This is a genomic window from Pseudomonas sp. RL_5y_Pfl2_69, from assembly GCF_963970465.1.
GTDB lineage: Bacteria > Pseudomonadota > Gammaproteobacteria > Pseudomonadales > Pseudomonadaceae > Aquipseudomonas.
In genome coordinates this window covers 57672-115342 of sequence record NZ_CAXAOU010000016.1, presented here as the reverse complement: position 1 = coordinate 115342, position 57671 = coordinate 57672, and the positions used below count along the sequence as shown (strand labels likewise).

General features: G+C 58.2%; 51 protein-coding genes (2 of these 51 cut by a window edge). 25 read left to right on the top strand and 26 right to left on the bottom strand.

Translation table 11 applies throughout. The features are described 5' to 3' along the window. The 3 genes in view from AACY07_RS22640 to AACY07_RS22630 are tightly spaced (at most 32 nt apart) and all read left to right on the top strand, a layout consistent with a single transcriptional unit that may run on beyond the window. On the top strand, positions 1-777 hold the 3' portion of the coding sequence (locus AACY07_RS22640) for an SfnB family sulfur acquisition oxidoreductase (protein ID WP_339477834.1). It extends 447 nt beyond the left edge of the window; 777 of the gene's 1224 nt are visible here — the last part of the coding sequence; its start codon lies beyond the left edge, outside the window; the stop codon is at positions 775-777. A 2-nt stretch (positions 778-779) separates the two neighbouring features. Beyond that, the gene (locus AACY07_RS22635) at positions 780-1445 is read left to right on the top strand and encodes a methionine ABC transporter permease (protein WP_339477881.1); all 666 of its coding nucleotides are present in this window, start codon (positions 780-782) and stop codon (positions 1443-1445) included. Between the two features lie 32 nt (positions 1446-1477). Beyond that, positions 1478-2248: a MetQ/NlpA family ABC transporter substrate-binding protein gene (locus AACY07_RS22630; RefSeq protein ID WP_339477832.1), complete on the top strand. Its 771-nt coding sequence runs from the start codon at positions 1478-1480 to the stop codon at positions 2246-2248. A 6-nt stretch (positions 2249-2254) separates the two neighbouring features. Here AACY07_RS22630 and pcp read toward each other — a convergent pair whose 3' ends face one another. From pcp to AACY07_RS22615, 3 genes are read right to left on the bottom strand one after another with little or no spacing between them, the layout of a single operon-like run. Further along, on the bottom strand, positions 2255-2893 hold the full coding sequence (pcp, locus tag AACY07_RS22625) for a pyroglutamyl-peptidase I (protein WP_339477830.1): 639 nt from the start codon (positions 2891-2893) through the stop codon (positions 2255-2257). A 7-nt stretch (positions 2894-2900) separates the two neighbouring features. Beyond that, a complete protein-coding gene (locus AACY07_RS22620; RefSeq protein ID WP_219261285.1) occupies positions 2901-3851 on the bottom strand; it encodes a DUF979 domain-containing protein in 951 nt (316 codons plus the stop codon). Beyond that, positions 3848-4579 (bottom strand): 5-oxoproline transporter, DUF969 family subunit, encoded by a 732-nt coding sequence (locus AACY07_RS22615; protein ID WP_133078206.1) that lies wholly within the window; start codon positions 4577-4579, stop codon positions 3848-3850. The genes AACY07_RS22620 and AACY07_RS22615 overlap by 4 nt, the downstream gene beginning before the upstream one ends. A 306-nt stretch (positions 4580-4885) precedes the next feature. Between AACY07_RS22615 and AACY07_RS22610 the strand changes: the two genes are divergently transcribed. Both AACY07_RS22610 and AACY07_RS22605 read left to right on the top strand, forming a co-directional pair. Beyond that, positions 4886-5806, top strand: a complete 921-nt coding sequence (locus AACY07_RS22610) for a LysR family transcriptional regulator (protein WP_133078207.1) — start codon at positions 4886-4888, stop codon at positions 5804-5806. 108 nt (positions 5807-5914) lie between these two features. Continuing rightward, positions 5915-6055 (top strand): hypothetical protein, encoded by a 141-nt coding sequence (locus tag AACY07_RS22605; RefSeq protein ID WP_019828905.1) that lies wholly within the window; start codon positions 5915-5917, stop codon positions 6053-6055. Here AACY07_RS22605 and AACY07_RS22600 read toward each other — a convergent pair. Further along, the gene (locus tag AACY07_RS22600; RefSeq protein WP_339477825.1) at positions 6052-6420 is read right to left on the bottom strand and encodes a MerR family transcriptional regulator; all 369 of its coding nucleotides are present in this window, start codon (positions 6418-6420) and stop codon (positions 6052-6054) included. The genes AACY07_RS22605 and AACY07_RS22600 overlap by 4 nt on opposite strands. 76 nt (positions 6421-6496) lie before the next feature. On the opposite strand from AACY07_RS22600, the gene AACY07_RS22595 reads away from it, so the two are divergent. Then, positions 6497-6919: a hypothetical protein gene (locus AACY07_RS22595; RefSeq protein ID WP_339477823.1), complete on the top strand. Its 423-nt coding sequence runs from the start codon at positions 6497-6499 to the stop codon at positions 6917-6919. Positions 6920-7007: 88 nt separating this feature from the next. Here the strand turns inward: AACY07_RS22595 and AACY07_RS22590 are convergent, their stop codons facing one another. After that, positions 7008-8207: a methionine gamma-lyase gene (locus tag AACY07_RS22590; protein WP_339477820.1), complete on the bottom strand. Its 1200-nt coding sequence runs from the start codon at positions 8205-8207 to the stop codon at positions 7008-7010. A gap of 124 nt (positions 8208-8331) precedes the next feature. On the opposite strand from AACY07_RS22590, the gene AACY07_RS22585 reads away from it, so the two are divergent. From AACY07_RS22585 to AACY07_RS22575, 3 genes are all read left to right on the top strand, one after another. Next, positions 8332-8802 (top strand): Lrp/AsnC family transcriptional regulator, encoded by a 471-nt coding sequence (locus AACY07_RS22585; protein WP_133078209.1) that lies wholly within the window; start codon positions 8332-8334, stop codon positions 8800-8802. Positions 8803-8975: 173 nt separating this feature from the next. After that, positions 8976-9659: a glycoside hydrolase family 19 protein gene (locus AACY07_RS22580; protein ID WP_339477817.1), complete on the top strand. Its 684-nt coding sequence runs from the start codon at positions 8976-8978 to the stop codon at positions 9657-9659. Between the two features lie 89 nt (positions 9660-9748). Then, on the top strand, positions 9749-10282 hold the full coding sequence (locus AACY07_RS22575) for a DUF3087 family protein (protein ID WP_326426049.1): 534 nt from the start codon (positions 9749-9751) through the stop codon (positions 10280-10282). 74 nt (positions 10283-10356) lie between these two features. Here AACY07_RS22575 and ppnN read toward each other — a convergent pair whose 3' ends face one another. Next, complete coding sequence (gene ppnN / locus AACY07_RS22570; protein WP_339477812.1) at positions 10357-11730, bottom strand: nucleotide 5'-monophosphate nucleosidase PpnN; 1374 nt, start codon at positions 11728-11730, stop codon at positions 10357-10359. Positions 11731-11980: 250 nt separating this feature from the next. On the opposite strand from ppnN, the gene AACY07_RS22565 reads away from it, so the two are divergent. Continuing rightward, positions 11981-12301, top strand: coding sequence for a YbjQ family protein (locus AACY07_RS22565; protein WP_133078213.1), 321 nt, complete (start codon positions 11981-11983; stop codon positions 12299-12301). A gap of 48 nt (positions 12302-12349) precedes the next feature. Here AACY07_RS22565 and AACY07_RS22560 read toward each other — a convergent pair whose 3' ends face one another. Together AACY07_RS22560 and csrA are read right to left on the bottom strand one after the other, a co-directional pair. Beyond that, complete coding sequence (locus AACY07_RS22560) at positions 12350-12895, bottom strand: DUF1269 domain-containing protein (RefSeq protein ID WP_133078214.1); 546 nt, start codon at positions 12893-12895, stop codon at positions 12350-12352. A gap of 299 nt (positions 12896-13194) precedes the next feature. Continuing rightward, on the bottom strand, positions 13195-13389 hold the full coding sequence (csrA, locus tag AACY07_RS22555) for a carbon storage regulator CsrA (protein WP_019828915.1): 195 nt from the start codon (positions 13387-13389) through the stop codon (positions 13195-13197). A gap of 252 nt (positions 13390-13641) precedes the next feature. Here csrA and AACY07_RS22550 point away from each other — a divergent pair, with 252 nt between their 5' ends. Further along, positions 13642-13998: a hypothetical protein gene (locus AACY07_RS22550; RefSeq protein ID WP_133078215.1), complete on the top strand. Its 357-nt coding sequence runs from the start codon at positions 13642-13644 to the stop codon at positions 13996-13998. 122 nt (positions 13999-14120) lie between these two features. Continuing rightward, positions 14121-14741, top strand: coding sequence for a TetR/AcrR family transcriptional regulator (locus AACY07_RS22545; protein WP_133078216.1), 621 nt, complete (start codon positions 14121-14123; stop codon positions 14739-14741). Positions 14742-14840: 99 nt separating this feature from the next. Here AACY07_RS22545 and preA read toward each other — a convergent pair whose 3' ends face one another. The 3 genes from preA to hydA are packed head-to-tail and all read right to left on the bottom strand — an operon-like array spanning position 14841 to position 18981. After that, entirely contained in the window at positions 14841-16115 is a 1275-nt protein-coding gene (preA, locus tag AACY07_RS22540; RefSeq protein WP_219261291.1) for an NAD-dependent dihydropyrimidine dehydrogenase subunit PreA, read from the bottom strand. Beyond that, positions 16116-17483: an NAD(P)-dependent oxidoreductase gene (locus AACY07_RS22535; protein WP_339477806.1), complete on the bottom strand. Its 1368-nt coding sequence runs from the start codon at positions 17481-17483 to the stop codon at positions 16116-16118. It lies immediately after the preceding gene. Positions 17484-17541: 58 nt separating this feature from the next. Continuing rightward, positions 17542-18981 (bottom strand): dihydropyrimidinase, encoded by a 1440-nt coding sequence (gene hydA, locus AACY07_RS22530; RefSeq protein WP_326398207.1) that lies wholly within the window; start codon positions 18979-18981, stop codon positions 17542-17544. A 619-nt stretch (positions 18982-19600) separates the two neighbouring features. Between hydA and AACY07_RS22525 the strand changes: the two genes are divergently transcribed. From AACY07_RS22525 to AACY07_RS22500, 6 genes are all read left to right on the top strand, one after another. After that, positions 19601-21088, top strand: a complete 1488-nt coding sequence (locus AACY07_RS22525) for an NCS1 family nucleobase:cation symporter-1 (protein WP_133078220.1) — start codon at positions 19601-19603, stop codon at positions 21086-21088. 36 nt (positions 21089-21124) lie between these two features. Continuing rightward, positions 21125-22384 (top strand): Zn-dependent hydrolase, encoded by a 1260-nt coding sequence (locus tag AACY07_RS22520; protein ID WP_339477801.1) that lies wholly within the window; start codon positions 21125-21127, stop codon positions 22382-22384. 1278 nt (positions 22385-23662) lie between these two features. Beyond that, positions 23663-24613, top strand: a complete 951-nt coding sequence (locus AACY07_RS22515) for a cysteine synthase family protein (RefSeq protein ID WP_339477798.1) — start codon at positions 23663-23665, stop codon at positions 24611-24613. Then, positions 24610-25176: a phosphoribosyltransferase family protein gene (locus AACY07_RS22510; protein ID WP_339477795.1), complete on the top strand. Its 567-nt coding sequence runs from the start codon at positions 24610-24612 to the stop codon at positions 25174-25176. Before AACY07_RS22515 ends, AACY07_RS22510 begins: the two co-directional genes overlap by 4 nt. A gap of 34 nt (positions 25177-25210) precedes the next feature. Further along, positions 25211-26137 (top strand): DMT family transporter, encoded by a 927-nt coding sequence (locus AACY07_RS22505; RefSeq protein ID WP_339477792.1) that lies wholly within the window; start codon positions 25211-25213, stop codon positions 26135-26137. Then, complete coding sequence (locus AACY07_RS22500) at positions 26134-27384, top strand: ATP-grasp domain-containing protein (protein WP_339477789.1); 1251 nt, start codon at positions 26134-26136, stop codon at positions 27382-27384. The genes AACY07_RS22505 and AACY07_RS22500 overlap by 4 nt, the downstream gene beginning before the upstream one ends. A 4-nt stretch (positions 27385-27388) precedes the next feature. On the opposite strand, the gene AACY07_RS22495 is transcribed toward AACY07_RS22500, so the two are convergent. The 3 genes from AACY07_RS22495 to AACY07_RS22485 are packed head-to-tail and all read right to left on the bottom strand — an operon-like array spanning position 27389 to position 33165. Then, positions 27389-28804, bottom strand: a complete 1416-nt coding sequence (locus AACY07_RS22495; protein ID WP_339477787.1) for an efflux transporter outer membrane subunit — start codon at positions 28802-28804, stop codon at positions 27389-27391. Then, a complete protein-coding gene (locus AACY07_RS22490; protein ID WP_339477785.1) occupies positions 28788-29954 on the bottom strand; it encodes an efflux RND transporter periplasmic adaptor subunit in 1167 nt (388 codons plus the stop codon). Before AACY07_RS22490 ends, AACY07_RS22495 begins: the two co-directional genes overlap by 17 nt. Continuing rightward, positions 29944-33165: an efflux RND transporter permease subunit gene (locus tag AACY07_RS22485; RefSeq protein ID WP_339477783.1), complete on the bottom strand. Its 3222-nt coding sequence runs from the start codon at positions 33163-33165 to the stop codon at positions 29944-29946. The genes AACY07_RS22490 and AACY07_RS22485 overlap by 11 nt, the downstream gene beginning before the upstream one ends. Before the next feature lie 188 nt (positions 33166-33353). Here AACY07_RS22485 and AACY07_RS22480 point away from each other — a divergent pair, with 188 nt between their 5' ends. Then, positions 33354-33764 (top strand): PA0061/PA0062 family lipoprotein, encoded by a 411-nt coding sequence (locus AACY07_RS22480; protein WP_339477780.1) that lies wholly within the window; start codon positions 33354-33356, stop codon positions 33762-33764. Positions 33765-33877: 113 nt separating this feature from the next. Here AACY07_RS22480 and mapR read toward each other — a convergent pair whose 3' ends face one another. Next, positions 33878-35287: a GntR family transcriptional regulator MpaR gene (mapR, locus tag AACY07_RS22475; protein WP_339477777.1), complete on the bottom strand. Its 1410-nt coding sequence runs from the start codon at positions 35285-35287 to the stop codon at positions 33878-33880. A gap of 148 nt (positions 35288-35435) precedes the next feature. Beyond that, a complete protein-coding gene (gene ccoG / locus AACY07_RS22470) occupies positions 35436-36857 on the bottom strand; it encodes a cytochrome c oxidase accessory protein CcoG (RefSeq protein WP_219261298.1) in 1422 nt (473 codons plus the stop codon). A gap of 525 nt (positions 36858-37382) precedes the next feature. Between ccoG and glgB the strand changes: the two genes are divergently transcribed. After that, complete coding sequence (gene glgB / locus AACY07_RS22465) at positions 37383-39608, top strand: 1,4-alpha-glucan branching protein GlgB (protein WP_339477774.1); 2226 nt, start codon at positions 37383-37385, stop codon at positions 39606-39608. 121 nt (positions 39609-39729) lie between these two features. On the opposite strand, the gene AACY07_RS22460 is transcribed toward glgB, so the two are convergent. The 7 genes from AACY07_RS22460 to AACY07_RS22430 form a co-directional block, all read right to left on the bottom strand. After that, the gene (locus AACY07_RS22460; protein WP_339477771.1) at positions 39730-40533 is read right to left on the bottom strand and encodes an endonuclease/exonuclease/phosphatase family protein; all 804 of its coding nucleotides are present in this window, start codon (positions 40531-40533) and stop codon (positions 39730-39732) included. A gap of 94 nt (positions 40534-40627) precedes the next feature. Next, positions 40628-42781 (bottom strand): glycogen debranching protein GlgX, encoded by a 2154-nt coding sequence (gene glgX, locus AACY07_RS22455; protein ID WP_339477768.1) that lies wholly within the window; start codon positions 42779-42781, stop codon positions 40628-40630. A 147-nt stretch (positions 42782-42928) separates the two neighbouring features. Further along, positions 42929-43156, bottom strand: a complete 228-nt coding sequence (locus AACY07_RS22450) for a DUF2934 domain-containing protein (RefSeq protein WP_133078235.1) — start codon at positions 43154-43156, stop codon at positions 42929-42931. Between the two features lie 27 nt (positions 43157-43183). Then, the gene (gene malQ / locus AACY07_RS22445) at positions 43184-45265 is read right to left on the bottom strand and encodes a 4-alpha-glucanotransferase (RefSeq protein WP_339477766.1); all 2082 of its coding nucleotides are present in this window, start codon (positions 45263-45265) and stop codon (positions 43184-43186) included. A 59-nt stretch (positions 45266-45324) separates the two neighbouring features. After that, positions 45325-46896, bottom strand: a complete 1572-nt coding sequence (gene glgA / locus AACY07_RS22440) for a glycogen synthase GlgA (protein WP_339477764.1) — start codon at positions 46894-46896, stop codon at positions 45325-45327. 529 nt (positions 46897-47425) lie between these two features. Then, the gene (locus AACY07_RS22435) at positions 47426-47872 is read right to left on the bottom strand and encodes a DUF411 domain-containing protein (RefSeq protein WP_037032823.1); all 447 of its coding nucleotides are present in this window, start codon (positions 47870-47872) and stop codon (positions 47426-47428) included. Between the two features lie 104 nt (positions 47873-47976). After that, positions 47977-48507 carry a DUF4946 domain-containing protein gene (locus AACY07_RS22430; RefSeq protein WP_339477761.1) on the bottom strand — a complete coding sequence of 177 codons (531 nt, stop codon included), beginning with the start codon at positions 48505-48507 and terminating at the stop codon, positions 47977-47979. Between the two features lie 228 nt (positions 48508-48735). On the opposite strand from AACY07_RS22430, the gene AACY07_RS22425 reads away from it, so the two are divergent. The 5 genes from AACY07_RS22425 (at position 48736) to rfaD (ending at position 55360) form a co-directional block, all read left to right on the top strand. Then, the gene (locus AACY07_RS22425) at positions 48736-50013 is read left to right on the top strand and encodes a serine/threonine transporter (protein ID WP_339477759.1); all 1278 of its coding nucleotides are present in this window, start codon (positions 48736-48738) and stop codon (positions 50011-50013) included. A gap of 149 nt (positions 50014-50162) precedes the next feature. Beyond that, positions 50163-50687, top strand: coding sequence for a sigma-70 family RNA polymerase sigma factor (locus tag AACY07_RS22420; protein WP_339477757.1), 525 nt, complete (start codon positions 50163-50165; stop codon positions 50685-50687). Continuing rightward, positions 50684-51667, top strand: a complete 984-nt coding sequence (locus AACY07_RS22415) for a FecR domain-containing protein (RefSeq protein WP_339477755.1) — start codon at positions 50684-50686, stop codon at positions 51665-51667. Before AACY07_RS22420 ends, AACY07_RS22415 begins: the two co-directional genes overlap by 4 nt. Before the next feature lie 116 nt (positions 51668-51783). Then, positions 51784-54222: a TonB-dependent siderophore receptor gene (locus AACY07_RS22410; RefSeq protein WP_339477753.1), complete on the top strand. Its 2439-nt coding sequence runs from the start codon at positions 51784-51786 to the stop codon at positions 54220-54222. 148 nt (positions 54223-54370) lie between these two features. Further along, the gene (gene rfaD, locus AACY07_RS22405; protein ID WP_339477751.1) at positions 54371-55360 is read left to right on the top strand and encodes an ADP-glyceromanno-heptose 6-epimerase; all 990 of its coding nucleotides are present in this window, start codon (positions 54371-54373) and stop codon (positions 55358-55360) included. Between the two features lie 106 nt (positions 55361-55466). Here rfaD and tal read toward each other — a convergent pair whose 3' ends face one another. The 3 genes from tal to ccoN all read right to left on the bottom strand — a co-directional run. Further along, complete coding sequence (gene tal / locus AACY07_RS22400) at positions 55467-56390, bottom strand: transaldolase (RefSeq protein ID WP_339477748.1); 924 nt, start codon at positions 56388-56390, stop codon at positions 55467-55469. Positions 56391-56545: 155 nt separating this feature from the next. Beyond that, a complete protein-coding gene (locus AACY07_RS22395; protein ID WP_133078244.1) occupies positions 56546-56776 on the bottom strand; it encodes a hypothetical protein in 231 nt (76 codons plus the stop codon). A gap of 58 nt (positions 56777-56834) precedes the next feature. Next, positions 56835-57671: the 3' portion of a cytochrome-c oxidase, cbb3-type subunit I gene (ccoN, locus tag AACY07_RS22390; protein WP_133078245.1), read on the bottom strand. The gene runs 591 nt beyond the window's last position; 837 of the gene's 1428 nt are visible here — the last part of the coding sequence; its start codon lies beyond the right edge, outside the window; it ends in the stop codon at positions 56835-56837.

Genomic DNA, 57671 nt, shown 5'->3' with positions numbered 1-57671 from the left:
CGCTTTGTCCGTGACGGCGATGAGGTGCTTGTCAACGGTCGCAAGGGTTACTGCACCGGCTCTTTGTATGCTCACTGGCTGGGTGTGCTAGCGCTGGATGACGAAGACAGGGCGCATCTGGCCTTTGTGCCGCGCAACAGCCCGGGGCTCAGTGTGGTGGACGACTGGTCGAGCATCGGCCAGCGCAACACCGCCAGTGGCACGGTGCTGGTGCAGGATCTGCGGGTGCCCGGGTTCAATGTCTTCAAAACCTACCGCTCCTATGAAAACCCGACCCTGGCCGGTCCCTTTGCCCAGATCACCACGGCCGCCATTGACGCCGGGATTGCCCGTGCAGCGTTGCGCGACACTCTGGTTTTTGTCCGCGAACACGCCAGGCCCTGGATCGACTCGGGGCTGGAAAAGGCCAGTGATGATCCACTGACCATCATCCAGATCGGCCGGCTGAGCATCCAGCTGGATGCCTCTGAAGCCTTGCTCGAACGCGCAGGCAAAGTGATGGACAGCGTACGCGCGGCACCCGATGAAGACGGTGTGGCGCGTGCCTCGGTGGCGGTGGCCAAGGCCAAGGTACTGACCACCGAAATTGCCCTGGAAGCCAGTACCCGCCTGTTTGAACTGGGCGGTACGCGCTCTTCGCTGGCCCGCCATAACCACGACCGTCACTGGCGCAATGCTCGCGTACATACCCTGCATGACCCGGTGCGCTGGAAGTACCACGTGGTGGGTAACTGGCTGCTGAACGGGATAAACCCTCCACGTCACGACTGGTCATGAGCATGGTCGAGCTGCTGGTCAGCCTCAACTGGCCGGAAATCGGCCAGGCCTGCATTGCCACGCTGAGCATGCTTGGCGTGGCGCTGGTTTTTACCGCTCTGCTGGGCCTGCCCCTGGGGGTCTTGATGTTCCTGACCGGCAAACAGCAACTTCACGCCAAACCCGGTGTGTACCGGCTGCTGTCGATGCTGGTGAACATGTTCCGCTCCCTGCCGTTCATTATTTTGCTGATTGCGCTGATCCCCCTGACCGCTTTTCTCATGGGCACCTCTTTGGGGGTGAAGGGGGCTATTCCACCGTTGGTGGTGGGTTGCACGCCGTTCTTTGCACGGCTGGTTGAAACCGCTCTGCGTGAGGTCGACCACGGGGTGGTGGAGGCCACCCAGGCAATGGGCGCCAGCACCTGGCAAGTGGTGCGGCACACCTTGTTGCCCGAAGCGCGCGGCGGGCTGATCGCGGCTATCACCGTTACCGCCATTGTTCTGGTCGACTGCACCGCGATGGCGGGGGTGATCGGTGGTGGCGGGCTGGGGGATCTGGCGATTCGTTTCGGCTATCAGCGTTTTCAGACTGACGTGATGGTGATCACTGTGGTGCTGCTGGTCCTGCTGGTTCAGGGCCTGCAAGTCAGCGGTGACCGTCTGGTTCTGCACTACAGCCGTCGCTGAGACGGCCCATTTATATTGTTCGGAGTTCTGCCATGAAAAAGCTTGTTGCCCTTGCGGCTGTTTTTGCTGCCCTCACGGCTCACGCCGGTGAAAAGCTGGTGGTGGGTGCCAGTCCGGTGCCCCACGCCGAGATTCTTGAGTTCGTTAAGCCCGAGCTGGCCAAGCAAGGCGTTGATCTGGATATCAAGGTATTCAGCGACTTTATCCAGCCAAACGTGCAACTGGCCGAGAAGAATATCGACGCCAACTACTACCAGTATCGACCGTTCCTGGATGAGTTCAACAAGACCCGTCACACCGATCTGGTGCCAGTGATTGGTGTGCACATCGAGCCTTTCGGCGCTTACTCGACGAAGATCAAACAGATCTCCGAGTTGAAGGACGGTGCGTCGGTGGCCATCCCCAACGACCCGGTCAATGCGGGCCGTGCCCTGGTGCTGCTGGATGAGGCAGGGCTGATCAAACTCAAGGATCCGGGCAACACCCTGTCGACGACCCGGGATATTGCCGAGAACCCCAAGCACCTGAAAATCCGCGAACTGGAAGGCGCGTTGCTGGCGAGGTCGGTGAATCAGGTTGATCTGGCGTTTGTGTTTGCCAACTACGCCCTGGAAGCGGGCATCGACACCAACAGTGCGTTGATTGTGGAGAAGGGCAAGGATCTGTACGTCGAGTATCTGGTCGCACGCCCGGACAACATTCAAAGCCCGGCCATCCAGAAACTGGCCCGGGCACTGAACTCGCCGCAAGTGCGCGAGTTCATCCTGACCCGTTACAAAGGCCAGATCGTGCCGGGGTTTTGAGGGTTGTCAGCTGATCTGACCGCCGCTTTCCCGTACATCGTGGAAGGTGTCCAGCGCCGTGATCACCGCGATGCGCAGCCCCTCGGTCTGGATTGAGAGTGCCATGGATGGCCCGCCGCATTGCTCCGCCTGTTCCGGCAGTGCAGGCACATGGATAAACCCTGCGCGCACCGCAGACCCGGCCAGTGCATGTTGCAGGCAATAGAACACCTGATTGCAGACAAAGGTGCCCGCCGTGTGCGACACCGAAGACGCAATGCCAGCCTCCTTTAACGCCCGAACCATTGCCTTGATGGGCAGGGTGCTGAAGTAGGCGTCCGGGCCGTCCGGTACCACGGGTGTGTCGATTGGCTGCGCGCCCAGGTTATCGGGAATGCGGGCGTCGTTGATGTTGATTGCCACCCGCTCGATGCAGATGTCAGCGCGGCCGGGCCCCAGCCCGACTGCGATCACCAGCTCTGGCTCAAACTCTTCCAGTAACTGGTGCAGACGTGCGGGTGCCAGGGCAAACGCGCAGGGCAACTGGCGACCGACGATGCGCACATCGCCATGGGAGGTGCCGTCCAGAAGGCGCACGGCCTCCCAGGACGGGTTTACGGTGTCTTGGTCGAACGGTTCGAAGCCGGTCAGCAGTACAGTGCGCATACAGTCCTCACATCAGCACGTAAAGAAGCACGATATTGACCACCAGCATCATCAGCGCGGTGGGCATTTGCGCCTTGATCACGGCGTATTTGTCCGGCAGTTCCAGCAGGGCAACGGGCACGATATTGAAGTTGGCCGCCATCGGCGTCATCAGGGTGCCGCAGTAGCCGGAAAACATGCCGATTGCAGCCATGACCGCCGGGTTTGCATCGTAGATGCCCACCAGTACCGGTACGCCGACACCGCCGGTCATCACCGGGAATGCGGCAAAACCGTTGCCCATGATCACGGTAAACAGCGCCATGCCCAGGACGTAGACCATCACCGCAACCAGGCGATAATCCATGTTGATGTACGCGGTGGTGACATGGGCAACAGCGGTGCCCACACCTGCGTCGTTAAATAACAGGCCTAGCATGGCCAGCATTTGCGGCAACACCATGGTCCAGCCCAGGGCTTCGGTCAGGCGTCGTGATTCACGCAAGCCTTGCAGCGGAGTGTCGCGGGTCAGGATGCACGCCAGGACCAGTGCCACCATGCAGCCGATGCCCAGTGACACGAACGTGGTGTTTTTTGGGTCGAGCAGCGGCACGCCACCGATCTGAGTGTTTTTCAGCAGGATGGAACCAATCACCGTCACCAGCGGAATCGACAGGGCCGGAATGAACAGCTTGTGGCCCAGGCGCCCGGCACTGGCCCGCGCAGCCTTGATATGCAGCTCGGCGTGAGTGCCACGGCCTACGCCACCGATGCCTGCAATGGCGGCCATGACCAGAACGCCAACGCCGACCACAAACGGTGACAGACGATCGCCAATCAGGAACACCAAGGCGAACAACGCCCAGAACAGGCCGCTGGTCCAGCGTTTCGGGTGGGTACGGTCACACACGATCATGCCCGCAGTGATCATCAACAGCACACCGGCCAGCCAGTAGAAGTACTCGATAGAGATAATCATCGTGCCAGCTCCCGGGTTGCGTCAGCTTCTTCGCGGGCAACTTCGTCCATGCTGCGTGACAGCATCAGGTCGAAGCGGTACAGGCGCAGTGCGTGCACGATAAAGGCACAAATGGCGGTCGGGATGCCCCAGAACGCAATGTGCAGCGGCTCGACATCAAGCCCCGAACCCAGCAGGAAGGTGTGCATCAGTGCGATTGCACCAAAGGCGACAAACACGTCTTCGCCAAAGAACAAGCCGATGTTGTCGGTGGCCGCGCACATGGCCAGGACTTTTTGCCGTACCGGGGCAGGCAGCTTGCCGTACTTGTTTTCAGCGGCGCCCTCGGCCATCGGTGCCAGCAGCGGACGGACCATTTGCGGATGCCCGCCCAGACTGGTCAGGCCTACTGCTGCCGTGGTCTCGCGCACAAACAGATACATGATCAGCAGACGCCCGACGGTGGCACGCTGGAAGCTGGCGATCCAGTTTTGCGCATGCAGGCGCAACCCGTGGCGTTCGAGGAGGCCGATCACGGCCAGAGGCAACAGCAGAATCAATTGCAGGGCACGGGTTTGCAGGAAGCCTTCACCCATTTCGCTGATGATTTTTTCCAGCGGGAAGTTGGCGGCAAGGCCGGTGACGATGGCTGCCGCGCTGACCACCAGCAGTGGATTGAAGCGCAGCACAAAGCCAATGATGATGACGAACACGCCAATCAAGGGCCATAGATTTACGACGGTTTGCATGAGGGGGGAATCCCTTTAGCTGATTGCCGCTGCACCAGGGCAGGCTGGTGAGAGCAAGTCGAAAGCGGTCAGGCACACTTTCGAAAAATCGGTACGCTGCCGGACTCAGCGTGTTTTTTTATTTTTGACGCCCGATGAGCGTCATTGGCCGATATGGTTGGTGGCTTTGGGTTGTGCGTCCAGTCAATAAAAGTTGTCACCGCTGAACAGAAAAGTTTTACCAATCACCGACTTAAGCCGACTGGCTTGCGGCTGCGGCAAGGGTTTACAGTACGGCCCTGCTTTTGATTGGGTGAGGCGTCCTAAATGAACATGCGATTTCTTCTGACATTCGTCTGGGTGGCGCGCCTTGGCAGCTTTCGACTCACGGCCGAAAAGCTCTCAAGCACTCAGGCGGCCATATCGAGTCGCATTTCAGTCCTCGAAACCGAGCTTGGCGTGCAGTTGTTTCAGCGCGATTCCCGTGGGGTAAATCTGACCCGTGAAGGCCATCAAGTGCTGGGTTACGCCGAGGAAATGCTGGCCACCCAGCAGCGCCTGTTTCAATCCCTGGGGCAGGCAGACAGCTTCGCCGGGCGCTTGCGTATCGGGGTGATGGACACCGTCATCCACAGTTGGCTGGGGGATCTGATCAGCGCCCTGAGCCGCGATTACCCGCAGGTCGAGGTCGAATTGACGGCCGATACGGCGCTGAACCTGAATGAGCAACTGCTCAAGGGGCAGCTGGATCTGATCTTTCAAACAGACCTGCTGCGCGCCGATGGCGTACGCAATGTGAAGTTGGCCAGTTATCCCCTGAGCTGGATCGTTGCCAAGGATGCTGCCCTGGATCGCAACTACGAGAGCCTGGCTGATTTGTGTCAGGAGCGGCTGCTGACCTTCTCTCGCCTGTCACGGCCACATCAGGACATGCTCAATTTTTTGCATCAGCACGACATTGCGGCCCCGCGCATCAGTTGCATCAATTCGGTGGCGGCCATTATCAAGCTGGTGGCCGACGGGTTCGGTATTGGTGCCTTGCCACCGGTGCTGGTCAGCCGCGAGCTGCAAAGCGGCGCGATGATCGCCCTGGGGATCGAAACTGCACCGGGCTTTGCGGTGTACGCCAGCTGGCGGGCAGGGGCGGGGCTGGAATTGAATGAAGCGGTGGTGAGCCTCAGTCAGGCTGTGGTTGCCGAGTATCAGCGCAGCGTTGTCCCTGAACACTTTGTTTTACCCGGCATCTGATCCGTATTTTTTTGCGTTATCTGCGACTGTTATGTATGCAGATTGCGGCGCAAAATTCCCGTCAACCTTTCGAGACAGACGAGGACGTGAGTACACAGCAACACTCGCGTGTGGTCGGCTGATGTTCTGCGCCTGTTTTATTACGAACGTTTGACGGGGAATTTCATGAACAAAATGGCATGGTTTTTGGGCGGCTTTTTGGTGCTGACCATCGGTATCGGCATTTTGGCGACAATTCCGCCGGGTTAACCGGCACGCTTCGCCGGCATCAGCGGGCACACCTGTTTTGCCCGCTCGGCCAGGGCACTCCTGAGGTGCTGCAACTGCTCGATGCGTTGATCAATAGCCTGCAACTTCTGGGTAAAAATCTCGGCCAGCACCTGTACCGGCGTCTCTGTCGACGTCCACAGCATGGGCAGGTTTTCGCCGATTTCGGCCAGCGAAAAACCCAGTTGCTGCGCCATCTTGATGTACCCCACCAACTGCACCGTCTCAGGGGCATAGCAGCGATAGCCGTTGGCGCTGCGGGTTGAGCCGATAAGCCCTTTTTCTTCGTAAAAACGCAAGGCGTCCGGGCTGGTTCCGGTCAATCTGGCGACCTGGCCAATTTTCATCGTGTTCCCTCATGAGTGTTGACTCTGGACTTAGGTCCAGGGTTTAGCCTTGCGTTTCCGATAGTGAGGGAACGTAATGATCGACTCAAGAATGAACCTGAAAATTGTCCGCGCCAGTGCCTGGTATGACCTGGTAGTCAACAGCGCCCTGATGACGCCCTGGACGGCTGCAATCGTGCTGTCTCTGCTTGCCAGCCTGTCTGCGCAACTGGGGCTGGAGCGGGGGTTTGCCCCGCTGGATGCCATGCCGATGATGCTGGCCAACCTGCTGGGCAGTGTCGTGGTGGTGTGGTCGTTATGGCGTGTGCGTCATGCCAGCCAGCGGGTAGGCCATTACGATGTAATCGCCAGGGTGCTGTTCGCGGTGTGGCAGGTGTATGCCGTGAGCCAGGGAGCCAGTTATCTGATTCTGGTGGTGACGGCGATGGAGATCGTGTTCGGTATTGCCCAGTTGCTGCCTGTGCGTGAAGCGGGCGATCAGCCGCAGCGGGTTGCCTGAATCGCGAGCAAGCCCGCAGCCACAGGTTATTGAACCGAACTTGTGGGAGCGGGCTTGCTCGCGATGTCATTCCCTCAAACCAACAGACTCACCCTCGCACCTGCAGCGCCTGCTCTATATCCGCCAGCAGATCGGCAACATCCTCAAGCCCCACGGCCAGTCGTACCAGCCCCTCGGAAATACCGTGTCGTGCCCGCTCTTCAAGGGTGTAAGTGGAGTGGGTCATGCTCGCGGGATGCTGCGCCAGCGATTCGGCGCCGCCCAGGCTGACTGCACGGCTGAACAGTTGCAGGGCATTCATGAACCGCTGACCTGCGGCCATACCGCCTTTGAGTTCAAACGCAATCATGCCCCCCGGCAGTTTCATTTGCCGGGATGCCAGGGCGTATTGTGGGAAAGAGGGCAGGCCGGGGTAGGCAACCCATTCCACGGCGGGGTGATCCTGCAACATCTGCGCGATGACCTGGGCACTGCTGCAATGGCGCTCCATGCGCAACGCCAGGGTTTTGATGCCGCGCATCAGCAGGTGCGCATCATTGGGCGACAGGACCGCACCCGTCAGGTCCTTCAGTCCCTGCAGGCGAATCCGGTCGGCCAGGTGTTGGCGGGTGACCACCATCCCTGCGGTGATATCGCTGTGCCCGCTCAGGTACTTGGTGGCCGAGTGCACCACTACGTCTGCCCCCATTTCCAGGGGGCGCTGCAAGTACGGGGTGCAGTAGGTGTTGTCGATCACCACGAGCAGGTCGTTGTGTGCATGGGCGATGGTTGAAACCGCAGCGATGTCCACCAGTTGCATGTTCGGGTTGGCCGGGGTTTCAAAGTAGATCATGCGCGTTGCAGGGCTGATGGCCGCTTCGAGGTCGGCCGGGTTGGACATGTCCACGTGCTTGACCACGACCCCGAACTCTCCGATGCCGTGATGCAGCAGCGCAAACGTGCAGCCATACAGCGTGCGGTTGACGATGATTTCATCGCCGGGCCTGAGCAAGGTCCAGAACGTTGCCGCAATCGCCCCCATGCCGGAGCTGAATGCCACGCCCGCTTCGCCGTTTTCCAGCGCCGCCATGCGCGACTCAAGCAGGGCCAGGGTCGGGTTGGAAATACGGGTATAGAAATGCCCGTTCTCTTCACCGGCAAAACAGGCCGCTCCGTATTCCACCGATGCAAAAGCAAAGGTCGACGTCAGGTAAACAGGGGGGATCAGTGCACCGTGGTTCTCCAGTGCGTTGTAGCCGTGGTGGATTGCGCGGGTAGAAAAGCCGAAGTTGTTGTTTTTATCGTTCATGCTGAACTCTCCGATATTTCCTACAATGCTATGCTTTAAATAGACGTGGAAAATTCCAAATTTACCTGCAAATACTGAATGGATTAGAACAAAACCCAGTCAAAGTTATATTTAGAGGCACAACATGCCAACAACTCTGGATCGAACGGATAAAGCCCTTCTCGCTGCACTGCAAGGTAATGCCCGACTCACCGTCGCCGAGTTGGCCGAGAGCGTTTCGCTGACGACGTCGCCCTGTTGGCGTCGGGTAAAAATACTGGAAGAAAGCGGGATTATTACGGGTTATCAGGCTGTTCTTTCGCCCAAGGAACTGGGTTACGGAGTCACGGCTTTTGTCAGCGTGATGATGGAGTCCCATTCACAAGAGGTGGCCAGGAATTTTGAGCAGCGCTTGCTGGAAATCCCTGAAATCATTGCCTGTCACAACGTTTCGGGGCGTTATGACTTTTTGTTGGAAGTTGTGGCCAAAGACCTGGAGTCCTTCGGCGAATTTGCCCGTGAGGTCCTGCAAGCCTTGCCTGCGGTCAAGGAGATTTATTCGAGCTTTTCCTATAAGTCGGTCAAGCCACGGCGAGTGGTCCCCGTCATTGGTTGAGGACGGTTATTGAGTGTAAAACTGTGAAGTATGCGAACTTTTCATCCGCCATATTATGGAGCTGTAGGTGTGTTCTGAAAAAGGTGTAGCCCTGGTCTTGTGGTAGTTATTTGGCAGGCTGTAAAAGTTTTAAATGGTTCACTTTTAATTTCATTTATTAAGAGTAAGTAGCCATGTTGACCCGTGAAATCATGTTGCAGGTTTTTCCAAAAAGCGCTGCATTTGTTGATGTGTATATGCCTTTTTTACAGGCGATGACTCGCCAGCGGCAGATCAATACTCCCAGGCGCATGGCCGCCTTTTTAGCTCAGGTCGGGCATGAAAGTGCAGGTTTCACCGTCCTTGTCGAAAACCTCAATTACAGCGCTGATGGTCTGGCCGCGACCTGGGGTTCACGTTTCGCGCAGAAAAATTCGGCTGGCCAATACCTCACCGTGATGGACGGCGGCCGTGCACGGCGGCTGCCCAATAGTGACGCGCAGAAGCTGCATCGCAGGCCAGAAGCAATAGCCAACCGGGTCTACAGTGACCGCCTGGGCAATGGCTCCGAGGCGTCGGGAGATGGCTGGCGGTATCGTGGTCGGGGGCTGATCCAGGTCACGGGCAAGAGCAACTATCAACAATGCAGCCTTGGACTGTTCGGCGATGAACGATTACTGGCCACCCCACAACAATTGCAGGAGTGGCACTGGGCAGTTGAGTCCGCAGGCTGGTACTGGAGCTCGCGCAACGTAAATGCCCTGGCGGACGGGGATGACTTCGAGCGGGTCACGAAGGCTATCAATGGCGGGCTCAATGGCCAGGTGCATCGTGTTGCGCTGTACCGCCAGGCACTGAGTTTATTGCAGACGGCCTGACCGTTTTTATTTCAGTCAGCCAGACAGCGATATCGGTCCATAATGCCCGCGCACTTTGCCCTTAGCCATGTTGGAGTCATAGATCAGTGATGTTTGAATTACAGCCGATGAACCCCGAGATTTATCGTCAGCAAACCCGGCGTAGCACCCTGTACATCGTGCTGACGTTTGTCGCGCTGTCGTTGCTGTTGTCCGGGCTGGCGGTCATGGTGCTGGGCGTTGCAGGCGGCGATAATTTTCGCTTGAACCTGGCGGGAGTCATTGTCGCCCTGATCACGACCATTGTGCTGGTGCGCTACCTCTTCTGGTCACAGCCCTGGATGCGGCCTGCCGCGTACGGCTGGCAGCTCAAGCGCAGCCTGATGAAAGTGACCAACGTCATGCATCACGTAACGGCAGGGGTGATGGCTGGGGATAGTGCGGCGATGAAATTGCTGCGTTTTTATCATCTTGGGGTGAGCCAGATGTACCAGCTGGACGCCAACTCCAGTGCGTTGAGCCAGATGGTTCTCGAGATGGATCTGCACAAGGCGCGCCTTGAAGCCCTGGGTATCGACCCCGAGCAGACCCGGCTGGATCCTGCCTGGATTGAGGCCGTGAAAAAACATGCACCCTTGAAGTGATCCCTCTGCGGGCAGGCCAGGCGATGTGCGTGATGACACTCCGCGTTCGCTTGGCAAGCCCTTGAGGATGGGTGTTAGCTTACGACTCGATAGCACGGCTCATAGGCCGCACCGCCTGGCAGTTTCATGCGGTGTTGCTCGACAAATGCCTGCAGCAGTTTATCCAGCGGCTTCATGATGGCCGCGTCGCCGTGGATTTCGTACGGGCCATACTGCTCGATCAGGTGGATACCTTTCTCTTTTACGTTACCCGACACAATCCCGGAAAAAGCCTGGCGCAGATTGATTGCCAGTTCGTGGGGCGGCATGTCGCGGCGCAGTTGCAGGCTGGCCATGTTGGCGTGGGTCGGGTCGAACGGACGCTGAAATCCTTCATCGATTTTCAGTAGCCAGTTGAAGTGGAATGCGTCATTGCGCTCGCGACGGAACTGCTTCACCGCCTTGAGCCCGGCAGTCATTTGCCGCGCAACTTCGGCCGGGTTGTCGATGATGATCTGGTAGTGCTCTTGGGCTTCTTCACCCAGGGTCGCCCCGACAAACTCATGGAGTTGCTGCAGGTAGGGTGCGGCTTCTTTGGGACCAGTCAAAATCACCGGGAACGGCACATCGCGGTTTTCCGGGTGCATCAGAATCCCGAGCAGGTACAGGAACTCTTCGGCGGTCCCGGCTCCGCCCGGGAAAATGATCACGCCGTGGCCAACGCGGACAAAGGCTTCAAGACGCTTTTCGATATCCGGCAGGATCACCAGTTCGTTGACGATAGGGTTCGGCGCTTCGGCTGCAATGATGCCCGGCTCGGTAAGCCCCAAATAACGGCCACCGGTCAGGCGTTGTTTGGCGTGGGAAATAGTGGCGCCCTTCATCGGGCCCTTCATCACGCCGGGACCGCAGCCGGTACAGATATCCAGGCTGCGCAGCCCCAGTTCGTGGCCCACCTTCTTGGTGTACTTGTACTCTTCGGTGTTGATCGAGTGACCACCCCAGCACACCACGATTTTTGGCTCGACGCCCGGACGCAGCGTGCGGGCGTTGCGCAGCAGGTGGAACACGTAATCGGTGATGCCGGCCGAACTGCTCAGGTCGATACGCGGGCTGTCGAGGCCGCTCTGGGTATAGACGATATCGCGCAGGGCGCTGAACAGCATTTCACGTGTACTGGCGATCATTTCGCCATCGACAAACGCATCGGCGGGAGCGTTTAACAGTTCAAGGCGCACGCCACGGTCTTGCTGATGAATTCGAACCTCGAAGTCCAGGTAGGCTTCAAGGATGGTTTTTGCGTTATCGACGTGAGCGCCGGTGTTCAGAATAGCCAGAACGCACTGGCGAAACAGCGTGTAGCTGGTGCCTGAGCCAACTTCGCTCAGCTGTTGTACTTCGCGTTGAGAGAGTGTTTCCAGGCTGCCCTTTGGGCTGACTGAAGCGTTGATGACTTGTCTTTGGACCATTGCGGGCTTCCTTGAGCGGGGTCGAAAAGTTGCTTGGCGCAGCCATTGAGTTCATGTCAGCAGTGCAGATTTGCCGAGCGAGGCGTCCCAACTCTTACGTCTTTAGATTCATCTGCTTTAAGCATAGTAGCCTTTGGTCATGTATTTAGAAGAGCCTGCCGTTCACTCTGGCTACAGTAGCAGCAGTGATCAGGACAGCGATAAGGTAACCTTTCAAGTCTCTGAAACAGAAAAGGAAAAGGGCGGGCTGATGATTATTACCACCACTCATAGCATTGATGGCCGAAAAATTACCGAATACGTGGGCGTTGTCAGCGCCGAGTCGGTTCACGGGATCAACGTGGTGCGAGATTTTTTTACCGGCGTGCGCGACTTTTTTGGCGGGCGCTCACAGACGCTGGAGCGAGCCCTGAAGGAAGCGCGGGCAGAGGTCACGGATGAAATCCGTGACAGGGCAAGAGCCATGGGGGCCGATGCCATTGTGGGACTGGATTTTGAAATCAGCATGCCGTCAGGTCGAGGCGGGATGCTGGTGGTGTTTGCCACTGGCACCGCAGTGCGCTTGAACTGAGGGGCAAGCATTCGACCGCGCAACGCGGTCGAATGGGGCGGTGCAGGTTTAAATCGTTTTGGTCAAAGTGGCGCCGGAAGTGGTTTTGGACAGTGCGTCCTGCAACTTCTGCTCTTGTTCAGGAGACAGGGAAGTGCGTAATACCTTGCCCTTGAAGTCCGAGTCTTCCAGTTCCTTCAGGACTTTTTCAGGCTGGAACTTGCGCAGCAGGACGAACAGGGCCGAGGAATCGTTGGGGATCGTTTCGCTCAGCGACTTGATAAAATCGTCATCAATCCCGTAATCGCTCAGCGAGCCCGAGAGGGCGCCGGTGCCAGCGCCCAGCGCGCCACCGATGGCAAAGCCTGCCAGCGGGTTTAGAAACAGCAGACCTACCAATGCGCCCCACAGGCCGCCAGTGACCAGGCCGGATGTCGCCCCAATGGCTGTCAGGTTCACGCTTTGCTTGATGTGGATTTTGCCTTCGGCATTGCGCACAACAATGACCGCATCTTCCAGCTCTACCAGGTGCTCTTTACTCAGCGAGACCATCTTGGTGAGGGCGCGATCTGCTTTTTCGGTGTCTGAAAATCCCACTACGATTAAATCGGACATGTCTTTCATTCCTTGACGGTACAGGTCCAGCCCGGTGACGGGCTGAATTGAGGAGGAGTTTCTCAAGGCGTCACAACGCAAACGCCCTGGCGCGCAGTGGTTCAGATGTGAGCCTTCTGCGAGCAGTGAGCGTGGTCGCTAACCTTGAAACGGTCAAGTCGACAGGACATATCTCTTGGCAAAGAGAGAGGTCTGCAGGGAAGAGGGGTGATGCTTTGGCAGGCGCACGTATCGGATGATTTGAGGAGGGCTGGCTGAGCAGCCCTGACACTCAAGCCTAGGGCTGAAACCTCACAGGCTTACGGCTGATCGTTCTTTTCAGGGGCATTCAATCCAGCCTGGATACGTTGGTAAATTTCTTCACGGTGAACGGCCACATCTTTCGGCGCGTTGATGCCGATTCTGACCTGTTGTCCGCTGACACCTAAAATAGTGATCGTAATATCGTCACCGATGTTTATGCTTTCACCAACTTTACGGGTGAGTATCAGCATTTTTTTCTCCTTGATGGCTTTGTAAGGCCCGTCTCTGAGACGGTGCGGCTTCGGTCATGACTACAGAATACTGCTTAGTGCGTATAAATGCGCCGCTCATTACAGACGACATGGCCAGATGTTTGATTCCCTATAAGGGGAAAATTCTTGCGCATGAACCATAAATTGGGGCGTTTTGGATTTGTTCAAGGAGAGCAAAGGCCGCTGTCCCAGTGATAAAATCTACCCATTCAAACAGACAGGGGAAACGCAGTGCGTAAAGTCATCGTGATGACAGCAATATTGGCCTTGACGGCTTGCGGTCAGGAGTCTAACGATAAAATCCAGCGGGCTAAAGCAGCTTCTGAAGCAACAGTGGTCCAGGCGCCTGTTGCGCAATGGGCGCTCGAGATCACTGAAGGCCAGAGAGCTACAATTCCCGACACCACTGGAAGGCTTCTTGACAACGGTTTTACTCCTTACATTTTCGAGAATGGCGGTGTTCAGCACTTCCTCATCGGGCCGTTTACTTCTGAGGCTCAAGCACTTGAGGCCCAGGAAAAAATGAAACTCAAGCCCAAACTCGACGGTATTGAAACCAATGTGATCGAGTTGCCCGCTGCCCAATAAACGGGTTCAGCGTCGCGTATTCGCCTAAGCGTAGCTGCCGTAGGCGTTATTCGACGCTTTGTGCAGGAAATATTTGCTCATTCGGCGTACATCAAAGAAGCACGACGGCAAGGGCACCAGGCATGAGCAATCACAAGATCGAAATTCGGCGTAGCAATGTCGAAAAAATCCTCCTCGGGGCCGAAAAGATTTTTGCCGAAAAAGGATTTGCCGGAACGGCAATGGCGGACATCGCGGCGCAAGTTCAGCTGCCACGCTCAAACCTGCACTACTACTTCAGTACCAAAACCGAGCTCTACAGTGCCGTATTGCTGGGGTTGCTCGAGGTGTGGAAGCAGGATGCGCTGTGTTTTGAAACCTACGACGACCCTCGGCTTGTGCTCAGCAGCTATATCCGCGCCAAAATGAACCACTCGCGCACACGGCCCCATGGCTCGAAGGTCTGGGCCAATGAAATGATCCACGGTGCTCCGACTCTGGGCCTGGCGCTGGATGCCAGTCTGTATGACTGGGCGAAGATGAAAGAAGCCAAAATCCGTCAATGGGTGCAGGACAAGCGAATCCTGCCCGTGGAACCGTCCAGCCTGCTGTACATGATCTGGGCTTCCACCCAGCATTACGCCGACTTCGACCATCAAGTGATGATCATCAACGATCACCAGCCATTGTCCGACATTCAGTTTGAGCGGGCGCTGCAGACCGTTACGAGCGTGATCCTGAGGGGGATCGGGCTGGAGCCTTGAAACTCCTGGTTTGTAGTCGCTGCCGAGGCACGAAGGCTGCGAGCCTTTTGCAAGACAAGAGCTCGCAGCCTTCGTGCCTCGGCAGCGACTACGGGCTAACTACGAAGCCACGCAGTACGGGTTACGCGGATCATGGTTCCAGTCCAGAAACGGCAGGCCGTTGTTGTGCGGGACCATCTCGATACAGGCCTCGACCGGGCAGGTGATCTGACACAGGTTGCAGCCCACGCACTCATCCTCGATCACTTCATAGCGGTGTGTCCCGTCAGGCTGTTTCAAGCTGGCGATGGCCTGGTGCGAGGTGTCTTCGCACGCAATATGGCAGCGCCCGCAGCCGATACAGGCGTCCTGATCGATTTTGGCAATGACCTGATAATTTATGTCCAGATACTTCCAGTCGGTGGTATTGCCTACAGCGCGTCCAGAGAAATCGTCCAGGCTTGTGTAGCCTTGACTGTCCATCCAGCGCGACAAACCATCTTTCATCTCGTCCACAATCCGAAAACCGTGGAGCATTGCCGCAGTACAGACTTGAACCGCCCCACAGCCCAGAGCAATAAACTCTGCTGCATCACGCCAACTGCCAATGCCGCCGATCCCACAAATAGGCAAGCCCTTGGTCAGCGGGTCGCGAGCAATTTCTGCCACCATATTCAGAGCAATCGGCTTGACCGCCGAACCGCAATAACCCCCGTGTGTGCTTTGGTTGCCCACCATCGGCAACGCGACCATACGCTCCAGGTCGACGCTGGTGATCGAGTTGATGGTGTTGATCAACGACACCGCATCGGCACCACCGCGATGGGCTGCGCGGGCGCTGAGGCGCACGTCGGTAATGTTGGGCGTCAGCTTGACGATGACCGGCAGCGAGCAATAGGTCTTGCACCAGCGCGTGACCATTTCTACGTACTCGGGCACCTGGCCCACCGCCGCGCCCATGCCGCGCTCCGGCATGCCGTGGGGGCAGCCGAAATTCAGCTCAATGCCATCGGCCCCTGTGGCTTCCACCAGCGGCAGAATGAATTTCCATGACGCCTCTTCGCAGGGCACCATCAGGGACACGATCAAGGCACGGTCCGGCCAGTCCTTTTTGACCTGAGTGATTTCCCGCAAGTTGATTTCGAGGGAACGGTCGGTGATCAACTCGATATTGTTGATGCCCATGACTTCACGGTTAGGCCCGAAATGCGCCGAGTAGCGCGACGATACGTTGACCGCCGCCGGGTCTTCCCCCAGGGTTTTCCAGACCACCCCACCCCAGCCGGCCTCATAGGCGCGCACTACGTTGTAGGCCTTGTCGGTGGGTGGCGCAGACGCCAGCCAAAAAGGGTTGGGCGCTTTGATACCGGCGAAAACAATCGAGAGATCGGCCATTTACGCAGCCTCCTGATCAAGCATGAGTTGGGCATGCATGGCTTCTGCGGCCAGCTTGCCGTGTTGCACGGCCTGTACGGTCAGGTCCTGCCCCAGGGAGGTGCAATCGCCCCCGGCATAGACTCCGGGAATGCTGGTGCGCAGGTGCTCGTCCACCTCAATCCGGTCGCCCACCCGTTTAAGCTTCTGCGCCAGGGGATCGCCCAGGGCTTCATCATCAAATGTCTGGCCGATAGCCTTGAACACCGCGTCAGCCGCCAGTTCGAAGCTTTCACCGGTACTCACCAGGCGCCCTTCCTCAAGGCGGGTGCGGGCAAAGCGCATGCCGCGTACGCGGCCCTGCTCATCCAGCAACACCTCTTGTGGCTGGGCCCAGGTCATCAGCCGCACTTGATTGGCCTTGGCAATGTCCTGTTCGTGCCCGGTGGCGCCCATGTCTTCGAGCCCCCGGCGATACACCAGACTGACCTCGCGGGCACCCAGGCGGGCCATCTGCACGGCCATGTCGATCGCGGTATTGCCCGCACCCAGCACAATGCAACGTTCGGCCAGGGGGAGTTGGGTCAGGTCATCGCTCTGGCGCAGCTCGCGGATGTAGTCAGTGGCGGCCAGCAGTCCCGGTGCATCTTCGTTGGGCAGGCCGAGCAACCGGCTGGCGGCCAGGCCCAACCCCAGAAACACCGAATCAAATTGCTGATGCAGTTCGCTTAAGGTCAGGTTGTCGCCCAGACGCTGACCGTGGCGCACCTCGATGCCGCCGATCTGCAAGACGAATTCCACTTCGCGCTGGGCGAAGTCATCCACCAGTTTGTACTTGGCAATCCCGTACTCATTGAGCCCGCCGGATTTTTCCCGAGCTTCGAAAATCACCACCTCATGGCCGTGCAGCGCCAGGCGATGGGCGCAGGCCAGACCGGCTGGGCCTGCACCGACCACGGCGATGCGCTTGCCCGTGGGTGCAGCCCGCGTGAAGGGGTGCTCGCTGAACTGCCCGTTGTCGACCGCATAACGCTGTAACAAACCGATCAGCACCGGGGCGCATTCCTGGCTGTTATTGCGCACGCAGGCTTGCTGGCACAGCACCTCGGTAGGGCAAACCCGGGCACAACTGCCGCCGAGGATGTTGGCCGAGAGAATCTTCTGCGCAGCTCCCTGGACGTTTTCCTGCTGGATATTGCGAATAAACGACGGGATATCGATGTCGCTGGGGCACGCATTAACACAGGGTGCGTCGTAGCAATACAGGCAGCGCGAGCTCTCCAGTACGGCTTGGCGGGCACTCAGGGGGGGCGCCAGATCGGTAAAGCGACTCGCCAGCACCTGCGCATTTTCATGGGGGTGCGGTAAATGATTCAGGGACTTGATCACGGTGATTGCCTCACGGTTGTGGGGGGCGTCCTGCCTCTGTCGGGCAGTGGTTTGCAATTCAGCGTTTAACGGCCACGGGCTGTTGATGCTCAGCGCGCTTTTTCAGCAAATCGAACACGGCTGGATAGGCCGGGCGTTCGATATAACGGCCTGCACCGCGTTCTGCCCGCAGATCGCCATCGGCCCACACCACACGGCCCTGGCTGATGGTGTGGCTGGGGATGCCACGCACGGTCTTGCCTTCAAAAATATTGAAATCGACTTTTTGATGGTGGGTCTTGGCGCTGATGGTGCGTGTCCCTGTCGGGTCCCATAGCACCAGATCGGCATCGGCGCCGACCCGGATCGTGCCTTTGCGCGGGTACAGATTGAATATTTTGGCGGTGTTGGTAGAGGTCAGTGCGACGAACTCCTGCATCGACAGGCGTCCCGTATTCACGCCCTCATCCCAGAGCACTGCCATGCGGTCTTCGATGCCTGCGGTTCCGTTGGGGATCTTGCTGAAATCGTCGCGCCCGGCGGCTTTTTGCTCGGCACAGAAGCAGCAATGGTCAGTGGCTGTGGTGTGCAGATTGCCCGACTGCAGACCATGCCAGAGCGCCTCCTGATGGCCGCGCGGACGGAAGGGCGGGCTCATCACGTAACCGGCGGCGGTTTGCCAGTCCGGATGTTGATACACGCTGTCATCGAGCAGCAGGTGTCCGGCCAGTACTTCGCCATACACCGGCTGCCCCTGACTGCGGGCGTAGGTGATTTCATCCAGTGCTTCACGGGTCGACACATGCACCAGATACAACGGTGTGCCAATGGTCTGGGCGATGCGGATTGCCCGGCTTGCAGCCTCGCCCTCAACCTGAGAAGGGCGTGAAAGCGGATGAGCTTCCGGCCCCGTCATGCCCTGGGCCATGAGCTTGCGTTGCAGGTGGTACACCAGTTCGCCGTTTTCGGCATGCACTGTGGGTACAGCGCCCAGCTCCAGGCAGCGCTCGAAACTCGCCACCAGCGTGTCGTCAGCGGCCATGATCGCGTTTTTGTAAGCCATGAAGTGTTTGAAGCTGTTGATGCCATGCTGGCTGACCAACTCGGCCATTTCCTCGCGGACCTGTTCGCTCCACCAGGTGATGGCGACATGAAAACCATAGTCCGACGCCGACTTCTCGGCCCAGCCGCGCCATTGATGAAAGGCCTCCAGCAAGGACTGCTGAGGATTGGGAATGACGAAATCGATAATGGAAGTTGTGCCACCCGCCAAACCGGCGGCCGTACCACTGAAAAAGTCTTCGCTGGCCACGGTGCCCATAAAGGGGAGTTGCATATGAGTGTGCGGATCAATTCCGCCGGGTATTAAATATTGACCGCTGCCATCGAGAACTTCGCAGCCGGGCGGAACATCAAGATCAGTACCGATCGCTCGGACTAGACCGTCCGCACAATAAACATCAGCACAATAACTTTCATCATGGGTCACAAGCGTAGCGCCACGGATTAACAGTGACATACCGAGTTCCTCGCAGGCTGACCGGCTATAACCGGTTCTAAATGTTGTTATTAAAGTTAGCGCACAGGTTGGTTCCTGTCACTGGTGTCAGGAATGAAATCTAGAGGGTTGTTGAAAAATGATCAAACTTTATTTTTGTTAAGTTGTTATTAGTGTAAGTAACTGATTTATATATAAATTATTTAAATATCACCAAAATGTGGCACGGCCTCACCATTTTGACGCACTTGACAGGATTCAAATATAGGCGAAGTTTCTTATGCTAAATCAGGCGCTTGAGCCTGTAGGGGAGAGGAGGTAACGCAATAAAAATAAATAAGCGTGCACCGTGTTGTTTCGTTTTGCTATATCAAAAAACAGTAAGTGAGCGGTAAACGCTCCCAATAGGAATGAGAGTCATTCGGTTCGTTATTTAAAACAGCGTTAAACCAGGGCGTTGCAAGTAGTAACAGCCAGTGTGCGGAGGCGAGGCAAGTAACACGGCACAGTTCTTGATTGTCGCTGCCACAACCGGACGGGCCGATCCATACAGCAGTGTCCAGGCAAGGGAGCCGCTCTGCGTCTTAACGCAGGGCCTCAAAGCGCAACCAAGAGCACCACAACAAGAGAGTGATCGAATATGCAACCGAGCAGATCCCGAGTCACCGAACGTAACGGTTTGTACGAATTGGACGCTGGTCCTGAAGTCCTCGATAGCCCCCGGTACAACCACGATATTGCCCCCACCAAAGTTCACGAACGCACCTGGAACAAATGGCATATCACGGCCTTGTGGGTCGGTATGTCCATTTGTGTACCCACTTACACCTTGGGCGGGGTACTGACCGCCTACTTCGGACTCTCGGTCGGCGAGGCGCTGCTGGCGATTCTGCTGGCCAATATCGTGGTGCTGATCCCGCTGACCCTCAACGCGTTTGCGGGCACCAAGTACGGCATTCCCTTCCCTGTGTTACTGCGGTCTTCCTTCGGCATCATCGGCTCAAACGTCCCCTGCCTGATCCGTGCCCTGGTGGCCTGCGGCTGGTTCGGTATCCAGACGCTGTTTGGCGGCCTGGCGATTCACCTGTTTCTGGGCTCTGTGTTCGAGGGCTGGAAAAGCCTGGGCGGCACCGGAGAAGTCATCGGCTTCATGGTGTTCTGGGCACTGAACCTGTGGGTGGTATTGCGCGGTGCCGAGTCGATCAAATGGCTTGAAACCCTGTCTGCTCCCTTGCTGGTACTGGTCGGCCTGGGCCTGCTGGTGTGGGCATTGCCCAATGTGTCGATGACCGAACTGCTGGCCCAGCCACCCAAGCGTCCCGAAGGCGCCAGCGTGTATGGCTACTTCTTTGCCGGTTTGACCGCGATGGTCGGGTTCTGGGCCACCTTGTCCCTGAACATTCCTGACTTCAGCCGTTACGCAAAAAGCCAGAAGGACCAGATACAGGGGCAGATTTTTGGCCTGCCGCTGACCATGTTCCTGTTTGCGGCCCTGGGTGTGGTGATGACCGCCGCGTCGGAAAAACTGGTGGGTGTCACGGTGTCCGATCCGGTCAGCCTGATCGGTCATATTCAAAGCCCGGGCTGGGTGGCCCTGGCGATGGCGCTGATCATCATCGCAACCCTGTCGACCAATACCGCCGCCAACATCGTGTCGCCTACCAATGACTTCCAGAACATAGCGCCCAAGCTGATCAACCGCACCAAGGCGGTGATGCTGACCGGCCTCGTGGGGCTTGCGCTGATGGCCCACGAACTGCTCAAAAAGCTGGGTTTGCTGGTGTCGGATGTGAGCCTGGAAACCGTGTATTCCAACTGGCTGCTGGGCTACTCCAGCCTGCTGGGGCCGATTGCCGGGATCATGGTGGTCGACTATTTCATTATCCGTCGGCAAAAACTCGATCTTGCAGGGCTTTACCAGGACGGGGTGTACCCGGCGTGGCACTGGAACGGTTTTATCGCGTTTGGCGTGCCGGTGGTGCTGACCTTGCTGTCGTTGGGTAGCAGCGCCTTCAGCTGGTTCTACGACTTTGGCTGGTTCACCGGGTCATTGCTCGGCGCCGGTATTTATTACGGGCTGCATCGCTTGGGCAGCCAGCAAACAGAGACCGTCAAAGGCACGGTTTAAAAACGACTCTTATAAAAACTGCCTGGGGAAAACATCATGAACGCATCGCACGACCTTCAGCAGCAACCCTTGCAATCGATCAATGGCGACCGCCTGTGGGCTTCGCTGATGGAAATGGCACAGCTTGGCGCTACGGTAAAAGGCGGCGTGTGTCGTCTGGCCTTGACTGACCTGGACCGTCAGGCACGTGACCTGTTCGTTCGCTGGTGCGAAGACGCGGGCTGCACCGTCAGCGTGGATGGGGTGGGCAATATTTTTGCCCGCCGTCCCGGCCTCAATCCCGACTTGCCGCCCGTGATGACCGGCAGCCATATCGACACCCAACCCACGGGTGGCAAGTTCGACGGCTGCTTCGGCGTACTTGCCGGGGTAGAAGTGATGCGAACGCTCAACGACCTCAACATCCAGACCCAGGCCCCCTTGGAGGTCGTGGTCTGGACCAACGAAGAAGGCTCGCGTTTTGCGCCGTGCATGATGGGTTCGGGGGTCTTTGCAGAGAAATTCACCCTCGAAGAAACCCTGGCCAAAACCGATGCCCAGGGAGTGACCGTCGGCGAAGCCTTGACGGCCATTGGTTATGCGGGCAGCCGCAAAGTCAGCGGTCATCCGGTGGGGGCTTACTTCGAAGCCCATATCGAGCAGGGTCCGATTCTTGAGGACGAGCGCAAAACCATTGGTGTGGTGCTGGGCGCCCTGGGGCAGAAATGGTTCGACCTCAACCTGCGCGGCGTCGAGGCCCACGCCGGGCCGACCCCCATGCACTTGCGTAAAGACGCACTGGTCGGTGCGGCTGCCGTGGTTGCAGCGGTCAATCACACCGCTCTTGGCCATCAACCCCACGCCTGCGGCACGGTAGGCTGCCTGCAGGCTTACCCGGGATCGCGAAACGTGATTCCCGGAGAAGTGCGCATGACCCTGGACTTCAGGCATCTGCTGCCTGAGCGACTGGATGCGATGATTGAACAGGTTCGCGGGGTGATTGAAGCCACGTGCCAGCAACATGGCCTGAGCTTCGAGCTCACCCCTACGGCGGATTTCCCGCCGCTGTACTTCAACCCTGATTGCGTCAACGCCGTGCGTGAGGCGGCCAACGAACTGGGCTTGTCCAACATGGATATTGTCAGTGGAGCAGGGCATGACGCCATATTCCTTGCCGAACTTGGGCCGGCGGGCATGATTTTTGTGCCATGCGAAGGAGGCATCAGCCACAACGAAATCGAAAACGCCGACCCCGGGGATCTGGCAGCGGGGTGCGCGGTCCTGCTTAAAGCCATGTTGGCGGCTTCCAACAAATAGTTTTTTGTAATCGCTGAGGAGCGTAGCGAGGCTGCGACGGGTGCGCAGCGCCCCTTCGCCTCGTCCAAAAGCGTAGGCCCTGCGGCCCTTGTTGCAGCGGCTTGGTTTCGTCGTCAACTGCGCGTCGTAGCAGTTGACGAGTAGAACGAGGCTACGTTCGATCGCGAAGCGGTCGCAAAACCGGTACACACGGTATGCCTGATAAGCCGTGAAGTTGATTTTACAACGGCTACGTCGGGGTGCCGCATCACGCCGGACGCAGCCTCGTTCTACTCGTCAGCTGCTACGGATAGCGAGTAGCACCCACCAGGCCGGTCGGCCGCCTCGGTGCGCAATCTTCGAGGGGCAAGCCTCTTTGGATGCATTTTCGCGTCTGGAACAAGTGCTTCGCCGTAAGGGCGAACTCCGTAGAAAGTCGTGACACATCGAATGGATATGCCCTCGGCATAGGTGTGGGGCATCGCAAAACAACTGGCACACGGGGTACATATCCGGCATTCGCGGTTAACTGAAATGATGGTTTCGCCCTTACGGCGAGTCCCTTTTGTCAAACAGCCACAAAAGGAACCAAAAAGGCCTTGCCCTGGCGTACGGCCCTCGCTGCGCTCAGGTTCCCTCGTTCCGGTCCCGCTCCGTGGGCCCGCCGTGACGGGCCATCCTTGGCCCAACACGGCTCTCCCGGCATCCATGCCGGTCGACCCACTACGCAGCACCTGCTCTCGGTCTCCCGAGGGGCGGACAGATCAAAATCCCGCCGAGGCGGCCGACCGGCCGACCTGTTTGGTGCGCATCTACTGCGCCATCTTGTGTAGTCGCTGAGGAGCGTAGCGAGGCTGCGACGGGTTGCGCAGCAACCCTTCTCCTTGACCAAAAGCGAAGGCCCTGCGGTAGCGATTACAGGTTTGGTGCTGACTGATCCCAACCACCCGGTTGAGGGCAACTGTTTGGGGGTGATGGGCAGTTTCTGTTAGAGACGACTCAGTGATAGGAGGCGATTTATATCCAGCACTCTATTGATGCTTTGATTGCTGATGAATAAGTTTTACGGTTTGTTTCCTGTGTTTAAAATTAAACCAAATGTTCTTGACTGGATTTTTCGTCTGAACAGTGATTTAAGTGTGTCTTAAGGCTAGGTGTGTAGTCTGATGTAGGGCGTTTCTAAATATTTATGATTGTATTAATTTTTATGTTGGGATAGGTTTTGGTGCGCTGATTGTAATGATTGGTTGTGGTGTGAATGATCTATATCGATCTTCTGCTAGGTGCTCGGAGGTTGAAATGAATTTGGCCAGTATCGGTAATACACCGCTGGTGGAGCTAACGAAGCTTGCCTTGAACGGAGGTCGATTGTTTGCCAAGTGTGAACATATGAATCCCTCAGGTAGTCATAAGGACAGGACGTACTTAAATATTGTCACGGTGTTGGAGCGCGAAGGATTTATTCATAAAGGTATGACCCTTGTTGATTGCTCCACTGGGAACGGTGGTGCCGCACTTGCCTGGATTGGAAGAGAGAAAGGTTATAAGGTTAAAATATTCATGCCTGAAGGGATGACTCAGGAGCGTAAGGATCAAATACATGCTTATGGCGCAAGCTTTGTTGAAACACCGAAAGAAGCTTTTTTAATCGGAGCTGCCAATGCTGCTCGGGAGTATGTCCAGCATCATTCTGACGGGCATATGTTCTTTCTAGATCAATCCAGTACGTTGCTAAACAAGTTTGCCTGGCATGGCTGTGGTGAAGAAATTATCACTGACCTGAATAGATGCTCTCTGACGCCCGATTATTTTATTTGTGCGATCGGCACGGGTGGGACGTTTTGTGGTATTGCTGAGGTGTTGAAGCGGGAATATCCAATGATCAAGACTGTCGGCATCGAGGTAGAGAGTTCTGCACCGTTATATTCCGCTAGGCGAGGGTTGGAGTTCGAGCACCGTCCTCATAATTTAATGGGGTTGGGTGCAGGGGCGTTGTCAATCAATACAGTGACTGAATTGATAGATGATGTAGTGGTAGTTGCAGGCGATGCTGCTTGGGATAGGATGAAAGCGTTTATGGCCGAAGATGAGTTTGATATTGGTCCCACCTGTGGAGCCAATCTGATAGTGTGCGAGCATTTAGCGCAATTAAATCAGGATAAAAATATAGTCACTGTTTTTTTTGATAATGCCTGGAAGTACAAAAGTCGTTGGGGTGGAGTGTATCCTGAGTACGTGGAGATAATATGATGCTCCTTAAAGAAGTATACGAAAGCGCTAAAGTTGTGAATGCGAAGGGTGTTTTGATAACGGTAAATGAATTCACGGATCAATTGCCTGCCTTGCGTCCAAAGGTACTTTTGGACGTTGCTCATGCTGTGATAAGGCTGATGGATCTGAATGTCGATAAAATCGTAACGGAAGAGGATAAAGGTGCACCGCTGGCAACGGCGATATCCATTTTGACGGGTATTCCCTTGGCAATGGCACGATGGTACTCATACAGCCTTGACGAAGTGAATGGTGTCTGTGTGGATATTCGCTCCGAATATTATGAAGGAAAACTCTATCTCAATGGTATTGAGCCTGGCGATAAGGTAGCTATTGTTGATGATACGCTAAGTACGGGGGGTGCCGTCATTTCACTGGTAAATGCTGTAAGGAAAAGTGGTGCTGAAGTTGTTGACGTAGTGTGTGCGGTGGAAAAGGTTCAAAGTATGGGATGTCGTCATGTGCTCGATAAAACCGGTATTACAGTTAAAACACTGATGAAAATCACACTGATGGAAAATCGTGTCACGGTGTTAGGTTGATGTCGGTTAACCAGTAACCATAGTGGTGTTGGTTATGCATCCAATAAAAACAGGTGTGTTGCTCGGGTTGTTATTCTGTTTTATCAGTGCTGCATTTGATGTGTACGTAGCCTTTGTGACGCAAACGCTCGATACCCTGGTGGTGATTTTATATTGCTTTACCTCATCCATGCTGGTGTTTCTTGGGTATAGCCTGTGGCGGGGCAGGTACTCGTTATTAATCAAGTGTCAACAGTATTGGCTATTAATCGTAGTGGCAAACATCTCGGTGTTGTTGAATTGGGGAGGCCTGTTTTATGCATTGCGCTTTCTGGAGCCAGCAGTCGTCGGGGTTGCATCTGTGGCGTGTGGGCCGGCATTAACCTTGATTGTTTCTTCATTTATAAAAGGCATGGGCAGGGCTCGTAGTGCAGAAATAATTGTCGCCATCCTTGTGTTGTTGTCGGTCGCTATCATGCTTTTCAACTCATTTCTCGGGGAAAGTGGTATTTCATCCATGTCAGTCGAGCAAAGAGTTATCGGTATTATCAGTGTCGTATTGTGTGCATTGGGCACGGTGCTTTATACGATTGTGTCCAAGAAATTATTTAAGCGCCATTGGCAGATTTACGAAATTCTGGCGGTCAGGAACGTGTTGATAGTTGTGGTCTGCAGTCTGTTTGTTGCATTTAGTGATGTGTCGTACAGCCTCACCGTAGAGTGGGTGTTGCCTATGTTGGTGCTGGTCGTTGTCGGTCACCTTTTGCCCATCTATCTGATTCAAAAAACCATCTTTCATCTCAGCGCAATCAATGTGGCGTTTGTGTTGCTGACGTTGCCGGTTTTTACCCTGCTGCTTCAATTTATGGATGCGCGCGTTTCATTCTCGATGCCTAGCATTGCAGCGGTTGGGATTATCGTGACGCTCTTGGCTTCGCTGACGCTGTTCAATCGACAGGCAAACAATCGAGGTCCAAAATGATCAGGGTCGTTGTGGTTGACGGTTTTTCTTCGGGTAAATTGCTGGCCAGAGAACTCCATGCGCAGGGCTGTCTGTTATTCCATATGGCGTCCAGTTCTACCATTGATGATTATTACTATGCAGGTTTTGAGTTTGGTATTTACCACGCGTTCATGACTCACGCGGACAATGGCTCCACACTGTTGGAGATAAAGAATTTTGCCCCCGATTACATCGTCGCGGGGGCTGAAAGCGGGGTGCTGCTGGCCGACCAGTTGAATGAGCAGTTGGCGCTTGAATACACCAATGACTTTTCCAGGAGCCTGGCGCGCAGAAACAAGTTTCAGATGATCCAGTGCATTACCGATGCTGGTTTGCCCGCTCCAGCCCAGTGTGCGGTTGATACATGGAATGCGGGAAGAGACTGGGTTCAGGCTCGGGGCACGTTCCCGGTCGTGATCAAGCCCCTTGAGAGCGCAGGGGCGGACGGGGTTTTTATTTGCCATGACCTCGCCACTTGCGAACGTGCATTCACCCAACTGCTGGGCACGCGCAACAAGCTCAATATCGAGAACAGCCAAGTATTGTTTCAGGAGTACCTGGCGGGCACCGAGTATGTGATCAATATGGTGTCCCAAGGCGGGCGTCAGTTAATCACTGAGGTGGTGAAGTACACCAAACGGGTGCTGGACACCGGCAGCATTGTGTATGACATCGACCAACTGCTCGACGCCACGGTAGCGCCCTATGCACAACTCGTGGCCTACACCCGCAAGGTAGTGACGAGCCTCGGTATCCTCAATGGGCCCAGTCATGCTGAAGTCATGTACACCTCAGAAGGACCGAAACTGGTTGAAATTGCCGCCCGTACAGACGGGATCCTCAGAACTGGAGTCAGTGCACAAACCACCCGCATGGGGCAGATCAATGCGTTCGCGCTGTCGATCACCCGTCCCCTTGAATTTGAACGGCTACTGATGTGTGGCTCTGACTATGTACGGTTCAAGCACACCTACAATGTCAGCCTGATCAATCGTTCAGAAGGCCTGTTTACCAACGAAGCATTTATGGAAAAGTTGTCCGGACTGGCGTCGTTTTACGAGGTGGTTTTCTACGTCGTTAATGGACAGCACATTGCGAGTACAAAGGATGTGTTCAGCCAGCCGGGTACTGTGTATCTGGTTCATCCCGACCTCAACCAGATCGAGGTGGATTACGCCTGTATTCGCGAAATGGAGCAGGCCGGGATTTATTTGCAGAGCTCATAACGGGTTAATGATCGTTCCAACCACCCCCCAACGCTGTCAACAATCCCACGCTGGCCTGCAACTGCCGGGTGCGAAGCGACTGCACCTGGCGCTGGGCTTGTAGCGCTGCCGTTTGTGCCGTCACCACATCCAGATAACTCACCGCCCCGGCCTCATAGCTGTTGGTGGCAATCACCTGGGTGTGTTCGGCGGCATTTGCTGCGGCTTGCTCGTCGAGGCTTTCCTGTTGCAAGTCGCGCAGTTGGGCAAGGTTGTCTTCGACTTCGCGTACCGCGTGCAGCACTTGCCCCCGGTAGTGGGCCGATGCTTCTTCAAATTCGGCCCTGGCCTGGCGCTCCTGGCCCTCGAGTCTGCCACCGTCAAAAACAGGCAGGCTGATCAGCGGCCCCAAGGCCCAGAAACGGTTACTGGCAGCCAGCAAATTGCCGCTGCCCTGGGTTTGCCCGCCCAGCAGGCCGGTCAAACTGAAGTCCGGATACCAGGCCGCTTTTGCCACGCCGATCGCCGCATTGGCGGCAAACACCCGGCGCTCCGCCGCGGCAATATCAGGGCGGCGTTGCAGCAGGGCACTTGGAAGAGTTCGCGGCTGATCAGGCAGGTTCAGCATCTGCTCTCTGGCCGCCAGCTGGAAGTTGCTGGCGGGTTCGCCCATCAGTTCACCAATAGCGTGTTCGGTCAGGTTGCGCTGGGCACGGATGTCGTCCAGTTGGGCCTCGGCTTCGGCCAGTTGGCTCTGGGCGCGGGTAAGGTCCAGCTCGGAGGCTATTTGCCCCTGATATCGGGTACGGGTCAGTTGCAGGGCCTGGCTGTAATCATCCAGTGAGCTGGACAGGATGCGTCGCTGGGCGTCCAGTCCGTCAAGTTGAACATACAGGCTGGTCAGCTGACGCTGCAGGCTTAAACGGGCGACAGCCAGATCATCCGCCGAGGCTTGTGCCTGGGCATCGCCCGCAACCACCTGATTGCGGATTTTCCCCCACAGGTCGAGGTCGAAATTCAACGCGAATCCTGCGGTGTTGCTGTTATAGACCGACGGTTGAGTCGTGCCGCGCAAGGGGCGGTTGTCCGATTGACGTTGGCGCAGCGGTTGCCCGCTGGCTGTTATTTGCGGGAAGAGTCCGGCGTGTAACTGGCTGGCATAAGCCTGCGCTGCATCAAAGTGGGCCAGCGCCGCTGCCAGGTCAGGGTTGGCCTTGAGCAACTGCTGTTGCAGGCTGTTCAGGCGCTCATCCTGATACACCCGCCACCACTGCGGTGACAGCTGGTCGGCAGGTTGGGCGCTGTGCCACGGGCCGTCACTGCTTTGCTCGCGGTAGTGCGCGGGCACGTCCAGCGTCGGGGTGTTGTAGGTGGGCGCCAGGGAGCAGCCCTGCAACGCCAGGGCCAGCAGCAGGGCCGCGCGCTTAAGCCTTGGTTGCATGGTCGGCTCCTGTTGCGGCCAGTTTGACCCTGTCGCCTTCGCGCAAAGCATCGGGGGGGTTGTCTATGACGGTATCGCCTGCTTCAAGGCCCTGATCGATCACCAGCCGCTCCCCAAGGTCGAGGCCGATATGGATGTTCTGCAAATGCACATGCTGCGCGCTGTCGATCACGGCGACCTGGGTACCCTGGGCGCGAAAGATCAGCGCACTGGCCGGAATGCTGACGCCGTGAGTGTCCGGCGGGATAGCCAGGGTGGCTTCGGCGTAGTCCCCGGGCATCAGGGCGTCGCCGGGGTTTTGCGCCACAAACTGCGCCATCAGGGTGCCCGAGCGCGGGTCAATCGAGGTCGAGTTGCCGATCAGGCGGGCGCTGAACATGTGCCCCGGATGCTCCGGCACGCTGAGTTGCACCTGCATGCCGGGGCGGATCACGCTGGCGTAGTTCTGTGGCACCGGCACATAGAGGCGCAGTTGGTGGGTGTCGGCGATGTCAAACAGCTCGGTGTCGCTGTCGGTATCGGCCTTGATCAACTGGCCAATGTCGGTGTGACGCGCGGTGATGGTTCCGGCGAAGGGCGCGCGTATGGTCTTGTAGGCTTCCAGCGTTGAAAGGCGTGCGTAATCGGCTTCTGCGGCTTGGGCATTGGCGTGGGCCGCGGCGGCGTTGGAGTGTTTTTCGTCGGCCTCCTGGCGCGACACCGAATGACTGGCCAGCAGGTTTTGCCAGCGTGTGTCAGTGGTGGCCGCGAGCCTGGCATTGGCTTGTTCCTGCACCATATGAGCGCGGGTTTGCGCCAGTTGCTGATCAAGATCGGGGCTGTCGATAACGGCCAGTATCTGACCCTCTTTGACCTTGCTGCCGATATCGGTTTGCCAGCTTTTCAGGTAGCCGTTGACCCGCGCATGAATGGGCGCCTTGCTCCAGGCTTCCAGGTGCGCGGGCAGGCGCAGGGTATCGCCGTGGGCGTTATGCATGGGCTGAAACACGCTGACAATCGGCAGGGCCGCCGCTTCGGTCCATTGGCTCACCGCGTGTTCATGGCGGCTACGTGCTGCCAGGCCATTGGCGACCAGCAGGGCAGCCAGCGTCAGGCCACCGATGCCCAGGTACATCAAGCGCTTGCGCGAGGGTTTTTGATCAGACGACATGGGGCGTTTCTCCAGCAGCAGGGCTATTTTTTTCACGGCCATGCACCAGGCTGAACACCACGGGCACGAACAGCAGGGTGGCAACGGTGGCCAGCATCAGACCGCCAATAACGGCGCGTCCAAGGGGGGCGTTCTGTTCTTCTGACAAGGCCAGCGGGAGCATGCCGATCATCATCGCCAGTGCGGTCATGCACACCGGTCTGAAGCGCGTGTAACCCGCTTCGAGCGCCGCCTTGAGGGCGTCGCCATGTTCGGCCAGGCGTTCACGGCAAAAGCTCACCACCAGAATCGAGTTGGCCGTGGCCACACCCATGCACAAGATGGCCCCGGTCAAGGCGGGCACCGATAACGAGGTGCCACTGAGAAAGAGCATCCACACAATCCCGGCCAGGGCGGCGGGCAGGGCGGTGATGATCACGAACGGATCGACCCACGACTGGAAGTTGACCACGATCAGCAGGTAGATCAGCACCACCGCCCCCAGCAAGCCCAGGCTCAGGCCACTGAAGGCTTCATGCAGGGCGTCGATCTGCCCGTGCAGGCTGACAATTGCGCCTTTGGGCCGCAGGTCGGACGCGCCATCGATCACCTTTTGCACATCGGCCGCCACCGCGCCCAGATCGCGGCCCTGAATGTTGGCGTACAGGTCCAGCGTCGGCTGGATGTTGTAGTGGGTGACCACGGCCGGGCTCTCGACCCGGCTGATGGTCGCCAGCCCGCCGAGGATTTGAGACTGGCCGTTGCTGCCCGTCACCGGCAAGGCTTCAAGGGCGGGCAGGCTGTCCAGGCGATATTGCGGCGTGGCGGCAACCACGCCGTAAGACACGCCGTTCTGAGGGTTGAGCCAGAAGGTCGGCGCTACCTGGGAACTGCCCGCCAGGGAGGCCACCATGCTGTTGGTCACATCACGCTCGGTAATCCCCAGGCCATTGGCCCTCTGGCGATCCACATTGACTTGCAGCGACGGGTAGCCCACCGATTGCTGAATCCGCAGGTCCGCAATCCCCGGCACATGCTGCAAGCGCCGTTGCAGTTCCAGTGCATAGGCGCGGTTGGCCGCGTCATCACGCCCGGAAATTTTCACGTCCAGAGGAGCAGGGGCGCCGAAGTTGAGAATCTGGGTGCTGATGTCCGCAGGCATAAACGCAAACTGGCTGCCGGGGAAACGCTCGGGCAGGGCTTCACGCAAGCGTTTCACGTACTCGGCGGTGGGGCTGTGATCTGCCTTCAGGGCGACTTGAATATCGCCGTCCTGTGGGCCGATAGTGCCGCTGCTGCTGTAGGCCATGTCGATGCCACTCAACGGAATCCCGATATTGTCGATGATGGTGTCCAGTTGATCGGCGGGGATGATTTCCCGTATGCGCGATTCGATGCGATCGAAGTCGGCGGCGCTTTCTTCAATCCTGGTCCCCAGCGGCAAGCGCACGTGCAGGGCCAGGGCTCCGGCATCGGTGGCCGGGAAAAAGTCCTGGCCCAGGCTCGGCAGCAGCGCAAACGAGACCAGCACGCAGGCCATGAAACCCGCCAGAAAGCGTTTGCGATGGGCCAGTGCCAGCTCCAACACCCCGTAGTAGGCATCACGAACGGCCGAAAAACGGCGCTCGAACCCGAGCTGGAAATTCAGCAGCGCGCGCACGGGCGCCGAGTGTTGGCGGGTGTGTAGATCGCCTTCGTGATGGTTGATGTAGCCGTCTTCCGGGTGATGCCCGGCACCTTGCTCCGGCACATGTGGCTTGAGCAGCAACATTGCCAGGGTGGGTACCAGGGTACGCGACAGAATGAACGAGCTGCCCATGGCGAAAATCACCGACAAGGCCATGGGGCGGAACAGGTATCCGGCAATGCCCTGCAACATGAACATCGGCACAAACACGATGCAGATACACAGCAGCGACACGAAGGCCGGGCCGACAATCTGTTTGGCACCGTCGAGAATCGCATCACGCACCGTCTTGCCTTGCTCAAGGTGCCAGTTGATGTTTTCGATGGTCACGGTTGCATCGTCCACCAGAATCCCCACCGCCAAGGCAAGCCCGCCCAGGGTCATGACGTTCAGGGTTTGCCCGCTGATGGCCAGCAGGGCAATGGCCGACAGCACGGCCAGCGGGATCGACACCGCAATGATCAGGGTGGAGCGCCAACTGCCCAGAAACAGCAAAATCATGGCGCTGGTCAGCAAGGCGGCAATGATCCCTTCCTGGGCCACGCTGCCCACCGATTGTTTGACGAACACCGAGGCGTCGCCCAGCAGTGAGGTCTTGAGGGAGGGCGGCAAGGTTTCATTGATACGCGGCAGCATCCCGCGAATGCCGTCGACGATGGACAGGGTGGAGATAGTGCCGTTCTTCAACGCCGGCATCAGCACGGCGCGATGACCGTCGACACGCACGATATTGGTTTGCGGCGGCGAGCCGTCACGCACATGGGCCACTTGGCCGATGGTGATCAGCGCGCCATTGACGGTCTTGATGGGCAAGTCATTGAGTTCGTCGATGGCCTTGGGGCTGTTGTTGAGCAGCACCGTGTATTCATAGGTGCCGAGCTTTGCCGTGCCCACGGGAATGATCTGGTTTTGCGCCGCCAGTGCCGTGCCCACGTCCTGTGCCGACAGGCCTTTGGCCGCCAGCGCTTGGGGGTCAAGGTCGAGGGTGATCTGACGCTGCTTGCCGCCCATGGGCGTCGGCATGGCCAGACCGGGCAGGGCGCTGAGTGGCAGGCGAATGTTGTTCTGCACCAGGTCGCGGATTCTGGCTTCCGAGAGTGTGGGGCTTGAGAACGCCAGTTGCAGGATCGGCACCGTGGAGGCGCTGTAATTGAGGATCAGCGGGGGAGTGATGCCCGGCGGCATTTGCTTGAGCACGGTTTGCGACACGGCGGTCACTTGCGCGTTGGCCGTACGGATATCGACACCGGGTTGAAAGAAGATTTTAACGATGCCCATGCCGGGCAATGACTGGGACTCGATATGTTCGATGTCGTTGACGGTGGTACTCAGCGAACGTTCGTAGGTGTAAATCACCCGTCCTGCCATATCGGCCGGTGCCAGGCCGGTGTACTGCCACACCACGGCGACCACCGGAATGCCAATGTCAGGGAACACATCAGTGGGGGTGCGTACAGCCGCCAGCGGCCCGATGATGCAGATGAAAATCGCCAGCACGATAAACGTGTAGGGCTTGTGCAGTGCGGTCTTTACCAGCCCGAGCATGCCTGGACCTCCGGGGAGTGGAATTGCAAACCTCGGCAGTCTCACCGCCCACACCTAACGATCAGCTTTCAGCAACGTGAAGGATCCTTTAGGAATGGCCTGAAAATCCCTTCATTTTCATTCATTTGGCGCGGTGTACGGTGCGCTTCAAGCTTGAGGCCTACTCATTGTTTCGAGGCGTACCTGCGATGAACCTGAAACCGCTGTTGTTGATTCCATCTCTGAGCCTGGTGCTGTTGTTGTCAGCCTGCGCGGGGCCCATGCCCAAACAAGACCCGGGCGAAGCCTGGATCGGCCTGAAAGAAGAGGGCAACAGTGACCTGATGGCCGAGCGCGTAGACGGTAAAAACATCAACGATGGACGCTATTTTGAAGTCATCCCCGGCGCCCACCGCCTGGACGTGACGTTGTACGAAGGCGCCACGGGTGATGAGAATCAGGTGGATTGCCAGGGCAAGGTCAATTACACAGGGTTCAGGGCCGGTGAGCGTTACGAGCTGATCGAGTCGAGCCTTGGGCCTGAAGTCAGCGCACGGCTGGTGGACGGGCAGGGCAAGGAAGTGGCGCACACGGCTGATTTCACCTGTATGCCGGGGTAGGTGCCTCTATACCCTTGTGGGAGCGGGCTTGCTCGCGATGCAGGCAATGAGGTCTGTCTGATACGCCCTTGCGGACCTGTCGCGAGCAAGCCCGCTCCCACAAGGGCTGTTGTCTAGAACGAACGCACGATCTTGCCCAGGGTTTCCATGGCCTTTTCGCTGGCTTCATCCCAGGGGCTGCCGTAGTTCAGGCGGATGCAGTTGCGAAAACGCTGGGTGGCCGAGAAGATCGGCCCCGGCGCGATGCTGATGCCCTGGGCAAGGGCCATCTGGAACAACTTGAGCGAGTCCATTTGCTCGGGCAGTTCCAGCCACAGAAAGTAGCCGCCCGAAGGCTGGCTGACACGGGTCTGGGCCGGGAAGTAACGGGCAATCGCCGCCAGCATCGCGCTCTGTTGTTCTTCCAGGGCATAGCGCAGTTTGCGCAAATGACGGTCGTAGCCGCCGTGCTGCAAGTAATCCGCAATGGCAGCCTGGGCGGGCATTGAGGCGCACAGCGAGGTCATGAGCTTTAGCCGTTCTATTTTCTGCGCGTATCGACCCGCAGCCACCCAGCCGATGCGGTAGCCCGGCGCCAGGCTTTTGGCAAACGAGCCGCAATGCATCACCAGGCCTTCGGTATCAAACGCTTTGGCCGGTTTGGGAGCGTGCTGGCCGTAATACAGTTCGGCGTACACATCGTCCTCAATCAACGGCACCTGATGGCTGCGCAGCAACTCGACCAGGACCTGCTTCTTGGCCTCGGGCATGGTCGCGCCAATCGGGTTCTGGAAACTGGTCATGCACCACACGGCCTTGATCGGGTGGCGCTCAAGGGTGTGTGCCAGCACGCCGAGATCGATGCCATCACGCGGATGCACCGGAATCTCCACCGCCTTGAGTTTGAGCCGCTCAAGGACTTGCAGGCAGGCATAGAACGCCGGGGCTTCAATGGCCACCAGATCACCGGGCTCGGTGACGGCCTGCAGGCACAGGTTCAGGGCCTCCAGCGCACCATTGGTGATCAGCAGTTCTTCCATGGGCAGCATCAACCCGCCGACCATGTAGCGCAGGGCGATTTGCCGGCGCAGTTGCGGGTTGCCGGGTGACATGTCGGTCACCACCATGCGCGGGTCCATCTCGCGGCTGGCGGTGGCCATCGAACGCGCAAGCCGCTGCAGCGGAAACAGCATGGGGCTTGGGAAGGCCGAGCCGAAGGGCACGGTGTGCGGGTCTTTGATCGAGTCCAGCACCGAGAACACCAGGGCGCTGACATCCACCTGGGTGGATTCGGTGACATGGCTGCTGAACACCGGCTCGCAAAAAGGACTCGGTGAATGGGTGTTGACGAAGTAGCCAGAGCGCGGCTTGGCCCGAATCAGGCCGCGTCGCTCCAGGAGGTAATAGGCTTGAAACACGGTCGAAGGACTGACGCCATAGGTCTGGCTGGCATAGCGCACCGACGGCACGCGCTGACCGGGGCCGAGCACCCCTGAGCGGATCAGTTCGGCAATATCGTCGGCGAATTTTTCGTAGCGTTTCATGGGATAAGGCTCGGTCCGGCGTGAGTTTCAAACATCACAAATCTGTGGGAGCAGGCGTGGCGTGTGAAGCGGGCTTGCTCGCGATACAGGCGGCGCGGTGTCTCGGCGACAGCGCAGCGATCTTATCGCGAGCAAGCCCGCTCACACACTAACGATTAAGCGGTGCAACAAAACGGCTTTTGGCCACGCTGCGCACGTCTGGCTGATCGGTGTCGGTCACCACAAACTCGAGGGTCTGAGAACTGCTCTTCGGGCGATCGGCCAGCAAGGCAACAGATACCGGCACATCGACGATCTCACCCGGGGCCAGGCTCAGTTCGGTTTTACCCTGCAACTGGAAGTCCTCGCTGTTTTGCAACGACACTCGGTACTGCTGCGGCTCCTGAGTCTTGTTGATGATTTTAAGGCTGTAGATGTTCTCGATCTGGCCCTGGCTGTTCTCGCGGAACAGGCCCCGGTCCTTGATCACATCCAGGGACACCATCGTGCGCTGGTTCAGGGCCACCACCAGCGCCCCGATCATCACCACCAGCACCACGGCGTAGCCGATCAGGCGTGGGCGCGCCAGGTGGGTCTTGCCGCCTTGCAGTTCGTGCTCGGAGGTATAGCGCACCAGGCCCGGGGCATAGCCCATTTTCTCCATGACCGAGTCGCAGGCATCGATACAGGCTGCGCAACCGATGCATTCCATCTGCAAGCCATCGCGGATATCAATCCCGGTCGGACACACCTGCACGCACATATAGCAGTCGATGCAATCGCCCAGGCCTTCTTGCTTGGGTGCAACCCCGCGTTTGCGCGGACCACGGTTTTCGCCACGGGCCACGTCATAGGAAATGGCCAGGGTGTCTTTATCGAACATGACGCTCTGGAAGCGGGCATACGGGCACATATGCATGCACACCGCTTCACGCAGCCAGCCGGCGCTGATGTACGTGGCACCAGTGAAAAACAGCATCCAGAACAGGCTGATGCCGGCGATTTCCAGGGTCAGCAGTTCAGTGGCCAACGGCCGGACCGGCGTGAAGTAACCGACAAATGTCAGCGCGGTCATTACGCTGATGGCCAGCCACAGCGTGTGCTTGGCGGTACGCCGCAGGATCTTGTTCAGGCGCCAGGGGGCTGCTTGCAGTTTTATGCGCTGGTTTCTGTCACCTTCGGTGATCTTTTCGCACCACATAAACAGCCAGGTCCAGCTGCTTTGCGGACAGGTGTAACCACACCACACCCGCCCGGCAAAGACCGTGATCGCAAACAGCCCGAAGGCGGCAATGATCAGCAATGCCGACAGCAGGATGAAGTCCTGCGGCCAGAACGTTGCGCCGAAAATATGAAACTTGCTCTCAGACAAATCCCACAGGACTGCCTGCCGGCCATCCCAGTTCAGCCAGACCGTGCCAAAGAACAGCAAAAACAAAAAGCCTGTCCCCACTATTCGCAGTGTGCGAAACAGGCCAGTGAAGCTGCGGGTGTGGATCATGTTGTCGCTGGACTTGTTTTTATTTTTTGTGGCTCTGGGTCTAGAAGCCTCAAATGACTCAAGTATCTGGACGGGAATTTGTTCGCTCATGGTCTTTCGCTCATCAGCCTCCATCAGGCATGAGCACTATGCCCAGCGAACTGTTTGCATAACAGACTCAGTTATTTGAATAAAAACCGGATCAGATGGTGTTTTGTAACGGCCTGCGACAATGTGCTGCACCCTGGCCAATGCCCCGTTGTCATTGGCTTTGTGCGCCTATAACCGACGTCTGTTGAATACAGTGTGATCGAGGTCAAGTAAATCACCGAATCACGGCGGCCAGCCCTGTCCCGGTTGAAATGAGCATGTGTCTTGCATTGATAACGACCGTGATGCCCCTGAGGCTTTTTAGACCCGGGCTGGCTCTTGCAGTGACCTTAAAGCAACACATTGCACTGTTAATGTGCGAAAAGAGTGCATCGGGCGTAAGCCCGTCACGGGTTATTTATGAATGGATACAGATTGTCTGACAACAGCTAGTCTTTGCTCTGTCTATGAGTTAGAGGACACAACTCATGTCGATGGCTAAACGCGTGCTGGGTCAGACGTAACCTTTACCGGATGGAGAACAGCATGATTTCGAGCAAGCAAACGGGTAAAGGTAAAGACTCGTTGTCACCCGCAGACCCGGATGTCGAGGCGTTGGCACGGGCAGAGCACGCCGATCCGTTTTCGGTATTGGGTCCCCATGGGGATGGCGAGGGCGGGCAGTATATTCGGGCATTTCTGCCGGGCGCAGTGAGTGTGGATGTGCTCGCCCGCGATGACGGACAACGGCTTGGCAGTCTTGAGGCTTCACAAGTGCCTGGCCTGTATACCGGGCATTTCGCACAAACCCGGCCGTATCTGCTGCAGGTTGACTGGGGCGACGCTGTGCAAGTCAGCGAAGATCCCTACAGTTTTGGCCCGTTGCTGGGTGAGATGGATCTGTATCTGTTTGCCGAAGGCAATCATCGTGATCTGAGCAGTTGTTTCGGTGCGCAACTGATCTACGTTGAAGGCGTGCACGGCGTGCGTTTTGCGGTATGGGCCCCCAATGCGCGGCGGGTTTCGGTGGTCGGCGACTTCAATGGCTGGGACGGTCGTCGTCACCCCATGCGCCTGCGCCATCCGAGCGGAGTGTGGGAGCTGTTTGTTCCGCGCCTGCAAGCGGGTGAGGCGTACAAGTATGAAATTCTGGGCGAGCAGGGGATCTTGCCGCTCAAGGCCGATCCCGTGGCGCTGGCCACCCAGTTGCCGCCCGATACCGCCTCAAAGGTAGCTTCGCCCCTGAGCATCGAATGGCAAGACGATGACTGGATGCACGCGCGTGCCCAACTGCAGCGTCATGATGCGCCGCTGTCCATCTACGAATTGCACGTGGGCTCGTGGCAGTGTGAGGTCGATGATGTCGGCGAGGTCGCGCGTCAGTACACCTGGCCTGAGCTGGCGGAGCGCCTGATTCCCTATGTGCAGCAACTGGGCTTCACCCACATCGAGCTGATGCCGATCATGGAGCACCCGTTTGGCGGCTCCTGGGGCTACCAGCCGCTGTCGCAGTTTGCACCCACCGCCCGTTACGGCTCGCCCGATGATTTCGCGGCGTTCGTCAACGCCTGCCATGTGGCCGGGATCGGGGTGATTCTGGACTGGGTGCCCGCACACTTTCCCAACGATACCCACGGCCTGGCGCAATTTGATGGCACCGCGCTGTACGAATACGCCAACCCTCTTGAAGGGTTTCATCAGGACTGGAACACCCTGATCTACAACCTGGGACGCACCGAAGTACACGGCTTTATGCTGGCGTCGGCCCTGCACTGGCTCAAGCACTTCCATATTGATGGTCTGCGGGTCGATGCCGTGGCGTCCATGCTGTACCGCGACTATTCGCGCAAGTCAGGGGAGTGGGTGCCCAATCGTCACGGAGGCCGGGAAAACCTCGAGGCCATCGAGTTTTTGCGCCACCTCAACGATGTGGTTGCCCATGAGGTTCCGGGCGCCCTGGTGATTGCCGAAGAGTCCACGGCGTGGCCGGGTGTCAGTCAAAGCACCGACCAGGGTGGGCTGGGCTTTTCGTATAAATGGAACATGGGCTGGATGCATGATTCGCTGCATTACATTCAACAGGATCCGGTGTACCGCGCCCATCATCACAATGAGTTGAGCTTTGGCCTGGTGTACGCCTGGACCGAGCGTTTCATCCTGCCGATTTCCCATGATGAAGTGGTGCACGGCAAGCACTCGCTGATCGACAAAATGCCCGGTGATCGCTGGCAGAAATTCGCCAATCTACGGGCGTACCTGAGCTTCATGTGGGCCCATCCGGGCAAAAAGCTGCTGTTCATGGGCTGCGAGTTCGGGCAATGGCGCGAGTGGAATCACGATCAGCAACTGGACTGGTATTTGCTGCAATACCCCGAGCACCGGGGTGTACAGAAGCTGGTGAGCGACTTGAACCGCCTGTACCGCGAGCAACCTGCGCTGTATGAGCAGGACGACGTTGCGCAGGGGTTCCAGTGGTTGATCGGTGATGATGCGGCCAACAGCGTTTACGCCTGGCTGCGCTGGAGCAAGGACGGTTCGCCCTTGCTGGTGGTGACCAACTTTACCCCGGTACCTCGCGCAGGCTACCGCATCGGCGTGCCGTTTGCCGGCACCTGGCAAGAGGTGATCAACAGCGATTCGGCCACCTATGCCGGTTCTGACTACGGCAATGGCGGCGGGGTAGTGACCGAAGACGTGCCCAGCCACGGGCAGAGCGTGTCCCTGGCATTGAATCTGCCGCCGTTGGGGGTGTTGATACTGCGGCCGGTGTAAGCCTGTGGGAGCGGGCTTGCTCGCGATGGGATCGACGCGATTCAACCGGGAAATCGCACCGCCTGCATCGTGAGCAAGCCCACTCCCACAGAAGCACCGCCAACAACAGAGAGGTGCAGGCCTACAAATGCACCTCAACCGCCAGCGGCAAATGATCCGATAAATGCGTCCACGGCTTGTTGCCGAGGATCTTTGGGTCGTGGCTGGTGGCATTGCGCAAGTAGATGCGGTCCAGACGCAGCAGCGGCCAGCGCGCCGGGTAGGTTTTGGCCACCTGGCCATGATGGCGCTCGAACACTTCGTGCAGGTCGTCCCGTTGGCGCAGGGCAGCATTGCCTTGTTGCTTCCAGTCGTTGAAGTCCCCGGCAATGATGACCGGTTCGTCAGGCGGCAGGGATTTGAGCAGTTGGTTAAGCAGTACGATCTGTAGCTGGCGATGGCTTTCCAACAGGCTCAAATGCACGCAAATGGCGTGCACATTGCTATGGCCCGGCACGTCCAGGACGCAATGCAGCAGGCCGCGCCGTTCAGGCCCGGTGATGGACACATCGAGATTGCGCGAGGCCTTGATCGGGTATTTGGACAGCAGGGCATTCCCGTGATGACCATCTGGATACACGGCGTTACGGCCGTAGGCGAAGTCGCTCCACATACTGTCGGCGAGAAACTCGTACTGCGAGGTGGCTGGCCAGTCTTCGTAGCGCGATGCGTGTTTGTCATGCTCGCCGAGCACTTCCTGCAGAAACACCAGGTCGGCGCCGGTACTGCGCACCGCCTCGCGCAGTTCAGGGAGGATGAAGCGACGGTTGAAGACGGTGAATCCCTTGTGCGTATTGACCGTCAGTACCTTTATTTGATGGACAGCAGGCGCTGTTGCCGTAGTGGCAGATAAAAGTGTATTGCCGACAACATCTTCAGCGGGCATGGTCACTCCTCTGTCAGTGGCAGTTTTGAGCGGCAAGCTCAAGGCTGTAGTCTGCCGCTTTTGATGGGGGTGGACTTGATGTTTATCAATACATTCACGACACCTCGGTGTGTTGCAGTTCAAACATCACCAGCGACCGTCCCGTGACCTCGTAGGGCTTGTTGAATGGCAGATGCTGGGGGCCTTTGATGCCCGGGTCAGTGGTGTCGAGCTTGCACGACCAACTGATGCCGTGGGGCACTTTGGGCAAGTTGAAGTTGATCGAGTCGTGGTTCGCGTTGACGACGATCAGCAGTGACGCGTCATCCCCGGACCGTTGAACCCCGGACACTTGCGCCCGGCCATCCAGCAGCATGCCCAGGCACCGGGCCTGACCGTCATGCCACTGTTCGATGGTCATCTCGTTGCCGTCGGGTGCCAGCCAGGTGACGTCTTTAACCCCGGGGGCTTCGCTGGAGTGCCCCTCCAGAAACAGGCCACGACGCAAGATGGGGTAGTGCAGGCGCAGCTTGATCAGGCGTTTGACAAACGCCAGCAGCGATTTGCCGGGCTTGTCCAGTTCCCAGTTGATCCAGCCGATTTCGCTGTCCTGACAGTAGGCGTTGTTGTTGCCGTGCTGGGTGCGGGCGAATTCGTCGCCGGCCACCAGCATCGGCGTGCCTTGGGCCAGGAGCAGGGTGGCCATGAGGTTGCGCATCTGGCGCTGGCGCAGCGCATTGATGTCGGGATCGTCGGTTGGGCCTTCGACTCCGTGGTTCCACGAAATGTTGTTGTTGCTGCCGTCCTGATTGTTTTCCTCGTTGGCTTCGTTGTGCTTGTCGTTGTACGACACCAGGTCGTGCAAGGTGAAGCCGTCATGGGCAGTGATGAAGTTGACCGAACTGTAGGGCCTGCGGCCACGGTGGTTGAACAGATCGGCAGAGCCGGTCATGCGTCCGGCAAAGTCGGCCAACTGGCCTTCGTCGCCTTTCCAGAAGGCGCGCACGGTGTCGCGAAAGCGATCGTTCCACTCTGCCCAGCCGGGGGGGAAACCCCCGACCTGATAGCCTCCGGGCCCGCAGTCCCAGGGTTCGGCGATCATTTTGACCCGGCGCAACAGCGGGTCCTGGCGGCACGCCACCAAAAAGCTGTGCCGTTCGTTAAAACCGTCGTGATAACGCCCCAGAATGGTCGCCAGGTCGAAGCGGAAACCATCGACGTGCATTTCCCGGGCCCAGTAGCGCAGCGAGTCGGTGACCATCTGCAAGACGCACGGGTGGCTCAGGTCCAGGGTGTTGCCGGTGCCGGAATCGTTGATGTAGAAACGTTTTTCTTCGGGCATCAGCCGATAGTACGAGGCGTTGTCGATGCCGCGCATGGACAGGGTCGGGCCTTGCTCGTTGCCTTCGGCGGTGTGGTTGTAGACCACGTCCAGAATCACTTCCAGGCCGGCCTTGTGCAGGCGTGCGACCATTTCCTTGAACTCGGCGATCTTGCCGCTGGCCAGGTAGCGCGGGTCCGGGGCGAAAAAGGCGATGCTGTTGTAACCCCAATAATTGGTCATGCCTTTTTGCAGCAGGTGCTGGTCGTTGACGAACGCGTGGACCGGCAACAACTCGATGCTGGTGACGCCCAGGCCGGTGATGTGCTCGACCACTTCATCCACCATCAACCCGGCAAAGGTGCCCCGCACCGCATCCGGTACGGCAGGGTGGCGCATGCTGATGCCGCGCACGTGGGCCTCGTAGAAAATAGTGCGGTCCCAGGGCACGTTGAGCCGATGGTCATGGCCCCAGGTGTGCGCCGGGTCGATGACCTTGCATTTGGGTACAAACGGCGCGCTGTCGCGCTCGTCAAAACTCAGGTCGGCGTCCGGGTGGCCGATGGTGTAGCCAAACAGGGCTTCGGACCATTTGAGTTCCCCCACAAGCTGCTTGGCGTAGGGATCGATCAGCAATTTATGGTGGTTGAAGCGGTGGCCGTTTTCCGGCTCGTACGGGCCGTACACGCGATAGCCGTAAACCTGGCCGGGGTGTGCGTCTGGCAAGTAACCGTGAAATGTCTCGTCGGTGTACTCGGGCAGTTCGATACGTTCCAGCTCGACTTCACCGGCGGCGTCGAACAGACACAGTTCGACTTTGGTGGCGTTGGCTGAGAACAGGGCGAAGTTGACGCCCAATCCATCCCAGGTGGCACCCAGGGGGAAGGGCAGCCCTTCTCGGATGCGCAAGGGGTCGCCAGTGGGCGCGGCTGACGTGTGTTTACTCATGACCTGCTCCTGCGTATTAAGGACTTGAGGCGCGTGCGCGCGCTATCACCACTGTTTGAAGGGCCTCATGTTGCGTAGCAGTTGCCGCAGCCTGCGCCAGCTGCTACGGGTTCATAGGCACCTCAACTCTCCTGCAGCGCAGTGTTCTCAAGATGAGGCAGGTTTGCGCGGTGCCCGTGGCTTTTTCTCGGCAGCAGGCTTTGGCGCTGCCTTGGCCTTGGCAGCCCGTGGCTGGGCCTTGGACGGGGCCAGGGCTTGTGCCTGGGCCAGTTTGTGAGCCATGTCCCAGTGGCGTGCCTCCTGGCCATCGGGGCGCCCTTCGGACTCCCAGATCTGGTAGGCAAACTCACGAATGTGTTTGTCGTCGTTACTCATGGCGAAGCTCCTTGACTCATGGGTGAATTATCGGTCTCTTTCGTGGGCTTGCTGGCGGGCGCAGGCCAGCAGTTCGAAGCGTTGCGTTGCATCAATCGCGTCCAGCAACGTGTTGCAATCACCCGGCATTCGGCGGCGCCAGTTGGGGTGGCCGCTGACGGTGCCGGGCAAGTTGGCTTGCTCCTCAAGTCCCAGGGCATCCTCGATCGGCAACAGCACCAGGGGCGCACGGGTGTGCCCCAGAAAACGGATGCTGGCGTCCAGCGTCGGGGCGTTGCCCTGGGCTTCTTCCTGAAAGTTCTGTGGATCCTGGCGCAAGGCCCGGTCCAGGCCTTCGCACTCGCGCTGGCGTTCCTCGCGCCAGCGTTGCGCGGCCACCGGGTCGACCAGGTTCAGGCGTTCGTTCCAGTCGATATCGCGCCCGTGCAGCCAGCCGGTGAGCGTGGGCAGGTCGTGGGTGCTGGTGGTGGCCAGGGCGTCGTAGGGCCAGTCCAGGATCGGTTTGAAGCGCGCGCCGTAGTCCTGCTCGAACAGCAGCACGCGAATACCGAGGATGGCCCGTTCGCTGAGCTTTTCCCGCAGTCCGTCCGGCACGGTGCCCAAGTCTTCACCGAGGACGATGGCCTGGTGGCGCACCGATTCAAGGCAGACCAGGCGCAGCAGATCGTCGATCGGGTAATACAGATAGGCCCCTTCGTCGGCCGAGGCCCCCAGGGGGATCACCCACAGGCGCTGCAAGCCCAGCACATGGTCGATGCGCAGCCCACCGGCATGGGCAAAGTTGGCACGCAGCATCTCGATGAAGGCGCGAAAGCCATTGCGCTTGAGGCCCTCGGGGGAAAACGCGGAAATCCCCCACCCCTGGCCTGCACGGTTGAGAGCGTCCGGCGGTGCGCCTACGGTCAGTTGGGCCAGCATTTCGTCCTGGCGACACCAGGCCTGGCTGCCTGCACCATCGGCGCCCACGGCCAGGTCGGCGATCAGGCCGATGGCCATGCCGCTGGCCCTCGCGGCCGTTTGAGCACGGCCCAGGCAGCGATCCATCAACCACTGACAAAACGCGTAGTAAGCGATGACATGCTGATGTTCTTCGGCGAACTGCAGCAACGCCGGGCTGTCGGGGTTGCGCCATTGCTCGGGCCAGTCACGCCAGTCCAGGCTGTGATGCTCGGTCACACACGACTCTTGCAAGGCTTCGAAGCGGCAGTGGTTTTCCAGGGCTTCGCCGCCCCGCTGGCGAAAACCCTTGAAGTCGTCATGGAGCGGGTGTTCGTTCTGCACAAAGTCGTTATAGAGCTGGCGCAGCAGTGTCTGCTTGGCCTGGGTCACGGCAGGCCAGTCGATCAGGGGCAACTGTTCAAGCCGGTGGAGTTCGTCTTTAAGACCGGTGGCGTCAATGGCCCTGTGCAGGGCTTCCTGCCCCAGGATGCTGGCGGGAGCGGCGTACAGGCTGTTGAGAAATAAACGGCTGGACGGTGAATAAGGGCTGTAGTGCTTGGGGGCGCTGCTGAACATAGCGTGCAACGGGCTGATCGCCAGTGCGTCGGCGCCGCGTTCACCGAGTGCCTGCAGCAGGGTTTCCAATGCCTGGGTATCGCCAAACCCGCCATCGCCGTGGCGATGCAGCGAGTACAGCTGAACGCTCACCCCCCATGCGCGTGGAGCAGACTGGTGCAAGGCATCGGCAATGCTGAAGCACTTTGTCGGGGCCACGGCCAGGGTGAACTGCTGGTCGTCCAGCTGTACCCGGTGGTAGCCGATGGGAATCATGCCCGGCAGCACGGCGTCGGCGTCCAGCTGGATCGGCAGCGCATCACCGCTTTCCAGGTGCACGATGCACTGGCTGTGGGGCTGGAAATAGCGTGACAAGTCCAGGGCCTTGCCGACGTCTGCGGTCAACAAGGGCGGCAGACGTTTGTTCTGTTGCTCCAGTTGCAAGTTAAGCAAGCTGGTTTCAATGGCCTCGGCGCTGTCGGCGGGTAATCCCAACCCCGCCAGAATGGCCTCCAGCACCTTGGGTGTGACCCTTTGCGGTTGGCCGTTGGCATCAATCCAGTCAACGGCCAGGCCGGCTCGGCCGGCGAGTACTTCGAGTTGCGCTTCGCTCATTGGCGGGCTCCCTTGGCGAGAAACGGTCGGGCGTCAGGCAGATCCGCAGGTTGCATCACTCACGGCTTCACGGAGCGAAGCAATGACTTGGCAACCAGTTGTTCATAAAGCTCTGCATAGGGTTCAACGGCCTTGCACCAGTTAAACGGTGCGGCCATTGCGCGGCAGCGCATGGCGTTGAAGAGTGTCGGGTAGCTGAAGACTTTGAATGCCCGTTTCAGGGCTTGCTCGTAACTGGCGACGGTGGACTCATCGAACAGGAAGCCGGTGACGCCATTCTCGATGGTGTCGGCCAGGCCGCCCGTGTTGCGAGCCACGGGCAGCGAGCCGAAGCGTTGTGCATACATCTGGCTCAACCCGCAGGGTTCGTAACGCGAGGGCATCAACAGAAAATCGCTGCCCGCGAACATGCGTCGGGCATCGGTTTCATTGAAGCCAATGCGCACCCCGATCTGCCCCGGAAAACGCAGGGCCAGTTCGCGCATGGTCTGTTCTTCTTCGGGCTCGCCGCGCCCGATGATGCAAATCTGACCACCGTTGGCCACGATAAAAGCCGCCACGGCTTCTGTCAGGTCCAGGCCTTTTTGGTACACCAGACGCGAAACCACGGCGAACAGGGGGCCCTTGGACGGTTTCAGCCCGAACAGGGTGCGCACATGGGCGGTGTTCAAGGCCCTTGCATCCCAGTCACCGATGCCGAACGGGGCAACCAGATGGGGGTCGGTCGTGGCTTCCCAGCTTTCATCGATGCCATTGGGGATGCCGCTCAGCAGTCCTTGCTGGGTCTTGCTGGCCAGAAAGCCATCCAGCCCGCACCCAAAGGCCGGGGTCGTGATTTCTGCGGCGTAGGTGGCGCTGACGGTGGTGATATGGCTGGCGTAGGCCATGCCCGCTTTCAGGAACGACAACTTGCCATAAAATTCCATGCCGTCCTGCTGCAGGGCATGGTGCGGAATACCCAGCTCCGGGCAGCAGGCGCGGCTGAATACGCCCTGATAGGCCAGGTTATGGATGGTGAACAGTGTCGGGGTACGCTGGCCGCGCCAATGCATATAGGCAGGCGCCAGGCCGGCGGGCCAGTCGTGGGCGTGTACCAGATCGGGTTGCCAGTGAATCTGCGCCAGATTGGCCGCAATATCGGCCGCGGCCAACCCCAGGCGGGCGAAGCGAATATGGTTGTCAGGCCAGTCGCGGCCGTTATTGGCGCCGTAGGGGCTGCCTTCGCGCTCATACAGTTCGGGGCAAATCAGCACGTAGATGACCAGCCCGTCCTTCAAGTCCATGCGGCCGATCTTGCAGGGGGGCAGGGCAGCATGGCCGCCGAGTTCGCCAATGATATGAATGGGATTGTCGCTGTTGAGTACTTGCGGGTAGCCCGGGATCAAGACACGCACATCATGCAAGTGACGCATGGCCCGCGGCAGAGCGGCCGACACATCCCCAAGACCACCGGTTTTAACCAGGTCGGCCAGTTCGGACGTGACAAACAGCACTTTCTTTTTGTTGGGATTGGCACTTGCCTGCGGCAGTTCGGGCCTTCCCGCAGGGGCCAGGTCTGGCAGAGACAACAGCTCAGTCACCACTTGCGGGGTCAGACGTTCTTCTTGATGTGGCGCAGCCGCACTGATCATGAATTTCTCCCGTTATATTTATTGATCCACTTACGGCCACCCGGCCGGTACTTCCCCGCTTGCGATTGGCCATGTCATCCATGGCGTAAATGCTCAAAAGATGAATAAGGCACTGCAAGGAATGCACCAATAATGGCAACCCCAGCCTTAGGTAGACCTACCACGGGCGAAGAAAATTCGATTGTCTGATTACGGCAATTAGACGCCGTAGACACGACAGCGTTGAGTGTAGGAGAGATACTTCAAGGTGTTAGGTGTATGAGGTGTTTTTTTGTAGGACAAAGATAATTATCGCGTAGGAAAAATATCTATCACGGGATGTGTGTCACTGTTATTTCAGTGCCGGGTGATGCGTCGCTTCTTTGTAGTCGCTGCCGAGGAACGAAGGCTGCGAGCTCTTGATCGTGCGAACGGGACAATAAAGCTCGCAGCCTTCGTTCCTCGGCAGCGACTACAGGTCACTTAATGCTCCAGAGGATTTCAAAAACAATACGGGGCGCACCATTGCGGTGCGCTGCGTGCTGAAATCTCAGTTGCCGGGATACTCGGCCACCACCTGATCACTGCCATCGTTGCGCAGGCCGATAACCTGATACGCGTCCTTGCGGTCACCCATTTCCATTCCCGGCGAACCCATAGGCATGCCCGGTACCGCAATCCCCTTGAGGTCATTGCGCTTGGTCAATGCCACCACTTGCTCGGCCGGGACATGGCCTTCAACGAATTTGCCGTTGATCACGCCGGTATGGCATGAAGCCAGGCGCGGCTGGACACCGAGGCGCTGCTTGACACTGCTCATGTCGGCTTCCACATGGTCATTGACCTTGAAACCATTGGTTTCAAGGTGGGAGATCCAGGCTTTGCAGCAGCCACAGTTGGCATCGCGGTGCACATCAATGGTCAGTTGTTCGGCGGCCTGAGCCAGCGAGGACAACAGCAGGGCCGAGAGTGCGACAAGGCGCAATGGGGTTTTCATCGAGTTCCTCAATACGTAAAAAATGTGAGCCTGATCATTAACGACTGTCAGGTAACTGATGACCAGATGACAATTTTGTCAGGTTGGAGCTGCCTTGCTGCTTTTCAAGGCGTCAGTCGCAAGCTTGCACGGATGCCCTTGACCTCGGGTTCGTTGGCTTTGTAGCCGTCTGCCGGGCCTGCGTATGAAAGGGCGTAGGCGCTGTTGCCCTGAGTGGCGGCCACCAGGGTCTGGGTGATGACGTGGTTGCCGTTCTGGGTGATTTTGCAGGTGGTTTGCAAGGCGTCCAGGCCCCCCAGGGTACTGCTGTTGATTTTGCTGCAAGCGCTCTGATAACCGCCTTTGGCGAAGTTTTGCTGCAGGGTTTTGCGCATCTGCAGCAAAACGGCCTCCATATTCACCTTGTGTTCAGGCACCAGAGTCGACTGGGTCAGCTCCATGACCATCTGCGGATCGCCATTGGCATCGTTCTTCACGGCCCGCTGGCGCACGCTGCTGTCGTCGGGCTCAGGGGGGATGGTCTGAATCTCCCAGCCTGCGGGCCAGGTAATTGTCAGTCCGTCGGCGTGGGCCAGGGGGAGCCCGACAAGCAGGCATAAACCGATAAAAACGGGGAAACGGCGGGCAACGTGCATAGGTCTCGGGCCTTTTGGGCAGGATTTTGGCAGTAATAGTGTATCAATAGGTGTCGAAGTCTTGCTTTGCAGCCTGACATCATTTTCGACCATTGCTCAGCTAAACCTTTGCTTCTTATGTCTAATCCCGGACAATCGCGCCCCTCTTATGGCCGGGGCGATGTCAGCAAGGTGTTTCTTGTCCGCTCCGGCTGCGTGGTAACGACCGGCTAGCGGAGATTCGACCGGATGAATGACCAGGCTAACAGCGTCGACGAACGCTTCGACGAGACCCCGGCGACCTTAAGTCGCTGGAACCGTCATGACACCACCTGGATGCTGGGCCTGTTCGGCACAGCGATTGGCGCAGGTACCTTGTTCTTGCCCATCAACGCAGGGCTTGGCGGCTTTTGGCCGTTATTGATCCTGGCGCTGTTGGCGTTCCCGATGACCTTTTACGCACACCGTGGCTTGACCCGCTTCGTTCTCTCCGGGCGTGAAGGCTCAGATATCACGGATGTGGTGGAAGAGCATTTTGGCCTTAGCGCTGGTTCCCTGATCACGCTGCTGTACTTTCTGGCGATTTTTCCGATTCTGCTGATCTACAGCGTAGCGCTGACCAACACGGTCGGCAGTTTTATGCTCAATCAACTGCACATCACGCCACCACCACGGGCAATCCTGGCGTTGGTACTGATTCTGGGCTTGCTGATTGTTGTGCGCTGCGGCGAACAAGTGATCGTCAAGGCCATGAGCATGATGGTCTACCCGTTCATTGTGGCGTTGCTGTTTTTGGCGGTGTTTCTGATTCCGCACTGGAATGGCGGCATTCTGAGTACCGCGACCACGCTGCCTGAACCTACTGCATTGCTGCACACCTTGTGGCTGGCGATTCCGGTGATGGTGTTCTCCTTTAACCATTCGCCCATCATCTCGGCCTTCGCCGTTGATCAGAAGCGCCGCTATGGTGCCAATGCCGATGAGCGCAGCTCGCAGATCCTGTCCCGCGCCCACCTGCTGATGGTGGTGATGGTGCTGTTCTTCGTGTTCAGCTGTGTGCTCACGCTCTCGCCTGAGCAACTGCTTGAGGCCAAGACGCAGAACCTGTCGATCCTGTCCTACCTGGCCAACCACTTCAGCAACCCGACCATCGCTTTTGCTGCGCCGCTGATTGCGTTTGTGGCCATTGCCAAGTCGTTCCTGGGCCACTACATCGGCGCCAGTGAAGGCCTTAAAGGCCTGGTACTGAAAACCGGCAAGCGCCCTGCAGCGAAAAACCTCGACCGCATGACTGCAGCGTTCATGCTGGTGGTGTGCTGGGCGGTGGCCACGCTCAACCCGAGCATCCTGGGCATGATCGAAACCATGGGCGGGCCGGTCATTGCAGCCATCCTGTTCCTGATGCCGATGTACGCGATTCGTCGGGTCCCGGCTATGCGCCAGTATTCGGGCCAGATCTCCAACGTGTTCGTCACGGTTGTGGGCCTGATCGCGATCTCGTCGCTGGTGTACTCCCTGATCCCTTGAGCCTTGCCCCTGTCGCCGCCGTTCTGTGCGGCGACACTGCGTGATTGACCCTCGCAAGCCGCCCAAGGCTTGAGTCTGGCCAGTACTGCGAATATGATTGCGACCCATTCCTATTCGCAGTGTGCTGACAGCACGTCCCGAGGGTTCCCGTGTCGCCATCCCCGTCGAACCCACCGTTGCTGCATGCACACGTGCATAACCTGTATAGCGATCACCACAGCTGGCTGGTGAACTGGCTGCGGCGGCGTTTGCGTGATACCGACAATGCTGCCGACATGGCGCAGGACACCTTCCTTTATGTATTGGGCAAACCGGAGCAGGTTGCGCAGTTGCGTGAGCCGCGTGCCTGGCTGAGCACGATCGCCAAGGGTTTGTTGATAGACCGCTTTCGTCGCCAGAAGGTCGAGCAGGCGTATCTGCTTGCGATTGCCCATTTGCCCGAGCAGGAAATGCCTGACCCTGAAGAACGGTTGATCCTCCTTGAAACCCTGACCCGAATCGACGCGTTGCTCGACGGCCTGAAGCCCGCAGTGCGAACCGCCTTTTTGCTTTCGCGCCTCGAGGGGCTTGGCTATCAGGCGATTGCCGAGCGCCTTGGGGTTAGCGTCAGTTCGGTGGAAAAGTACATGGCCACGGCCATTCGTCATTGTTTTCTCGCCCGTAGCGCCCTGTGAGCGGGGGGCCCTCGACGGTCGAATTTGCACCCCATGTGCTTGACCAGGCCATTGACTGGCTGGTGAAAACCCAGTCCGGTGCGGCTCAACCCCAAGTGTTTGCTGCGTGCAAGCAGTGGCGCGCCGCCGATGCCAGTCATGAAGCGGCCTGGCAAGCCCTGCAACTGACCGAGACGACCCTGCGTCAGGCCTCGTTGCTGCCCGGTCGCGTAGCGCTGGACACCCTGGCCGGCAGTGGCCGTATTCGCTCGCGCCGCCAGGCACTCAAGATACTGGGCTTGGGCATGCTCGGCGCCGGGGCGGGCGCATTGGCAATCCAGCAGCAACCGTGGCGTCATTTTGGTGCCGACTACGGGACCGGGGTGGGTGAGCGGCGGTTGTACAACCTGGTCGACGGTACGGGTTTGCAGCTCAATACGGACAGTTCTGCTGATGTGCTGTTCACTGCGCAGCAGCGACTGATTGTTTTGCGCGCTGGCGAAATTTTTATCCGCACTGGCCAGGACCCAGCATCCGTCAGCGGCCGCCGACCGTTTTGGGTTCACACCCGTGAGGCTCGGTTGCAAGCCATCGGCACAGCCTTCGATGTGCGCCAGGAGTCCGGGCGTACCCGGCTGATGGTCGAGGAGGGAGTGGTGGCGATTCATCTGCCGGACTCCCTGCCAGTTCGGGTGCAGGCGGGCCATGAGTACCTGATTGACGCTCATTCGGCGCAGCCCCAAACCGCTTCAGCGTTCTCTGCCAGTGGCTGGGCCAGTGGCGTGCTGGTAGCCAGGCAGATGCGTTTGCAGGACCTGACGCAGGAGCTGGCACGCTATCGCCATGGCTGGTTGCAGTGCGATCCGGCGGTCAGTGACTTGCGGGTATCGGGGGTGTTTCAGCTCGATGGTATCGACCATGCACTGGAAGGCCTGAGCCAGTCGCTGCCGGTTCGAATCGAGCGCAGAACACGGTTCTGGACACGGATTGTGGCGGTTTAAGGTTCAGCAGACGCTTGAATCTACAAATACGAATAATTATCAAATTTCTTTGCGGGTTTACACGAGTCCTTCGACAGATAGGCATAAGACTTATTTATTGCAGGAGCCCCGCGCCAATGTCCCGTGTTTATCGCCATTCTTCATTGCCTTCCCGCAGCCGCCTGGCCATCGCTTTGCAGATCGTTTTACTGGGCGCCGTCGCACAACCGTTATCGCTGGTCAGCGCCGCCTCCATCAGCGTTCAGCACAGTTTCGACGTGCCAGCCAGCGATCTGGAGTTGGCGTTAAACCGTTTCGCCCAGCAGGCCAATATTTCCCTGCCCTATGACCCGACCCTGGTTAAAAGCAAGCAGGCGCCAGCACTCAAGGGGCGTTATGAGGTGGCTCAGGGCTTGATGCAATTGCTCAAGGGCAGTGGTCTGACGGCCACCGAAGGTGCCAATGGAGTCTGGGTACTCTATCCGTTGACCTCCGACGGAGCGCAATTGCAACTGCAAGCCACCAGCGTCACGGGGCTCGGGCTGGGCAGCACCACTGAGGACAGCCATTTCTACACCACGGGTGAGACCCGTACGGCGACTAAATTGCCACTTTCGCTGCGCGAAACACCGCAATCGGTCACGGTAATGACCCGTCAGCAGATGACCGATCAAGGCTTGGGCAGTATCGCTCAGGTACTGGCGCAAACCCCTGGCATCACGGTGATGCATGACGACAGCGAGCGGTACAACTTCTACTCCCGCGGGTTCACCCTGGACAACTTTCAGTACGACGGCGTGCCGACCTCGGACTTCACCACCAATACCAACGGCCTGGGCATGCGGGACATGGCCATTTACGACCGTGTAGAGGTGGTACGCGGCGCCACCGGCCTGATGAGCGGGGTGGGCAGCCCGTCGGGCGCGGTGAACCTGGTGCGCAAGCGTCCGACCAAGGAGTTTCAGGGTTATGTCTCAGGCAGCGGCGGGTCATGGGACCGCTATCGCAGCGAACTGGATCTATCCGGACCGCTCACTGAAAACGGTGCGCTGCGTGGCCGCGTAGTTGCAGCACGCGAAGATGGCCGCTCCTTCATCGATCGCTATTCCTCCATCAAGGACGTGTTCTATGCCATCGGTGAAGCAGATGTGAGCGAGGACACCACCGCTTATGCCGGTATCGACTATCAGCGGATTAACTCCAACGGCTCAAGTTTTGGTCAGTTGCCGCTGTATTACAGCGATGGCAGCCGAACCCACTTCAGTCGCTCGATGAACCCTGCAGCCAAGTGGGCATATGCCGACAGCGAAAGCACCAAATACTTCGCGGGCATTGAGCAGCGTTTTGACAACGACTGGTTACTCAAAGTCGAGGCCAGCCACTGGAAGGGCAATACCGAGCAGTTGCAGGGGAATCTGGTGGGTTGGGGACCTTTCCCTGATAAAGCCACGGGTGAAGCTCAATTCATGAGCGGTACCAAAACCTTCAAGATCAATACCGATACCCTGGACGCCTATGCGACCGGGCCATTCGAGCTTTTGGGCCGGACCCATGAGCTGGTGGTGGGGATGAATGTCAGCGATGGTCGTACGGACTATCTGGCAATGAATGCCGAGGATTTGACCGTCAACTATGAAAACTGGAACAACGACGCGCCCCGTCCCACGGACTTGAGCCGGGGCTTGAAGCAGAAGTACAAGACCAAAGAGTCAGCGGCCTACGCGGCGTTGCGTCTCAAGCCGATAGATGATCTGTCCGTGATCCTGGGCACCCGAGTGGTGAATTACGATCGCAAGGGAACAATGACCTACAACGCAACGCAAACCACCCCGGATACGGATAACAGTAAAAAAACCGGGAAAATGATTCCTTATGCAGGGATCGTCTATGACGTGACGGAAAATCACTCGGTCTATGCCAGCTATACCGACATCTTCACTCCCCAAAGCTACTTCGACCGCGACAACAAAGTGCTCGCTCCCGTAACCGGGCAAAGCTACGAAACTGGCCTTAAGTCGGAGTACTTCGGCGGTGCCCTGAACACCAGTTTTGCCCTGTTTCTGATCAAGCAGGACAACTACGCCGAATACGACGGTATGCGCGCCGATGGCCAGGATGCCTACAAGGCAGTCAGTGGCACCAAAACCAAAGGCTTTGAGGCTGAAATTTCCGGCGAAGTCATGAGCGGCTGGCAATTGCTTGCGGGTTATACCTACGCCCAGCCACGGGACAAGGACGGCAAGCGGATCAACAGCAACCACCCCGAGCAGTTGTTCAAACTGGCCACCAACTACCAGCTGACGGGGGATCTCAAAGACCTGAACGTGGGCGGCAACCTGACGTGGCAGGGCTCGACCTACAGCGAGCTCGATTCATCGATCAAAGCCGAGACCAAGGAAGGCAGCTTCGCGGTGGTCGGCTTGATGGCCCGCTATGACATCAATAAAAACCTGAGTGCCTCGGTCAATCTCAATAACGTGTTCGACCGCGAATACCTCAGCGGATATGGCCTGTATTCGACCTATTACTACGGCGACCCGCGCAACCTGATGCTGGGGATGAAGTACCGCTTCTAAAGGCATGTTTCATGTTGTGCCTGCCCTGCGTCGACTATGGTTAAAAGCCACGAAAACCCGGGCAGGCATGACGCTTGACCTGCATCAATGCGGGTGCGCCGCACAGGCTTAGTCTGGGGTCAATCCATGTTCCAGGAGGCTGCCATAGATGAGCATCATCGTGACCGGGGCTGCCGGGTTTATCGGCAGCAATCTGGTAAAGGCGCTTAACCGGCGCGGCGAGCGCGACATCATCGCTGTGGACGATCTGACCGATGGCGACAAGTGCCGCAACCTGGCGGACTGCGATATCGCCGATTACTTCGACAGGCGCGAGTTCGTGCAACGCTTCGTCACCCATCAGTTGGGCGAAGTGCGGGCCGTGCTGCATCAAGGGGCCTGCTCCAGCACGGTCGAAAGTGATGGCCGGTTGATGATGGACAACAATTATCGTTACAGCTGCGATGTATTGCAGGCCTGTCAGGAGCAGTCGGTGCCTCTGCTGTATGCCTCTTCGGCGGCGGTCTACGGGGCCGGCAGGGATTTTCGCGAAGCCCGTGAGCATGAGCGTCCCTTGAATGTGTATGCCTACTCCAAATGGCTGTTCGACCAGCGCGTGCGCCAGATATTGCCCAAGTCGCGCAGCCAGATCGTCGGTTTGCGTTACTTCAATGTCTACGGCCCCCGTGAGCAGCATAAGGGGCCCATGGCTTCGATGGTCTGGCACTGTTTCAACCAGTACCGAGATCGTGGCCATGTCGAGTTGTTTGGCGAGTATGGCGGCTACCCGGCGGGCGGGCATGAGCGGGATTTTGTGTCGGTGGAGGATGTGGTCAAGGTCAACCTGCACTGGCTGGATCACCCGCAAACCAGCGGTATTTTCAACCTGGGCACCGGGCGGGCCCGTTCATTCAATGATCTGGCGCTGGCAACGATCAACACCGTGCGCTGTGCCGAGGATCGACCGCCTTTGACCCTTGAAACGGCCATTCTGGACGGCGTTTTGCGCTACTGCGAATTCCCGCAAGGGCTCAAGCACAAGTATCAGGTGTACACCTGCGCCGATTTGGGGCAGTTGCGCGAGGCGGGCTATCGCGAGCCGATGATGGGACTGGAGGAGGGGGTGCAGCGGTATTGCGCGCAGTTGCTGACCCGTTGAAGCCTGATTACGGGTTGTGGGAGCGGGCTTGCTCGCGATGGGCGCACCCCGGTTTAACGGATAAACCGGGGTGTCTGAGTCGTGAACAAGCCCGCACCTGCAGGTATCACTTGTTGCTGAGCAGTGCTTCCAGTTTTTCCTGGTCACGGGCGAACTGACGAATGCCTTCGGCCAGTTTCTCGGTGGCCATTGCATCTTCGTTGGAGGCCCAGCGGAATTGCGACTCGTCCAGCACCAAACGCGGTTCGCCTGCGTGGCCAGGGGCCAGTTTGCGTTCCAGCTTGCCTTCGTCCAGGGCCAGTTTTTCCAGCAGGTCGGGGCTGATGGTCAGGCGGTCGCAGCCGGCCAGTTGCTCGATCTGGTTGAGGTTGCGGAAGCTGGCGCCCATGACCACGGTGTTGTAGGCATTGGCTTTGTAGTAGTTGTAGATGCGGGTTACGGACTGCACGCCCGGGTCATCGGAGCCGGTGTAGTCAACGCCGGTGGACTTCTTGTACCAGTCGTAAATCCGCCCCACAAACGGCGAGATCAAAAATACCCCGGCATCGGCACAGGCAGCCGCCTGGGCGAACGAGAACAACAGGGTCAGGTTGGTTTGAATGCCGTCCTTTTCCAGCTTCTCTGCTGCGCGGATGCCTTCCCAGGTCGAGGCCAGCTTGATCAGCACGCGGTCGCGGCCTACACCGGCCTTGTCGTAAAGCTCGATCAACTGGTTGGCTTTTCTCAGCAGGGCGGGTTCGTCAAACGACAGGCGGGCGTCGACTTCAGTCGAAATACGGCCTGGAATCACGTTCAAGATACCGCTACCTACCGATACCGCGAAATGATCGCAGGCCAGGCCCACATCGCCTTTGGCGTGGCTGATGGCATTTTTCAGCAGCTCGGCATAGCCGGGCATCGCTGCAGCCTTGAGCAGCAGCGACGGGTTGGTGGTTGCGTCCACAGGTTTGAGACGGGTAATTGCGTCGAGGTCGCCGGTGTCTGCGACCACGGTGGTGAACTGCTTGAGTTGTTCCAGCTTGGAAGTCATGAGCGTCTCTGTCGAAAAGGTAGTAATGGCAGTACAGATTGATTGCGTCTTCGATCATTAGTTCGTTGAACGTAGAGTGGCAGAATGCCGCTGAACACGCCCGCAGTGCAACCAATGGTGCAGATTTAATCTGTCGCAGTGCCATTACCCCAACGTCAAATCTCCATCTTGCCCCACCCTGGCTTGCGCGGCTCTGGCTCGCAGATCTGCACCGCATTGACGGTTTTGCCGGTGGCGAGTTCAACCCTGCGTGCCACCTCCGGGTCGTCGGCAAACGGGATCAGGCTGGCTTCGTCGATGTCTTTCTCGGTTTTGTGCTTCAAGCACCAGCTGACGGCGCAGTAAATGCTGATCACTGCGCAGCTGTTGAGGGCTATTTCGAGCATGTGCAACGCTCCTTGCTGGAGGGCAAGCGCAAGCCTTGTGGCCTGCGCTGCAACGGGATCAGGCAATCCGGGCGGTCAGTTCGGCCTGTTTGAGGTTGGCTACACGCACCGTGCGCCATACGTTCCAGGCCATCAGCAACATGCCGCACAGGAAGAACAGCCCGCCCACCAGGCGTACGACAAAGCCCGGGTGGCTGGCCTGTAATGACTCGACAAACGAGTAGGTCAGGGTGCCGTCATCGTTGATCGCCCGCCACATCAGGCCCTGGGTGATGCCGTTGACCCACATCGACGCGATGTAGAGCACCGTGCCGATGGTGGCCAGCCAGAAGTGCAGGTTGATCAGCGCGATACTGTGCATCTGCTCACGGCCGAAGATTTTCGGGATCATGTGATACAGCGCCCCGAAGGTAATCATCGCCACCCAGCCCAAAGCCCCGGCGTGTACGTGGCCGATGGTCCAGTCGGTGTAGTGGGAGAGGGCGTTGACGGTCTTGATCGCCATCATCGGGCCTTCAAAGGTCGACATGCCGTAGAACGCCAGAGACAGCACCAGAAAGCGCAGGATCGGGTCGGTACGCAACTTATGCCAGGCCCCCGAGAGGGTCATCATGCCGTTGATCATGCCGCCCCAGCTGGGTGCCAGGAGGATGATCGACATTGCCATGCCCAGCGATTGCGCCCAGTCCGGCAGCGCGGTGTAGTGCAAGTGATGAGGGCCTGCCCATATATAAAGCGTGATCAGTGCCCAGAAATGCACGATGGACAGGCGATAAGAGTAAATCGGCTTGCCGACTTGCTTGGGTACGAAGTAGTACATCATTCCGAGAAAGCCGGTAGTCAGGAAGAAACCTACGGCGTTGTGCCCATACCACCACTGCACCATGGCATCGGT

What these genes read in the sequence shown, in the direction of transcription:
- AACY07_RS22635 (WP_339477881.1), top strand. Translation starts at nt 780, where the DNA reads ATGGTCGAGCTGCTGGTCAGCCTCAACTGGCCGGAAATCGGCCAGGCC.
- AACY07_RS22630 (WP_339477832.1), top strand. Translation starts at nt 1,478, where the DNA reads ATGAAAAAGCTTGTTGCCCTTGCGGCTGTTTTTGCTGCCCTCACGGCT.
- pcp (WP_339477830.1), bottom strand. Translation starts at nt 2,893, where the DNA reads ATGCGCACTGTACTGCTGACCGGCTTCGAACCGTTCGACCAAGACACC.
- AACY07_RS22620 (WP_219261285.1), bottom strand. Translation starts at nt 3,851, where the DNA reads ATGATTATCTCTATCGAGTACTTCTACTGGCTGGCCGGTGTGCTGTTG.
- AACY07_RS22615 (WP_133078206.1), bottom strand. Translation starts at nt 4,579, where the DNA reads ATGCAAACCGTCGTAAATCTATGGCCCTTGATTGGCGTGTTCGTCATC.
- AACY07_RS22610 (WP_133078207.1), top strand. Translation starts at nt 4,886, where the DNA reads ATGAACATGCGATTTCTTCTGACATTCGTCTGGGTGGCGCGCCTTGGC.
- AACY07_RS22600 (WP_339477825.1), bottom strand. Translation starts at nt 6,420, where the DNA reads ATGAAAATTGGCCAGGTCGCCAGATTGACCGGAACCAGCCCGGACGCC.
- AACY07_RS22595 (WP_339477823.1), top strand. Translation starts at nt 6,497, where the DNA reads ATGATCGACTCAAGAATGAACCTGAAAATTGTCCGCGCCAGTGCCTGG.
- AACY07_RS22590 (WP_339477820.1), bottom strand. Translation starts at nt 8,207, where the DNA reads ATGAACGATAAAAACAACAACTTCGGCTTTTCTACCCGCGCAATCCAC.
- AACY07_RS22585 (WP_133078209.1), top strand. Translation starts at nt 8,332, where the DNA reads ATGCCAACAACTCTGGATCGAACGGATAAAGCCCTTCTCGCTGCACTG.
- AACY07_RS22580 (WP_339477817.1), top strand. Translation starts at nt 8,976, where the DNA reads ATGTTGACCCGTGAAATCATGTTGCAGGTTTTTCCAAAAAGCGCTGCA.
- AACY07_RS22575 (WP_326426049.1), top strand. Translation starts at nt 9,749, where the DNA reads ATGTTTGAATTACAGCCGATGAACCCCGAGATTTATCGTCAGCAAACC.
- ppnN (WP_339477812.1), bottom strand. Translation starts at nt 11,730, where the DNA reads ATGGTCCAAAGACAAGTCATCAACGCTTCAGTCAGCCCAAAGGGCAGC.
- AACY07_RS22565 (WP_133078213.1), top strand. Translation starts at nt 11,981, where the DNA reads ATGATTATTACCACCACTCATAGCATTGATGGCCGAAAAATTACCGAA.
- AACY07_RS22560 (WP_133078214.1), bottom strand. Translation starts at nt 12,895, where the DNA reads ATGTCCGATTTAATCGTAGTGGGATTTTCAGACACCGAAAAAGCAGAT.
- csrA (WP_019828915.1), bottom strand. Translation starts at nt 13,389, where the DNA reads ATGCTGATACTCACCCGTAAAGTTGGTGAAAGCATAAACATCGGTGAC.
- AACY07_RS22545 (WP_133078216.1), top strand. Translation starts at nt 14,121, where the DNA reads ATGAGCAATCACAAGATCGAAATTCGGCGTAGCAATGTCGAAAAAATC.
- preA (WP_219261291.1), bottom strand. Translation starts at nt 16,115, where the DNA reads ATGGCCGATCTCTCGATTGTTTTCGCCGGTATCAAAGCGCCCAACCCT.
- hydA (WP_326398207.1), bottom strand. Translation starts at nt 18,981, where the DNA reads ATGTCACTGTTAATCCGTGGCGCTACGCTTGTGACCCATGATGAAAGT.
- AACY07_RS22525 (WP_133078220.1), top strand. Translation starts at nt 19,601, where the DNA reads ATGCAACCGAGCAGATCCCGAGTCACCGAACGTAACGGTTTGTACGAA.
- AACY07_RS22520 (WP_339477801.1), top strand. Translation starts at nt 21,125, where the DNA reads ATGAACGCATCGCACGACCTTCAGCAGCAACCCTTGCAATCGATCAAT.
- AACY07_RS22515 (WP_339477798.1), top strand. Translation starts at nt 23,663, where the DNA reads ATGAATTTGGCCAGTATCGGTAATACACCGCTGGTGGAGCTAACGAAG.
- AACY07_RS22510 (WP_339477795.1), top strand. Translation starts at nt 24,610, where the DNA reads ATGATGCTCCTTAAAGAAGTATACGAAAGCGCTAAAGTTGTGAATGCG.
- AACY07_RS22505 (WP_339477792.1), top strand. Translation starts at nt 25,211, where the DNA reads ATGCATCCAATAAAAACAGGTGTGTTGCTCGGGTTGTTATTCTGTTTT.
- AACY07_RS22500 (WP_339477789.1), top strand. Translation starts at nt 26,134, where the DNA reads ATGATCAGGGTCGTTGTGGTTGACGGTTTTTCTTCGGGTAAATTGCTG.
- AACY07_RS22495 (WP_339477787.1), bottom strand. Translation starts at nt 28,804, where the DNA reads ATGCAACCAAGGCTTAAGCGCGCGGCCCTGCTGCTGGCCCTGGCGTTG.
- AACY07_RS22490 (WP_339477785.1), bottom strand. Translation starts at nt 29,954, where the DNA reads ATGTCGTCTGATCAAAAACCCTCGCGCAAGCGCTTGATGTACCTGGGC.
- AACY07_RS22485 (WP_339477783.1), bottom strand. Translation starts at nt 33,165, where the DNA reads ATGCTCGGGCTGGTAAAGACCGCACTGCACAAGCCCTACACGTTTATC.
- AACY07_RS22480 (WP_339477780.1), top strand. Translation starts at nt 33,354, where the DNA reads ATGAACCTGAAACCGCTGTTGTTGATTCCATCTCTGAGCCTGGTGCTG.
- mapR (WP_339477777.1), bottom strand. Translation starts at nt 35,287, where the DNA reads ATGAAACGCTACGAAAAATTCGCCGACGATATTGCCGAACTGATCCGC.
- ccoG (WP_219261298.1), bottom strand. Translation starts at nt 36,857, where the DNA reads ATGAGCGAACAAATTCCCGTCCAGATACTTGAGTCATTTGAGGCTTCT.
- glgB (WP_339477774.1), top strand. Translation starts at nt 37,383, where the DNA reads ATGATTTCGAGCAAGCAAACGGGTAAAGGTAAAGACTCGTTGTCACCC.
- AACY07_RS22460 (WP_339477771.1), bottom strand. Translation starts at nt 40,533, where the DNA reads ATGCCCGCTGAAGATGTTGTCGGCAATACACTTTTATCTGCCACTACG.
- glgX (WP_339477768.1), bottom strand. Translation starts at nt 42,781, where the DNA reads ATGAGTAAACACACGTCAGCCGCGCCCACTGGCGACCCCTTGCGCATC.
- AACY07_RS22450 (WP_133078235.1), bottom strand. Translation starts at nt 43,156, where the DNA reads ATGAGTAACGACGACAAACACATTCGTGAGTTTGCCTACCAGATCTGG.
- malQ (WP_339477766.1), bottom strand. Translation starts at nt 45,265, where the DNA reads ATGAGCGAAGCGCAACTCGAAGTACTCGCCGGCCGAGCCGGCCTGGCC.
- glgA (WP_339477764.1), bottom strand. Translation starts at nt 46,896, where the DNA reads ATGATCAGTGCGGCTGCGCCACATCAAGAAGAACGTCTGACCCCGCAA.
- AACY07_RS22435 (WP_037032823.1), bottom strand. Translation starts at nt 47,872, where the DNA reads ATGAAAACCCCATTGCGCCTTGTCGCACTCTCGGCCCTGCTGTTGTCC.
- AACY07_RS22430 (WP_339477761.1), bottom strand. Translation starts at nt 48,507, where the DNA reads ATGCACGTTGCCCGCCGTTTCCCCGTTTTTATCGGTTTATGCCTGCTT.
- AACY07_RS22425 (WP_339477759.1), top strand. Translation starts at nt 48,736, where the DNA reads ATGAATGACCAGGCTAACAGCGTCGACGAACGCTTCGACGAGACCCCG.
- AACY07_RS22410 (WP_339477753.1), top strand. Translation starts at nt 51,784, where the DNA reads ATGTCCCGTGTTTATCGCCATTCTTCATTGCCTTCCCGCAGCCGCCTG.
- rfaD (WP_339477751.1), top strand. Translation starts at nt 54,371, where the DNA reads ATGAGCATCATCGTGACCGGGGCTGCCGGGTTTATCGGCAGCAATCTG.
- tal (WP_339477748.1), bottom strand. Translation starts at nt 56,390, where the DNA reads ATGACTTCCAAGCTGGAACAACTCAAGCAGTTCACCACCGTGGTCGCA.
- AACY07_RS22395 (WP_133078244.1), bottom strand. Translation starts at nt 56,776, where the DNA reads ATGCTCGAAATAGCCCTCAACAGCTGCGCAGTGATCAGCATTTACTGC.